57 protein-coding genes, 1 tRNA gene and 3 pseudogenes (1 of these 61 running past the window's edge) are annotated in these 55,490 nt (G+C 62.8%); 39 read left to right on the top strand and 22 right to left on the bottom strand.

Going from position 1 to position 55,490, the window contains the following annotated elements:
• Positions 1–360 carry the 5' portion of a hypothetical protein gene (locus KQ305_RS08645; protein ID WP_259725014.1) on the bottom strand. It extends 51 nt beyond the left edge of the window, so only the first 360 of its 411 coding nucleotides appear in the window; the start codon lies at positions 358–360; its stop codon lies off the left edge, out of view.
• Positions 357–875, bottom strand: a complete 519-nt coding sequence (locus tag KQ305_RS08640; protein ID WP_259725013.1) for a hypothetical protein — start codon at positions 873–875, stop codon at positions 357–359. Before KQ305_RS08640 ends, KQ305_RS08645 begins: the two co-directional genes overlap by 4 nt.
• Before the next feature lie 92 nt (positions 876–967).
• On the opposite strand from KQ305_RS08640, the gene KQ305_RS08635 reads away from it, so the two are divergent.
• The 3 genes from KQ305_RS08635 to KQ305_RS08625 all read left to right on the top strand — a co-directional run bounded on the left by KQ305_RS08635 (position 968) and on the right by KQ305_RS08625 (position 2,263).
• Positions 968–1,192, top strand: a complete 225-nt coding sequence (locus KQ305_RS08635; RefSeq protein WP_259725012.1) for an AbrB/MazE/SpoVT family DNA-binding domain-containing protein — start codon at positions 968–970, stop codon at positions 1,190–1,192.
• Positions 1,189–1,566 carry a putative toxin-antitoxin system toxin component, PIN family gene (locus tag KQ305_RS08630; protein ID WP_259725011.1) on the top strand — a complete coding sequence of 126 codons (378 nt, stop codon included), beginning with the start codon at positions 1,189–1,191 and terminating at the stop codon, positions 1,564–1,566. Before KQ305_RS08635 ends, KQ305_RS08630 begins: the two co-directional genes overlap by 4 nt.
• 94 nt (positions 1,567–1,660) lie before the next feature.
• Entirely contained in the window at positions 1,661–2,263 is a 603-nt protein-coding gene (locus KQ305_RS08625; protein WP_259725010.1) for a hypothetical protein, read from the top strand.
• A gap of 322 nt (positions 2,264–2,585) precedes the next feature.
• On the opposite strand, the gene lepA is transcribed toward KQ305_RS08625, so the two are convergent.
• Positions 2,586–4,394, bottom strand: a complete 1,809-nt coding sequence (gene lepA, locus KQ305_RS08620) for a translation elongation factor 4 (RefSeq protein WP_259725009.1) — start codon at positions 4,392–4,394, stop codon at positions 2,586–2,588.
• A gap of 50 nt (positions 4,395–4,444) precedes the next feature.
• Positions 4,445–6,028: a class I SAM-dependent methyltransferase gene (locus KQ305_RS08615; protein ID WP_259725008.1), complete on the bottom strand. Its 1,584-nt coding sequence runs from the start codon at positions 6,026–6,028 to the stop codon at positions 4,445–4,447.
• A 171-nt stretch (positions 6,029–6,199) separates the two neighbouring features.
• Here KQ305_RS08615 and KQ305_RS08610 point away from each other — a divergent pair, with 171 nt between their 5' ends.
• The 7 genes from KQ305_RS08610 to serS all read left to right on the top strand — a co-directional run bounded on the left by KQ305_RS08610 (position 6,200) and on the right by serS (position 11,905).
• Entirely contained in the window at positions 6,200–6,484 is a 285-nt protein-coding gene (locus KQ305_RS08610) for a NifU family protein (RefSeq protein ID WP_259725007.1), read from the top strand.
• 287 nt (positions 6,485–6,771) lie between these two features.
• Positions 6,772–8,316, top strand: coding sequence for a hypothetical protein (locus tag KQ305_RS08605; protein WP_259725006.1), 1,545 nt, complete (start codon positions 6,772–6,774; stop codon positions 8,314–8,316).
• A gap of 6 nt (positions 8,317–8,322) precedes the next feature.
• Positions 8,323–8,931: a prepilin-type N-terminal cleavage/methylation domain-containing protein gene (locus tag KQ305_RS08600; protein ID WP_259725005.1), complete on the top strand. Its 609-nt coding sequence runs from the start codon at positions 8,323–8,325 to the stop codon at positions 8,929–8,931.
• Positions 8,931–9,503: a Tfp pilus assembly protein FimT/FimU gene (locus KQ305_RS08595; RefSeq protein ID WP_259725004.1), complete on the top strand. Its 573-nt coding sequence runs from the start codon at positions 8,931–8,933 to the stop codon at positions 9,501–9,503. The genes KQ305_RS08600 and KQ305_RS08595 overlap by 1 nt, the downstream gene beginning before the upstream one ends.
• A gap of 4 nt (positions 9,504–9,507) precedes the next feature.
• Positions 9,508–10,041: a type II secretion system protein J gene (locus KQ305_RS08590; protein WP_259725003.1), complete on the top strand. Its 534-nt coding sequence runs from the start codon at positions 9,508–9,510 to the stop codon at positions 10,039–10,041.
• A gap of 11 nt (positions 10,042–10,052) precedes the next feature.
• Entirely contained in the window at positions 10,053–10,586 is a 534-nt protein-coding gene (locus tag KQ305_RS08585; protein WP_259725002.1) for a hypothetical protein, read from the top strand.
• A 26-nt stretch (positions 10,587–10,612) separates the two neighbouring features.
• On the top strand, positions 10,613–11,905 hold the full coding sequence (serS, locus tag KQ305_RS08580; protein WP_259725001.1) for a serine--tRNA ligase: 1,293 nt from the start codon (positions 10,613–10,615) through the stop codon (positions 11,903–11,905).
• On the opposite strand, the gene KQ305_RS08575 is transcribed toward serS, so the two are convergent.
• The 6 genes from KQ305_RS08575 to KQ305_RS08550 all read right to left on the bottom strand — a co-directional run bounded on the left by KQ305_RS08575 (position 11,869) and on the right by KQ305_RS08550 (position 18,487).
• Positions 11,869–13,506: a class I SAM-dependent methyltransferase gene (locus KQ305_RS08575; RefSeq protein WP_259725000.1), complete on the bottom strand. Its 1,638-nt coding sequence runs from the start codon at positions 13,504–13,506 to the stop codon at positions 11,869–11,871. The two genes, serS and KQ305_RS08575, sit on opposite strands and share 37 nt — an antisense overlap.
• An 11-nt stretch (positions 13,507–13,517) precedes the next feature.
• Positions 13,518–14,174, bottom strand: a complete 657-nt coding sequence (locus tag KQ305_RS08570) for a prepilin-type N-terminal cleavage/methylation domain-containing protein (RefSeq protein ID WP_259724999.1) — start codon at positions 14,172–14,174, stop codon at positions 13,518–13,520.
• 4 nt (positions 14,175–14,178) lie between these two features.
• Complete coding sequence (locus KQ305_RS08565) at positions 14,179–14,769, bottom strand: type IV pilin protein (protein ID WP_259724998.1); 591 nt, start codon at positions 14,767–14,769, stop codon at positions 14,179–14,181.
• Positions 14,766–15,386 (bottom strand): hypothetical protein, encoded by a 621-nt coding sequence (locus KQ305_RS08560; RefSeq protein WP_259724997.1) that lies wholly within the window; start codon positions 15,384–15,386, stop codon positions 14,766–14,768. Before KQ305_RS08560 ends, KQ305_RS08565 begins: the two co-directional genes overlap by 4 nt.
• The gene (locus tag KQ305_RS08555) at positions 15,386–17,920 is read right to left on the bottom strand and encodes a hypothetical protein (protein WP_259724996.1); all 2,535 of its coding nucleotides are present in this window, start codon (positions 17,918–17,920) and stop codon (positions 15,386–15,388) included. The genes KQ305_RS08560 and KQ305_RS08555 overlap by 1 nt, the downstream gene beginning before the upstream one ends.
• Positions 17,921–18,097: 177 nt before the next feature.
• Positions 18,098–18,487 (bottom strand): PilZ domain-containing protein, encoded by a 390-nt coding sequence (locus tag KQ305_RS08550; RefSeq protein ID WP_259724995.1) that lies wholly within the window; start codon positions 18,485–18,487, stop codon positions 18,098–18,100.
• A 127-nt stretch (positions 18,488–18,614) separates the two neighbouring features.
• Between KQ305_RS08550 and rseP the strand changes: the two genes are divergently transcribed.
• From rseP to KQ305_RS08530, 4 genes are all read left to right on the top strand, one after another.
• Positions 18,615–19,703, top strand: coding sequence for an RIP metalloprotease RseP (rseP, locus tag KQ305_RS08545; protein WP_259724994.1), 1,089 nt, complete (start codon positions 18,615–18,617; stop codon positions 19,701–19,703).
• A gap of 1 nt (position 19,704) precedes the next feature.
• Positions 19,705–20,391 (top strand): endonuclease III, encoded by a 687-nt coding sequence (gene nth / locus KQ305_RS08540; protein WP_259724993.1) that lies wholly within the window; start codon positions 19,705–19,707, stop codon positions 20,389–20,391.
• Positions 20,392–20,413: 22 nt separating this feature from the next.
• Complete coding sequence (gene rpsN / locus KQ305_RS08535; RefSeq protein ID WP_254954972.1) at positions 20,414–20,716, top strand: 30S ribosomal protein S14; 303 nt, start codon at positions 20,414–20,416, stop codon at positions 20,714–20,716.
• 131 nt (positions 20,717–20,847) lie between these two features.
• Positions 20,848–22,977, top strand: a complete 2,130-nt coding sequence (locus tag KQ305_RS08530; RefSeq protein WP_259724992.1) for a polyribonucleotide nucleotidyltransferase — start codon at positions 20,848–20,850, stop codon at positions 22,975–22,977.
• A gap of 32 nt (positions 22,978–23,009) precedes the next feature.
• Here KQ305_RS08530 and KQ305_RS08525 read toward each other — a convergent pair whose 3' ends face one another.
• Positions 23,010–23,945, bottom strand: a complete 936-nt coding sequence (locus KQ305_RS08525; protein WP_259724991.1) for a 3'(2'),5'-bisphosphate nucleotidase CysQ — start codon at positions 23,943–23,945, stop codon at positions 23,010–23,012.
• 20 nt (positions 23,946–23,965) lie between these two features.
• On the opposite strand from KQ305_RS08525, the gene rsmI reads away from it, so the two are divergent.
• Both rsmI and KQ305_RS08515 read left to right on the top strand, forming a co-directional pair.
• Positions 23,966–24,838, top strand: a complete 873-nt coding sequence (gene rsmI / locus KQ305_RS08520; RefSeq protein WP_259724990.1) for a 16S rRNA (cytidine(1402)-2'-O)-methyltransferase — start codon at positions 23,966–23,968, stop codon at positions 24,836–24,838.
• A gap of 39 nt (positions 24,839–24,877) precedes the next feature.
• Entirely contained in the window at positions 24,878–25,120 is a 243-nt protein-coding gene (locus tag KQ305_RS08515; protein WP_259724989.1) for a hypothetical protein, read from the top strand.
• Between the two features lie 4 nt (positions 25,121–25,124).
• On the opposite strand, the gene KQ305_RS08510 is transcribed toward KQ305_RS08515, so the two are convergent.
• On the bottom strand, positions 25,125–26,066 hold the full coding sequence (locus KQ305_RS08510; protein ID WP_259724988.1) for a helix-turn-helix domain-containing protein: 942 nt from the start codon (positions 26,064–26,066) through the stop codon (positions 25,125–25,127).
• Positions 26,067–26,149: 83 nt separating this feature from the next.
• Between KQ305_RS08510 and KQ305_RS08505 the strand changes: the two genes are divergently transcribed.
• The 11 genes and pseudogenes from KQ305_RS08505 (at position 26,150) to KQ305_RS08460 (ending at position 36,633) form a co-directional block, all read left to right on the top strand.
• Positions 26,150–26,223, top strand: a tRNA-Arg gene (locus KQ305_RS08505).
• 146 nt (positions 26,224–26,369) lie between these two features.
• On the top strand, positions 26,370–27,566 hold the full coding sequence (locus KQ305_RS08500) for a hypothetical protein (RefSeq protein ID WP_259724987.1): 1,197 nt from the start codon (positions 26,370–26,372) through the stop codon (positions 27,564–27,566).
• A 148-nt stretch (positions 27,567–27,714) separates the two neighbouring features.
• The gene (locus KQ305_RS08495) at positions 27,715–27,945 is read left to right on the top strand and encodes a hypothetical protein (protein WP_259724986.1); all 231 of its coding nucleotides are present in this window, start codon (positions 27,715–27,717) and stop codon (positions 27,943–27,945) included.
• A gap of 257 nt (positions 27,946–28,202) precedes the next feature.
• Positions 28,203–28,544 carry a hypothetical protein gene (locus KQ305_RS08490; RefSeq protein WP_259724985.1) on the top strand — a complete coding sequence of 114 codons (342 nt, stop codon included), beginning with the start codon at positions 28,203–28,205 and terminating at the stop codon, positions 28,542–28,544.
• Positions 28,541–28,780 (top strand): hypothetical protein, encoded by a 240-nt coding sequence (locus KQ305_RS08485; protein WP_259724984.1) that lies wholly within the window; start codon positions 28,541–28,543, stop codon positions 28,778–28,780. The genes KQ305_RS08490 and KQ305_RS08485 overlap by 4 nt, the downstream gene beginning before the upstream one ends.
• Positions 28,780–29,286 (top strand): annotated as a pseudogene (locus tag KQ305_RS15440) (bifunctional DNA primase/polymerase); the annotation flags it as partial. The gene KQ305_RS08485 and the pseudogene KQ305_RS15440, both read left to right, overlap by 1 nt.
• A gap of 216 nt (positions 29,287–29,502) precedes the next feature.
• Positions 29,503–31,020, top strand: a complete 1,518-nt coding sequence (locus tag KQ305_RS08480) for an AAA family ATPase (protein WP_259724983.1) — start codon at positions 29,503–29,505, stop codon at positions 31,018–31,020.
• 663 nt (positions 31,021–31,683) lie between these two features.
• Positions 31,684–32,979 carry a hypothetical protein gene (locus tag KQ305_RS08475; protein WP_259724982.1) on the top strand — a complete coding sequence of 432 codons (1,296 nt, stop codon included), beginning with the start codon at positions 31,684–31,686 and terminating at the stop codon, positions 32,977–32,979.
• A gap of 778 nt (positions 32,980–33,757) precedes the next feature.
• Positions 33,758–34,102, top strand: coding sequence for a hypothetical protein (locus KQ305_RS08470; RefSeq protein ID WP_259724981.1), 345 nt, complete (start codon positions 33,758–33,760; stop codon positions 34,100–34,102).
• A 1,107-nt stretch (positions 34,103–35,209) separates the two neighbouring features.
• On the top strand, positions 35,210–35,653 hold the full coding sequence (locus KQ305_RS08465) for a hypothetical protein (RefSeq protein ID WP_259724980.1): 444 nt from the start codon (positions 35,210–35,212) through the stop codon (positions 35,651–35,653).
• A gap of 785 nt (positions 35,654–36,438) precedes the next feature.
• Positions 36,439–36,633 (top strand): hypothetical protein, encoded by a 195-nt coding sequence (locus KQ305_RS08460; protein WP_259724979.1) that lies wholly within the window; start codon positions 36,439–36,441, stop codon positions 36,631–36,633.
• A 138-nt stretch (positions 36,634–36,771) separates the two neighbouring features.
• Here the strand turns inward: KQ305_RS08460 and KQ305_RS08455 are convergent, their stop codons facing one another.
• Together KQ305_RS08455 and KQ305_RS15435 are read right to left on the bottom strand one after the other, a co-directional pair.
• Positions 36,772–37,878, bottom strand: coding sequence for a zinc-ribbon domain-containing protein (locus tag KQ305_RS08455; RefSeq protein ID WP_259724978.1), 1,107 nt, complete (start codon positions 37,876–37,878; stop codon positions 36,772–36,774).
• 24 nt (positions 37,879–37,902) lie between these two features.
• Positions 37,903–38,892: pseudogene (locus tag KQ305_RS15435) on the bottom strand (zinc-ribbon domain-containing protein); the annotation flags it as partial.
• A gap of 1,209 nt (positions 38,893–40,101) precedes the next feature.
• On the opposite strand from KQ305_RS15435, the gene KQ305_RS08450 reads away from it, so the two are divergent.
• Both KQ305_RS08450 and KQ305_RS08445 read left to right on the top strand, forming a co-directional pair.
• Positions 40,102–40,281 (top strand): hypothetical protein, encoded by a 180-nt coding sequence (locus KQ305_RS08450; RefSeq protein WP_259724977.1) that lies wholly within the window; start codon positions 40,102–40,104, stop codon positions 40,279–40,281.
• Positions 40,282–40,550: 269 nt separating this feature from the next.
• On the top strand, positions 40,551–41,075 hold the full coding sequence (locus tag KQ305_RS08445) for a hypothetical protein (protein WP_259724976.1): 525 nt from the start codon (positions 40,551–40,553) through the stop codon (positions 41,073–41,075).
• A 134-nt stretch (positions 41,076–41,209) separates the two neighbouring features.
• On the opposite strand, the gene KQ305_RS08440 is transcribed toward KQ305_RS08445, so the two are convergent.
• Positions 41,210–41,536 (bottom strand): hypothetical protein, encoded by a 327-nt coding sequence (locus KQ305_RS08440; RefSeq protein ID WP_259724975.1) that lies wholly within the window; start codon positions 41,534–41,536, stop codon positions 41,210–41,212.
• Positions 41,537–42,054: 518 nt separating this feature from the next.
• Between KQ305_RS08440 and KQ305_RS08435 the strand changes: the two genes are divergently transcribed.
• The 3 genes from KQ305_RS08435 to KQ305_RS08425 all read left to right on the top strand — a co-directional run bounded on the left by KQ305_RS08435 (position 42,055) and on the right by KQ305_RS08425 (position 46,190).
• Positions 42,055–42,666, top strand: a complete 612-nt coding sequence (locus KQ305_RS08435; protein WP_259724974.1) for a site-specific integrase — start codon at positions 42,055–42,057, stop codon at positions 42,664–42,666.
• Between the two features lie 72 nt (positions 42,667–42,738).
• Positions 42,739–43,761, top strand: coding sequence for a hypothetical protein (locus KQ305_RS08430; RefSeq protein WP_259724973.1), 1,023 nt, complete (start codon positions 42,739–42,741; stop codon positions 43,759–43,761).
• Positions 43,762–44,969: 1,208 nt separating this feature from the next.
• The gene (locus KQ305_RS08425) at positions 44,970–46,190 is read left to right on the top strand and encodes a GIY-YIG nuclease family protein (protein ID WP_259724972.1); all 1,221 of its coding nucleotides are present in this window, start codon (positions 44,970–44,972) and stop codon (positions 46,188–46,190) included.
• 33 nt (positions 46,191–46,223) lie between these two features.
• On the opposite strand, the gene KQ305_RS08420 is transcribed toward KQ305_RS08425, so the two are convergent.
• Positions 46,224–46,817 carry a hypothetical protein gene (locus KQ305_RS08420; RefSeq protein ID WP_259724971.1) on the bottom strand — a complete coding sequence of 198 codons (594 nt, stop codon included), beginning with the start codon at positions 46,815–46,817 and terminating at the stop codon, positions 46,224–46,226.
• Positions 46,818–47,117: 300 nt separating this feature from the next.
• Here KQ305_RS08420 and KQ305_RS08415 point away from each other — a divergent pair, with 300 nt between their 5' ends.
• A complete protein-coding gene (locus tag KQ305_RS08415; RefSeq protein WP_259724970.1) occupies positions 47,118–47,429 on the top strand; it encodes an AbrB/MazE/SpoVT family DNA-binding domain-containing protein in 312 nt (103 codons plus the stop codon).
• A gap of 13 nt (positions 47,430–47,442) precedes the next feature.
• Entirely contained in the window at positions 47,443–47,865 is a 423-nt protein-coding gene (locus KQ305_RS08410) for a type II toxin-antitoxin system VapC family toxin (RefSeq protein ID WP_259724969.1), read from the top strand.
• Here the strand turns inward: KQ305_RS08410 and KQ305_RS08405 are convergent.
• Entirely contained in the window at positions 47,862–48,266 is a 405-nt protein-coding gene (locus KQ305_RS08405; protein WP_259724968.1) for a YccF domain-containing protein, read from the bottom strand. The genes KQ305_RS08410 and KQ305_RS08405 overlap by 4 nt on opposite strands.
• A 44-nt stretch (positions 48,267–48,310) precedes the next feature.
• Positions 48,311–48,664, bottom strand: a complete 354-nt coding sequence (locus KQ305_RS08400; RefSeq protein ID WP_259724967.1) for a helix-turn-helix transcriptional regulator — start codon at positions 48,662–48,664, stop codon at positions 48,311–48,313.
• A 53-nt stretch (positions 48,665–48,717) separates the two neighbouring features.
• On the opposite strand from KQ305_RS08400, the gene KQ305_RS08395 reads away from it, so the two are divergent.
• From KQ305_RS08395 to KQ305_RS08380, 4 genes are all read left to right on the top strand, one after another.
• The gene (locus tag KQ305_RS08395; protein WP_259724966.1) at positions 48,718–49,752 is read left to right on the top strand and encodes an ArsJ-associated glyceraldehyde-3-phosphate dehydrogenase; all 1,035 of its coding nucleotides are present in this window, start codon (positions 48,718–48,720) and stop codon (positions 49,750–49,752) included.
• Between the two features lie 7 nt (positions 49,753–49,759).
• Positions 49,760–51,040, top strand: coding sequence for an organoarsenical effux MFS transporter ArsJ (arsJ, locus tag KQ305_RS08390; RefSeq protein ID WP_259724965.1), 1,281 nt, complete (start codon positions 49,760–49,762; stop codon positions 51,038–51,040).
• A gap of 544 nt (positions 51,041–51,584) precedes the next feature.
• Positions 51,585–52,211 (top strand): DUF3598 family protein, encoded by a 627-nt coding sequence (locus KQ305_RS08385; protein ID WP_259724964.1) that lies wholly within the window; start codon positions 51,585–51,587, stop codon positions 52,209–52,211.
• Positions 52,212–52,312: 101 nt separating this feature from the next.
• On the top strand, positions 52,313–52,825 hold the full coding sequence (locus tag KQ305_RS08380; protein ID WP_259724963.1) for a hypothetical protein: 513 nt from the start codon (positions 52,313–52,315) through the stop codon (positions 52,823–52,825).
• A gap of 22 nt (positions 52,826–52,847) precedes the next feature.
• On the opposite strand, the gene KQ305_RS08375 is transcribed toward KQ305_RS08380, so the two are convergent.
• A complete protein-coding gene (locus KQ305_RS08375) occupies positions 52,848–53,015 on the bottom strand; it encodes a hypothetical protein (RefSeq protein WP_259724962.1) in 168 nt (55 codons plus the stop codon).
• A 320-nt stretch (positions 53,016–53,335) separates the two neighbouring features.
• Here KQ305_RS08375 and KQ305_RS08370 point away from each other — a divergent pair, with 320 nt between their 5' ends.
• Positions 53,336–53,680, top strand: coding sequence for a PilZ domain-containing protein (locus tag KQ305_RS08370; protein WP_259724961.1), 345 nt, complete (start codon positions 53,336–53,338; stop codon positions 53,678–53,680).
• Positions 53,681–53,690: 10 nt separating this feature from the next.
• On the opposite strand, the gene KQ305_RS08365 is transcribed toward KQ305_RS08370, so the two are convergent.
• From KQ305_RS08365 to KQ305_RS08355, 3 genes and pseudogenes are all read right to left on the bottom strand, one after another.
• Positions 53,691–54,164, bottom strand: a complete 474-nt coding sequence (locus KQ305_RS08365) for a pentapeptide repeat-containing protein (protein WP_259724960.1) — start codon at positions 54,162–54,164, stop codon at positions 53,691–53,693.
• 98 nt (positions 54,165–54,262) lie between these two features.
• Positions 54,263–54,970 (bottom strand): HAD family phosphatase, encoded by a 708-nt coding sequence (locus KQ305_RS08360; RefSeq protein ID WP_259724959.1) that lies wholly within the window; start codon positions 54,968–54,970, stop codon positions 54,263–54,265.
• A 144-nt stretch (positions 54,971–55,114) separates the two neighbouring features.
• Positions 55,115–55,490: pseudogene (locus tag KQ305_RS08355) on the bottom strand (photosystem II q(b) protein); the annotation flags it as partial.

Here is a 55,490-nt window from a genome sequence, read left to right as displayed (position 1 = left end):
CAGAACCGCCGGCACATAGAGCCGCTGGCGCGGTGTGGCCTCCCCCTGCACCACCAACCGCAGCACCACCCCATCGCCGCTGGCCGACGGCTCCAGCACACGCGCCAACCCCTGGGCCAGAGGGTCGGCCGCCAGCACCTGCAGCACCTGGGAGGCGGCCGTTGTGCAGTCGCCGCCGCCTGGGGCGAGGCGGCGCAGGGCCGTTTCGGCTCGCACCAACGCGGCCTCTGCCTGCTCCATCCGCTGCTGCTGACGCTCCTCGGCCACAGCCGCCGCGCCCGCCAGGGCCCAGAGCTGCAGCGAGGAGCTCGCCGCCGCGGCAAACACCGTTGATCCGATCAGCAGTTCCAGCAGGCTCATGGCGCCACCCCCCGCAGCCCCACCAGGCGCACGTCGATGATCTGCGGCTGCGGCTGGGCGGGGGGCTGGGCGGGAAGCAGCTCCACCGCGAAGGCCCCCTGGCGCCTGGGCTCGTTGCCGGCGGCGGCCAGCTCCAGCAGCAACTCGGCCGGGGCCAGCTCCGGGCGCCAGCTCACCAGCCGGTAGGAGCTGCCCAGCACCTGGCCGGCCTTGAGGGAGGCGATCGCCTGGGCGGGAGCGCAGGCCAGCCCCTGGGAGTCCCACTGCGCCAGCGGCAGCGTCAGCAGGCAGGGTTGGCTGCGGTGAAGATCGGCCAGCAGCTGCTGGCCCGCCGAGGCCAACCGGTCTTCCGCCTGGCGCTGCTGCTGCTCCCGGATCCCCTGCAGGCGCACCTGGAGGCTGGCGGTGTGGGCCGAGAGGCTGCCCAGCAGCAGCACCAGGGAGGCCCCCATGGTCAGGGGCAGCACGAACCCCTGCGATCGGGGGGGAAGATGGCGGCAAACCAATAAGGCCATGGCGGTGACAGCAACGTCTCCTTAAGAGTTCCCAGCCGAGGACAGCAGGTAAAGCAAGGAATCCTTGTTTCCGGGCAAAGCCGGCTGCGTCCATGGTCCTTGCCAAGCGCACCAGCAAGAACCAGCTCACCTTGCCCAAGGCCGTGGTGGAGGCTGTCGGGATCGCCGACTACTACGACGTGGCCACCGAGAACGGTCGCATCGTGCTCACACCCGTCCACCCAAATGCTGCCTCCAACGCTCGGACCCGCCTGCAGCAGCTGGGGATCACAGAAGCGGATGTCGCCGCCGCTGTTGCATGGTCTCGCCAGGAGTGACCATCCGCGTTGTTCTCGACACGACTGTGTTGGTGTCGGCGCTGCTGTTTGAGAACGGCCGCCTGGCCTGGCTGCGCCGGACCTGGCAGAGCGCCGCCATCACACCTGTGCTGAGCGAATCCTCCGCCCGCGAACTGATCCGAGTGCTTGCCTACCCCAAGTTTCGGCTCACGCGGCCAGACATCGATCGGCTGCTGGCGGATGTGCTGCCTTGGTGTGAAACTCACGCCGGCCCCATCAAGGCTGGTCAGCTCCAGGTTCGTGATCTGAAGGACCAGGTCTTTCTCGACCTGGCCCTGGCGGCTGGCGTGCCGGTCCTCGTCAGCGGGGATGGCGATCTGCTCAACCTGAAGAACCAGCTGCCCCCTTGTTGATCCTGACACCGGCTGAATTTCAGATCTGGCTTGACGATCCCTGATCCGCGCTTGGCCTGTCAGTGTTGCCAAGGGAATGATGCACCAGCGGCCCATGAACCATCGCCGGCACACGGACACCCGCGATGAGGTCGACAGCATCGTGAATCGCCACCAGCTGGACTATTCCCTGGGCCAGCTGCGGCTGGTGGGGTTGCTGCTGCTGGTACTGGAGTTGAGCACCCTGCTGCTGGCCGGCAGCTTCGCCAGTGTCGATGCTCCCGCCGGCCGGCTCAACGGCCTGATCGGCCTCTCCCCCGCCCTGCCGCTGCTGCCCGTGGGGTTCGGCCTCTACCTGATCGGCGGCGGCCACCGGCGCCACCGCCGGGAGCAGCCCTGGACCGGCGCCCTTCACCGCACCCTGCTGCCCCTGGGGCTGCTGCTCCTGCTGCTGCTGCCGGCGGTCACGATCCATGACGCTGCCACCCTGTTCAGCCAGCGCCAGCTGGCACCCCTCTCCCCCCTCCAGGAGCACCTGCTCAACCCCGTGCGCCTGGTCACCACCCTGCTCCTGCAGGGCATCACCGGCGCCGGGCTGGTCGTGATGCAGCTCCGTGGACGGCGCCAGATGCAGCGGGTGGGGCTCACCCCGGCCCTGTTCTTCCGCACCGACGCCATGGGGCCGGTGCAGGAGCACCGGAGGCGCTCGACGGATTAGGAACGGCCCGGTGGCGGGGTGGAACCGCTGGGCGAGGAAACTGCGCCCCAGAGGTCAGCCTGTGGGCCGGGAAACTCGCTGTCGGCCGGAGGAAGTGGAGGTGTTGCGCGGTGGATGTCCGGGTCTGTACATCCTGTACAGAATCCGTTTTGCGCTGCGGGAGGTCAGGCCGTGCGCTGAAAGTCCTTCCGACCAGGGACAAGCCCTCTGCCGCATGGCCGCACGCAAGCGAGCTGATCCTTTCGATCCCGAACGGCCCCCTTGACCGGCCACTCCTCGCCAGCCACAGGCTTCAGGCCAGGCCCGCAGCTTCAGACCCAGCTCACTGATTCAGCTTCAGCACCGCCATGAAGGCCTCCTGGGGCACCTCCACCCGGCCCATCGCCTTCATGCGCTTCTTGCCCTTGGCCTGCTTCTTGAGCAGCTTCTTCTTGCGGGAGATGTCGCCGCCGTAGCACTTGGCCAGCACGTCCTTACGGATGGCGCTGATGCTTTCGCTGGCGATGATGCGGCTGCCGATCGAGGCCTGGATTGGAATCTTGAACTGCTGCCGTGGGATCAGCTCCTTGAGCTTCTCCACCAGACTCTTGCCCACGTTGTACGACTTATCGCGATGCACGATCGTGGTGAGCGGATCGGCCCGTTCGCCGTTGATCAGCACATCGAGCCGAACCAGTTCGTTGCGGCGGTACCCGATCAGGCTGTACTCCATCGATGCATAGCCCTTGGTGCGGCTCTTCATCTGATCGAAGAAATCGGTCACCACCTCCGCCAGCGGCATCTCGTAGTGGAGCGTCACCCGATCGGTGGTGATGAACTTCATGTCGATGAACTCGCCGCGCCGCTCCTGGCACAGCTCCATCAGGGCGCCGTTGTACACGTTGGGGGTGTAGATCTCCAGCTTCACATAGGGCTCTTCGATCGATTCCCGCTTCTGGGGATCGGGCAGGGTGGCGGGGTTGTCCACCATCAAGGTGCTGCCGTCGATCATGTTCACCTGGTAGATCACCGAAGGGGCGGTGACGATCAGATCAAGGTCGTACTCCCGCTCCAGCCGCTCCTGCACGATCTCCATGTGCAGCAGGCCCAGGAAGCCGCAGCGGAAGCCGAAGCCCATGGCGCTGCTGGTTTCGGGCTCAAACTTCAGCGCCGCATCAGAGAGCTGCAGCTTGTCGAGGGCCTCGCGCAGGTCGGGGTATTGGTCGGCGTCGGTGGGGAACAGGCCGCAGAACACCATCGGTGTGGCTTCGGCATAGCCCGGCAGCGGCTCGGTCGCCGGATTGGCCGCCAGGGTGATCGTGTCGCCGACGCGGGCATCGGCCACCGCCTTGATCGAGGCGGCCAGATAGCCCACCTCGCCCGCATGCAGGCTGTCCACCTGGCGCTGGTCCGGCGCCATCACGCCCACCTCGTCGAGTTCCACCACCTTGCCGCTGGCCATCAGCAGCACCTTGTCCTTGCGGGCAATCACGCCGCTGATCACACGGAAGTAGACGATCACGCCCCGGTAGGGGTCGTAGTAGGAGTCGAAGATCAGGGCCCGCAGCGGTTCATCCGCCTGGTCCTGCGGCGCCGGCACCCGATCCACCACCGCCTGCAGGATCTCGGGCACCCCCAGGCCAGTCTTGGCGGAGCAGTTAATGGCCATCGACGTGTCGAGCCCGATGATCGCCTCGATCTCCGTCTTGATCCGATCGGGATCGGCCCCGGGCAGGTCGATCTTGTTGAGCACCGGAATGATCTCCAGATCGTTCTCCAGCGCCAGATACACGTTGGCCAGCGTCTGGGCCTCCACCCCCTGGCTGGCATCCACCACCAGCAGGGCGCCCTCGCAGGCCAGCAGGCTACGGCTCACCTCATAGGAAAAGTCGACGTGGCCCGGCGTGTCGATCAGGTTGAGGATGTAGGTCTGGCCGTCGGCCGCCTTGTACTCCATGCGGGCGGCCTGGAGCTTGATCGTGATGCCCCGCTCCCGCTCCAGTTCCATATTGTCCAGGAACTGGGCCTGCATGTCCCGGGCCGCCACGGTGCCGGTGTCCTGCAACAACCGATCGGCCAGGGTCGATTTGCCGTGGTCGATGTGGGCGATGATGCAGAAATTACGGATCCGCTGGGCGGGAACGTCGGTCATAGGGGAACAGCAACCGGCGACCCCAAGAGCCACCGCAAGATGGATCGATCCTAGGCAGCGGCGGCAGAGGCGATGCCGAGTCGCCGCAGCAGCGGCAGCCGCTCGCGGGCGAAGGTCTCCCAGAACTCCTGCAGCTGACTCAGGGCCTGCTCAGGGTCCTCGATCGGTTGTCCCTGCTTGTCCTTCACATTGCCGCCGGCCATGGAGATCCCCATCCACACCAGCTGCACCACGTCTTCGGAAGCCAGATCCGCATGGGCAACCTGCAGGAAGAACGCCTCCAGCACGCTGATGGGGATCGGTTGCAGAAGCACCGGCGAGAGCAAGGCCCCGATCTCCTCACCCGCCGTGGTCTGCTCGAGGCCGAGTCGGTTGAAGCCGGCGACGGAACGCTGTAAAGCCTCAGCACCGGCCTGGGCCGGGACACCGACGCCGATCACTCCCGCGCCGATGAGAACGGAGAGCCGCATCAGCAGGTCGTCGAGATCCAGCGAGGCCTGATCCAGGAGCCAGCCCAGGCTCACGGGCCGATCGGCGAGGGTGCCCTTCAAGGCCCCCATGAAGTCGGCATCAACGCCAAGCCGACCGAGACTCGTTGAGAACTCATTGGTGTCCTTCTCCGATGCGGCGCCCAGGTGAAGGGAAAGATCCGCCATGGCCTGGCGACGCCACGGCCGAGAGGGTGGGCAGGGGCCCTTGGCAAAAAGATCGCGCCGGAACGTCTGGTTGATGGCCAGATCCAGCAGCACCTCCCGCATCGACAGATCGACCGCCCCCATCACCTGGGTGCGCCGCTCGTCATCCAGCATGTCCGGGAACATCTCCGGCAGCGTGGCCGAGCCGATGTGGCTGAGGCCATGGGCCGCACAGAGGCGGTGCATAGGGCCCACATACAGGGGTTGATGGGCCGATTGGTATTCCCCCACCAGATACGCCTCCGGCATGGGCTGAAGAGCCTCGACCAGGGCTCTGAGCCCCGGCAGTTCCTTGCCGAGAGGCAAGGTGTTCTCCTCGGTGCCCGTGAAGCCTGTGAGGGTCTGCGCAGCCTTGCGAATGCCCGCCACTGAGGTGCTGCCCCCGGCGCGCAGGGCCTCCTCCACGCTCAGCATCTGCAGGGTGCTGCGCGACAGCCAGCCCGGGTAGGTGTTGTAGGAGCAGTAGAAAATCCCGCCCGGCCGCAGCAGGTTGCCCGCCGCAGCCACAAGAGCGTTCCTCACCGCCTCGCCCACCCAGCTCGCCAGCCCATGGGCGACCACGACGTCATACGCCTCCGGCCAGCTGCAGCAGGGGCCGGTGCTGGGCCGGCCTGCCGCGAAGGTCGTCAGATCCGCCAGGGCGAAGTGCACATTGCTCAGGCCTAGGGCCTCTGCTTTGGCGCTGGCCTCGGCGATGTGGGTGGGGTTCAGATCCAGCCCGTAGAAGCTGGCCTGCGGGTGGGCGGCGGCGTTGAACAGCAGGTTCAAGCCATGGCCGCAGCCGAGATCCAGGTAGCGGAACCCCGTGCTGACCAGGCCGGGATCGAGCCGGTGGCGACCGCCCATGAGCGTCGCCAGCACAAGCCAGGACACCGACAACTCCCGGTGGATGAAGGCCCCATAGGTCTTGTCGATGGGATAGGCGGGCTTGGAATCCATCCCGGCGAGGCAAGCGCTTTGGGCGCAGGATGGCTCAGGAAACGGCCCCTGCCATCTGCGGGGGCCGTTTACTGAGCGTCGACCACCAGCTGGCGCCCCACCAGCCGACCGCGCGCCTCGTCTGATTCGGCCCAGGGCTTCCTAAGCTTCTGGAAAGCTCTCTCCTTAGCGATGACCACCGACGTGACCACCGAGACCGCCAGCCCCGAAACCGGCACCGACCCCCGCGCCCTCACGATCGAGAACGTCGAGCGGGTGCTCGACGAGCTGCGTCCCTACCTGATGGCCGATGGCGGCAACGTCGAAATCGTCGAGATCGACGGACCGGTTGTGAAGGTGCGTCTGCAGGGCGCCTGCGGCTCCTGCCCCAGCAGCACCATGACCCTCAAGATGGGCATCGAGCGAAAAATGCGTGAATCGATTCCGGAAGTGAGCGAAGTGGTGCAGGTTCTTTGAATCCAGTCTGAAAGATGCCGGAGGAAGCCTTCCCACCGGGAAGGCTTTTTTATGACCATTTGTCATCTTTCTCTTCCGCGCCTCCCAGCTGATTCAGCAGAGCACCTCAGGGAGAAAGGCGGTTCTCATCGTAACTTGAAGTTGCCGCAAGAACACTGCTGTTACCAACTTTTTTGGTCTATGGAAGCGGAGGGGGGGGAGCGATGACGAGACACCTACTGCTACGCGCACTCGCTGGCTCGTCCAGACGTGGGGGCGGCCGGCGGCCCTCCGGAACCCGCGGTTCGATGGCGGCCACCTTTCTGATCGTCATGGCGGTGCTGCTGGGAAGCCTGGCGATCTCGAACCGTTCCAGCATGGCCGAGCTGGCCTCTGCTTATCAGAGCCAGGGCCGCGATGCGAAGGCTGCCGCCGACATCGGCATGGCGGCCGTGGTCAGCGAGCTCAATCGCCACCGCAATCGCCAGCTCCTGGTCAACGCCTGCCTGCTGGAGACGGCCACGCCGTCCGCCATCGCCGCCAACAACGCCGTCAAGGTGGTGGATGGGCGGGCCTTCGCCAACATTGGCGCCACCTTCCTCACCAGCACCACGATCCCCACCGCCCAGACGCTCAACGTCGGCGATGGCTCCCAGCAGCAATGGCGACTGGTGGACGTGGACTGCTCCGGCGCCACGGCCGCCCTCGTGCGGCAGGGCACGGTGGCCAACCCCATGAGTGGTGCCGCCGCCGTGCCCCCCACCACCGGGGAGCTCACCCTCACCGTGCGTGGCTTCGCCCTCCGCGGCGGCGCCGTCGTGGCCACCAGCACCCTGCAGCAGACCCTGGAGGTGGTGCCCAAATGCCTCGACCGCAGCCTGCGCGGCCTGGGCAATGCCTTCGGCAACGACATCCGCCGCTGCGCCCTGGCACCGAACTTCGGCTTCGTCGCCGGGGCCGCCGACGACAACACCGGCGATCTGGTGATCTCCGGTGGCTCCTACAACCTCAACGTCGATCCGGTCACCTGCATCGCCACCAGCCCATCGGGTTGCGTCGACGGCCTCTCCAGAACCAGCGTGAACGTGGTCGACATCAACCTGCCTCCCCCCCTGCCCACCGCCAACACCACCTGCCGCAGCGCCACGCCCCCGGCCTCCTGCAACGTCACGGTGAGCAGCGACCTGACCCTGGCCACCCGCAACTTCGCCACCTGGCCGGCCCCCTGGAACACGCTCTGCAGCCGGGAGGATGTCAACGGAGGGGCGTCGCCCCCCGGCACCTTCCAGACCATTTCCTGCAGTCTGAACCGCCTCAGCACCAGCAACAACGTTGAATTGTTCATCGACACCAGCGGCACCACTGCCGCCGAGTCGATTCCCGTGAGGCTTCACTTCCCTAACGCCTCCACCAGTGGCCAGAAGAGCGTCACGCGGGGCAACGGCTCCTCGGGCATCTTCCAGTGCGATTCCGATGTCGGTGCCATCACCTGCACCACCACCACCCAGGGCGCCCCGCGCGCCGCTGACATGGCCCTGTTCGGCTGCCGAACTGGGGCCCCCGCCCCCTGCGGGGCCCAGTTCCTGGATCTCGGCAACGGCAACGGTGCTTCCCAGAGCATGTTCCTGTACTTCCCGCTCGGCAACGTCGAGATGGGTGGCACACCGGATTTCAAGGGGGTGATCTGGACAAACGATTTCAGGGCCAACGGCAACATCACCGTGACAATCTCTCCGAGTGATCTGGAGAGCGTCTGTGGCCTGATGAAGTTCTGCGGCAGCGATGATTCGATGTATGAAACCTTCGCCATTGATTACATCACCAGAGCCGTCAAGCGACACACCTATTCCTGATCCACCGTGAAACGCTCCCCCCCCACCCCCTTCCAGCCGCCGCGCCGGCGCACGCGGGGTTCAGGCGGCTTCTCCCTGGTGGAGCTGATGGTGTCGTCGGTGCTGCTGGTGCTGGCCCTCACCGGCACGTCGGTCCTGTTCGTGGAATCGAACCGGAGTTCAGCGGCGGCCAGCCTGCGCTACCGCCAGCAGGCCTTGGTGGACACGGATCTGGCCCGGGTGCGGCGGCTGAACGACCGCTACACCTGCAGCTCCGGCACCTGCACCAGCCTCGGAACCCTGGAGCTCGGCAAGAACGATTTCTTTCCTTTGCCCACCTCCTCAGCCGCCACGGGCAACAGCACCGCCGGCAACAGCTTCGAAGCCCTGTGCAACTCCACGAGTCTGATCACCCCATTGCTGGCGGACATCGGCGCCGCCCCGTCGGCCCTGACAACGGCCGGCATCACTTACCAGATCGACCCGAACAACCAGGGACAACAGACCATCAGCGAATTCGGTACCAACGTGACCCGCAATCTGCACCGCTACACGATCACCTACACCAACAGCACGAGCGGCGAACTGCTGCGCCGGGTCACCCTCGTGCCCACCACCGTCGCCTGGTGCCCCTGATGAAACACCCCTCCCACGCCGGTTTCAGCCTGGTCGAACTCACCGTGGTGGTGGCTGTGGTGGGCATCCTTTCGGCCGTCGGGATCAACGCCTCCGGCAATGAATGGCGGCGGGAGCGGGTCAACGCGGTGGCCACCGAACTGGCGGGCTGGCTGGAAACGGTGCGGCGCACCTCCCTCAAGGGCAACGCCTGCCAGGTGAGCATCAGCGGCGGCAGCCTGACGCCCGGCGCCACCCTCGCCACCGCCTCGGAATTGATTTCCAACCCCACCATCGCCAACAACTGTCTGACTGGCCAGCCGCTGCAGATCAGCGGAACCATGGGCTCCTCCACCTACGTGATTGCCCCTGGCGGCAACACCAGCTTCAAGTTCACCCCCCGCGGCACGGTCAACGCCGCAGCCGCCAACAGCCAACTCACCAGCCCGATCGTGATCGAGATCTCCCTGACGGGCACCAGCGGCCCCCTGCGTTGCGTGCGCATCTCCGAAGGCCTCGGCCTGATCAGCGTCGGCGCCAGCAACTCCACCGGCGGCACCTGCCCCGACAGCAGCTACGGCGGCACCCTCTGAAGCTATGAAAGACCTCACCACCCGCCTCCGACGTCGCCCCCACTGGCACCGGGGCTTCACCCTGGTCGAACTGCTGATCACCTCGGTGATCATGGGCGTGATCTTCGCCACCGGCAGCAATGTGATGGTGACCCAGATCCGCGTCTCCGCCCAGCAGGAATCGGTCCGGCGCCTGCAGGACCACTGGGGCCGCATCAACCATCTGCTCGACAGTGAGATCACCGAATCGGCCTCGGCGACCGCCGTTGCCAACACCTCCCTCACCCTCACCCTCGCGGGCGGTCAGACGATCACCTACACCCTCAACGACCGCACCCTGACCCGATCGGGCCCGCCCATCAACGACAACGGCACCCTGAATCTCACAGCGGGCACCCCCAATGTGTCCTCAGTGCTGCTCACCAACGTCGATGCCTTCGCGCCCACGATCACCAACAGCCGCGAGCCCGCCTACACCTTGGCCATAGCCGATGGGCTGGGGGCATCGTTCACGGGACTCTCCAGCTCCAGCCGCTCGCGCACCTCCAGCTACCCCTGAACGCCACCCCGATGCGCCGCCGCCATCCCGCCCTGCTGCTGCCTCTGCTGCTGCCCCTGCTGTTGATCGGCTGCCAGCGGAGCCAGGTGGTGGTGAGCGACGAGCAGCGGGCCGCTTGCCGCGGTGAGGCCGAAAGCGCCGCCAGTCCCGAGGAGGCCCTGAAACGCAATGCCGCCTGCCTGGCCGCCGCCCTCAAAGGGCAACGCAAGCCGCCGGCCCCAGCCAGCCCCCCGGCGGTGGTGGCCACGCCACCGGCCGCTGCGCCCATTGATCGCTACCGCTACTGCCGGGTGCACCAGGACGACGTGCGGGCGGCCTCGGCCCGCCTGACCAACGCCGCCAAGCCCCTGATGCTGGCCTCCAAGCGCTATGCCCCCGAAAGCGAGGAGGTCCGCGCCGCCCAGCAGGCCTATGACGCCGCGCTGGCGGAACTGGAACGGCTGCTGCCGCCGGAGATCCGTAACGGCATGGATCTGCTGCCCACCGCGGCTGAGGCCTATGGCCGCTGCGATCGTGAGGTGATCGAACGAACGCCCGGTCCGTAGGCTGCCCAAAAGACGATGGTCTCTCCGTGCTGGATCAGCGCCTGCTGCGCAACGACCCGACGCTGATCACCGCCCCCCTGGCGCGGCGCGGTCTGGCCACCGACCTCTCAGGCCTGCAGCAGCTGGCCCTGCAGGCGCGCGATCTGGAGCAGCAACGCAGCGAGTTGCAGGCGGAGGGCAACCGCATCGGCCGCGAGGTGGGCGAACGCATCCGGGCCGGAGCCGCCCCGGGCGGGGACGAGGTGAAGGAGCTGCGAGAGCAGGGCAACCGCATCAAGCAACAGGTGGCGGAGCTGGAGGAGCAGGAGAAGGGGATCGAGACCCAGCTGCTGGAGCAGTTGATGGTGCTGCCCAACCTGCCCTCGCCCCTCTGCCCCACGGGCCGCAGCGAGGCCGACAACGTCGAGGTGAAGCGCTGGGGCACCCCGAGGCAGGCCGCTGCCGGCGTCGAAAAGCTCCAGGAGCACTGGCAGATCGCCGAGCGGCTGGGCATCGTCGACACCGAGCGCTCGGTGCGCATCGCCCAGAGCCGCTTCGTGACCCTGCTGGGCCAGGGGGCCCGGCTGGAGCGGGCCCTGATCAACTTCATGCTCGATCGCCACGCCGGGCGGGGGTACACCGAGGTGCTGCCGCCGGTCCTGGTGAACACCGCCAGCCTCACCGCCTCGGGCCAGCTGCCCAAGTTCGCCGAGGAAAGCTTCCGCTGCGCCGAGGACGACCTCTGGCTCACCCCCACCGCCGAGGTGCCGGTCACCTCCTTCCACCGCGGCGAGGTGCTCGCCGCCGAAGCCCTGCCGCTGAAGTACGCCGCCTACACCCCCTGCTTCCGCCGCGAAGCCGGCTCCTACGGCCGCGACACCCGGGGCCTGATCCGCCTGCACCAGTTCAACAAGGTGGAGCTCTACTGGTTCTGCCGCCCCGAGGACTCGGAAGCGGCCCACGAGCAGCTCACCGGCGATGCCGAGGCGATCCTCGAGGCCCTGGAACTGCCCTACCGGCGCCTGGAGCTGTGCACCGGCGATCTGGGCTTCTCCGCCGTTCGCACCTACGACCTGGAGGTGTGGCTGGCGGGGGCCGGCACCTACCGGGAGATCTCCAGCTGCAGCAGCTGCGGCGATTTCCAGGCCCGGCGGGCCTCGATCCGCTTCCGTGACGGCAAGACCACCCGCCTGCTGCACACCCTGAACGGCAGTGGTCTGGCGGTGGGCCGCACCATGGCTGCCCTGCTGGAGGCGGGCCAGCAGGCCGATGGCAGCGTGAAGCTGCCCCAGGCGCTGGTGCCCTACTTCGGAGCGGAGGCGATCACGGCCGTCTCCTGAGGCGCCAGCGATTTTGGCAGGGCCCCCAGCCGTTGCAACATGGGCAGCCGCAGGCCGATGAAGTCAGAGGCAATGCGCTCGATGGTGCCGATCTGGGCGTCTGGATCCGCCACAACCGTCTTATCGGCCTCGAGCAGCTGCACACCCATCTGCTCCAGACCCATCAGCACGCAGGTGCTCAGCATCGGTCCCTCCAGACCCTCCACAACGGCCCGGTGGATCAGGACTTCCACCGGGGAGATGGCGCTCACCGTCCCGAGCTGCGGCAACAGCAGGGAGCCGTAGGGCTTGCCCTGCTCGATCAGCCGGAACAGGATGACGTTGACACGCTGGGCCTCCTCGGCCGCCGCCACTCCCACCGCACCGCGATCGAGGCCGATCCGGCCGTCATGGAGCAGCATCGCCACGATCGGCAGCACCCCTTCGGGTGCCTGGCCACTGATGGCCACCAGCTCAGCCAGGGTGCGACGACCCTCCCGCAACGCCGCATCGATTGGCCCGTAGATCTTGGGATCGCCCACCACCTGGCCGAAGGTGGTGGTGAACAGGTAAGGCTCCTCGGCCTTCTGGCCCCCAGGGCCAGGTGGTGTGGTCTCCTGGCCCTGCACCACCAGGGCCGCCAGCCGTTCCTCAGCCTGAAGGCGCGTCAGCGGCAGGGCTCCTTTGACGAACAGATCGCGGCGAAAGGCCTTGTTCGTGGCCAGATCGATCAGGGTCTGGCGGATGAGGGGATTCGCCTCCTCAAAGACGGCTTCCTTCAATGACGGTGCAAGCAGCTCATCGAACAGTTCCGGCAGGGTGGCGCTGCCGAGATGGCGCAACTTGTGCTGACTGCAGCGTTGATGCATGTCAGACACATAGAGCGGCGCCCAGCCCTGGCAGCCGAATTCCCCGCAGAGATAGTCCGGGTTGTCCTGGCTGATCCAGTCGAGCTCCGCTTCCAGTGAGGGAAAAGACCTGCCCATCGGCGTGGGCGACTCGTCGGATCCGATCAGCCGCCGCAGGCTGGCCACGGTTTTGTGGATCGTCGCCATGGGCTGGGAAGGATCACTGCGGTCCAACTCCAGGGAGTAGAGCTTCTGAAACGCCGACCGCGCCAGCCAGCCCGGGTGGGTGTTGTAGGAGCAGTAGAACAGACCACCTGGGATCAGGGCCGCAGCGGCCAGCTCCAGGAGGGCCGCCTGCACGGGTTCGGCGATCCAGGTGGCGATGCCGTGGGCACAGACGTAGTGGTAGAGACCGTTGTGGCCTGGGGTCAGGCCCAGGGGTGAGGCATCCTGCTGCAGCACCACGAAGTCCGCTTCGAGAAAGCGGATGTTGTTCAGGCCCAGCTGATCCGCCAGCCACTGCGAATGGCTGATGTGCTCAGGGTGGAAATCAACGCCGACAAAGGATCCTTCGGGGTAGTTGGCGGCCATAAGACACAGGCCGAAACCCATGCCACTGCCCAGCTCCAGATAGGAGAAAGGGCTACCTTCCGTGGGCCTGGGGGGCGTATGCCCCTTGACCAGGGAGGCGAAATCAAGCCAGATCGGAGACAGTTCCCGGTAGGTGCCGCAGGTATAGGTGGATTGCGAGTAGTAGCCCCGATCCCAGTGCATGCAGGCGCGGGCTAACGGATGAACTGTTCTGCACCTGCCGCCACGCGAATCGTCTGTGGTGGGAAAGTAGCGGTGGTGGTGGGAACGGAAAGGGTCAATACGATCGTCGCCGAGCGGCAATCGTTAGACACCGTGGGGGTGAAGGCGGTGACACCATCAAGTACCACCGAACCGGTCTGGTTGTTGGCCACCGTGGCATCCAGCCGGCCATTGCTGAGAATCCGCGGGCCTGAGCGCAGCACCTGGCCCGTGCCCGCATTGAAGCTGTAGGTAATCACCCGCTCCTCCGGATCATTATTGGCCACGTCCATAGGAACGAGCAGGTTGAAGTTCGTGGCCGGGCCGGTGACAGTCGCACAGCTCACAGGGACTGCAACGGTGCCTGGTGTGCAGACGGTGTCGTTCGCGGGAGGCGTGCCGGATTGCAGCCGGCATGCCTCATTCGCTTCAGAATTCACCAGAAAATTGAACTTGCTGAGGTCGCGTTGCAGCTGCACCGCCCACATCGTGGCATTGGTGGAATTCATGTGCGACACCATCACACTGGCAGCGGCAGCAACAGCGATCCCCCCCAGGGTGATGCCGATCAGCAGTTCCACCATGGTGAAACCACGCGCGCTTGGGAGGTTCCGGCTGGTGGCCAGGGAAAGCCGGGAGGAAGGATGCATCATCTCAACGGACGCTCCAATCGGTGCAGTTCGTGTTGGGGTCGCCGGTGGCGTTGTTGCGACCCATGCGCAGCAGGCCAAGGGTGCCGGAGAGCCGAACACAACGCACCGGCACCGTGCCAGCCACACTGATGCGGACACTGATGTCGGAAACCGTACTCCCTGTGTTGGCGGCTGGGGCGGTGGTGCTGATCGCCCCCCGAGGCGTGAACCACCACTGCGAGGTACCCACAGAAGTCACAGCATTCGCCACGGACACAGCGACCTGAAACGACTGGTTGTTGTTGATGGCCGGAAGCAGAACATTCGACTCGGTGGCGCAGTTGGCGGGGCTGACGGAGGCGAGCACGGCCCCGGAGGCCAGGGTGCCGGTGTTCACGGTCACCTGGCAGCTGGTTCCGTTCTGTTCGGGTGATCTGGAAATCTGATCCAGCCAGGCGGACAACTCGAACGTGGCGGCACTGGCGCGCTCGCGGCGCCAGCTGGATTGGGAAACGTTGAACGCCACGGAACTGACGATGCCGAGCACGGCCACCGTCACCATCAGCTCCACCACAGTGAAGCCAGCAGGGGTGCTTGGGCGGAAGCGGCTCATGGGCACCACCGGGCCATCGGCGGGGTGATGTTGGCCACACGCGTGACGCGCCCATTGACATCATCGTTGAAAATGACGCGAATGGTGTTGTTGGTCTGAATGGAGGCGGTGCGGGTGACACCAGCGATCACGGCCGTTCCATTCACGGCCGTGAGCAGGGGCGTCATGAAGGCGCCGCTCGCGCAAAGCTGATCAACCGCCCGGCGCTCGTCGGCGGTGGCGGGGCTGGTGCCGGCGATCGTGGCGGTGGTGGCGGGATCGTCCCGTTGGGGGAAGAAATAGCGGGGATCCAGGGGGTTGGCGGTGGCGCAGTTGGCCGTGGTTCCAACCACAGTTGGCGTAGCGACGGTGCAGACAGAGGAACAACAGGTGAGCCGGCCGCTGAGCTGCTTGATTTCGGCGAGATTGGAATCAATCTGCTGATTCATCGTCACGACCCGTCTGGATTCGACCGAGGATCGATTGATGCTGGTGAGCACCACCGCCGTTCCAGAGACGACGATGGACAACAGGATGGCCAGCACCAGGGGCTCAATGATGGTGAAACCAACAGCCACCGGCACCCTGGAGTGGAGCAGCAACAGCCGGAACGTCCCGTGGCGGGAGAGGGTGGCCATCAATAGTTACGGGAGGATGTCACGGCCCTCGCCACCCAATCCACGCCCGTCCACTGGACGTAGTCGGGGTTGAAACCGGTGGCGAAGGCCGCGGAGAGGCCTACCGAGGAGGACGGCGGAATGCGGAAGTGGAAGGCGCCGCAGGGGCGGAAGCTGCTCACCCAGACCCTGCCGTTGATGCTCCAGCTGTTGTCACCCAGAAAACCTGCGGGTGTGGCACCAGTGGCACATCCGTCGGAGACAAGCCTCAAGGCCCCCCATGGAAAATAGAACCAAGCTCTTGAGATTCTACCTGTAGTTCCTACCGCAGCCCCTTCCGTACCAATCGCAAGGTATTGAAGAGATGTGCCTCCCGGGTTAGTATCTCTGCCAAAGAAATTCAAACGATCCGGCACACCAACATCAGAATAGGGATCCGAATCAGGGATCGCAGTTGCGCAGGCGTTACTAGCTTGTACTGCACACTTGACATGCTGGATGGTTGCTGCATTGCCCGTTCGCAATAGGGCTGTTGCCGAGGTATTCCCACGGGTGTCGGTGGGTTCGCTGTAATAGAAGCTCAACGGCCCACCTGTTGTGTCCATGATGACGGTGCCGCCCGCACTCAGATCAATCGTCGGCCCCAGGCAAAGGAATCCAGGAGTGCTCGTGACCGGAGCCGTCGCTGAGTATTCACACCAACTATTCAAGCCGCCTCGGGGGGCAACCTGGATGTCATCCAAGGTAATACGTTTAGTGCTTGTCAATGCTGAATTTGATGTGAATCGGATCCGGGTGTTCGTACCGACTTGAGCCGCAGGAATCGTATAAGTCTGCGTGGATGCCGTATTGTTGCCAGCCACCGTGCCCAACGTCACCCAGGCCGTTCCGTTGGCGGAAGCCTCCACGAGTAGCGTGTCCGCTGCTGCCAGGTTGGTTCCTTGGTACCTGAAACTGATTCTTGGATCAGGAGCACCTGTAAAACCGGAGAGATCCAGACCTCTTTGTAGGCGCATGGTATTAGCCGCGCTCGCTGTAGCGTCAGCATTGAAAACTACCGCGTTGGACACGATTCGAACCTTGCCTGTGGAGCTCCCGCCGGAAGTGGGATCTGTTTCTAGCCATGGCCCACCAGCGCTGAAGGGTGACCCCCCCCCAACCCAAGGATTCAAGTTGCCAGAAGTTCCTGTGTAATCGCCTGTGCCGAAGGAATCAGCAATGCGATCGTCAGAAATCACTCTCCAGGACGTGTTTGTACAGGTCGCAGCGGTACAAATTTCAACCCTGGGAGGGGTGGTGTCGTTTCGTGTGCGAATGACTGATCTGTACGCTGTGTTCGTACTTACCAAGGTCTGGTAGGCCGCATTTCCCAAAGGAATTGTGTTGGCGGCCCAACCATTTGGAGTCCAACTGTAGAGATAAGTGGAAACCGGTGGAAGGGTGACTGAGCCGGGGACAATCGGAATACCGGAGATGGATGTTCCGAGCCGATCACTGGCTGTTCCACACCTGTTGCCGGTGAATAACTCAGCCGCAGTGAAGTTACCGCAGCTATTACTGAGAATGTTTGATCTCCAACCTGGGTCAGTGGCCGAATCAAACAAAGGATCTGCGCTTGTACCGGCCGGGCAACCGCTCGTGCCAGAATTCGCGCGGGGGCCGACCCGACAGCTGGCGCGATCAAACACAGTTTGTCCAGGATTGACAATACCAATCATTCCCGAGACGTTCACGACCTGATTCGCCTTATTGACGGTAGTGAAGCGGTCGTTGGCGTAATAGGAGAAATGGGTGCCGCCGTTGATGCCGGTGATCAGGCCGAACTCGACGCCGCAGGCCCGCTTGTCGGCGCCCAGGTTGGTGGCCGCATTCGAGCCGAAGGAGGCCCCGCAGCACTTGGGCAGCACTTCGAATTCCCGGGTCACCGTGGCGGTGGCCACGGCGGTGCCGCCCCGCATCACCCGGCCCTGGACCTCGACGGTGATGAAGCCGCTGTTGGAGCCCGGCTGGAGGGTTGTGACGGTGCCGTCGGGATCGTCGAGGTTGTTCAGGTCGCTGAAGTTGCCGGTGAAGCCTGGTCCCACCGTGGTCACGCCGCCCGTCTTGGTGGAGGACACCGAAATCGCCCGGCGGTTGGTATTGGCGGCGGGACCGGCCGAGTAGGTGACGCGCACCAGGGCGAACTGGCGGTCGCCGGTGTTGGCCTTGGTGGGGTTTTCCACATCGCGAAATTCACCGTCGCCGAAGCTCTTGGCCTGGGTCGTCGGCAGGCCGGTGACCCCCGGCCGGGTGGCCTTGCCGTCGGTGGTGACGCAAGGGCTCTGGAGGTTGGTGGAGCTGGCCCAGGTGCTCATCGCCTGGCCCGACACCAGCAGCTTGCGGTTCTGGGGCTGGTTCCAGGTGGCGATGATCTCGTCGATGCCGGCCTCGGCGGCGCTGCGGGCCTCACTGCTGGAGCCCTGCTCGCGGCTGCCCAGCAAGTTGCTGGACACCAGGCTAGACAGCCCAACGGTGCCGACCACCAAAGCCAGCAGCACCAGGATGCCGGCCACCATGGAGAAACCCGCCTGACCTCGACGTCGTTTCGACGTGGCCGTCAGCAGGTGAAGCAGAAGTCTTGAGTTCACGGCAACAGCACCAGCTGGCTGAACATCCACTCAGCCGATCCCCAAATTCTAGTCACATCGTGCTCCCGGGCATTAGCAGGCTTGTCGTAGCGCATCCAAACCCGTTCAACTGTCGCCGGAGCCCCGCGGCATCAGGGTTCTGTCGAGATACTGATCCAGCATGGTGCCCGGCAATAGGGGGCCTTCGGTGAATACGAGGCCGACGAGCGTGTTGTAGCTACGGGTACTCACCCACTGCACGCGGGCCGACAGGGAAACGTTCTGATGCTGCTCGTAGTCGCTCACGTCGAGAAGCACTTCTTCGTTTTCCACGACCTCCAGATCCCCGCGCCGGACGACGCAGGCCCCAGTCCGGCTGATGTCACCCACCGTGACGTAAACCGTGCGGCCGGAGCTGAGCCGGATGCTGGCGGAGACCCCCGGGGGCAGAGCGTGGCGCAATGAGGTGCGCAGTTCCTCCAGCTGCCCTTCGCCTTCAGTCTGTTCCGGTGACATGCAGGCGGATGTCGGCATCGACACATCCATCGTATCGCGCTGTCCCTCAGGTGCCACTGCCCTGGGCCACACCCCCGCTGCCGGGACGGTTCCCGCAGAATGGACCCCGATTGAATCGGCAGACGGAATGGGTGTACTGACGGCGTTGGCGATCCTGGCGGGACTGATCCTGGTGCACGAAGCCGGCCACTTCTTCGCCGCCACCTGGCAGGGCATCCGGGTCAGTGGCTTCTCGATCGGCTTCGGTCCGGCCCTGATCCAGCGGCGGCGGCGCGGCGTGCTGTTCGCCCTGCGGGCAATCCCCCTGGGGGGGTTCGTCTCCTTCCCCGACGACGAGGAGGACAGCACCATCCCTGCCGATGATCCCGACCTGATGCGCAACCGCCCCCTGGCCCAGCGGGCCCTGGTGATCGCCGCCGGCGTGATCGCCAACCTGCTGCTGGCCTGGAGCGTGCTGCTGGCCCAGGGGCTGGTGCTGGGCATCCCCTCCGGCTTCAGCGCCACCCCCGGCGTGGTGGTGGCCGCCGTGCAGCCGGGCCAGGCAGCCGCCGGCTCCGGCCTCCAGCCCGGCGACCGCATCGTGGCGATCGATGGCACCCCCCTGGCAGGCGGCCAGGAGGCGGTGATGGCCCTGGTGGGCCGCATCAAGGACGCCCCCGGCCGCACCCTGCGCCTGCAGGCCGACCGCAACGGCACCACGGTGACCCTGCCCCTTACCCCCAGCGACAACGGCGGCATCGGCCGCATCGGCGCCCAGCTGCAGCCCAACGGCAGCGAATCCTTCCGGCCCCCCACCAGCCCGCTGGAGCCGATCCTTCAGGCCAACCACGACGTCGTCGCCCTCACGCGCCGCACCGTCGAAGGCTTCGGCACCCTGATCACCCACTTCGGTGAAACCGCTCCCCAGGTGTCGGGCCCGGTGAAGATCGTTGAGATGGGGGCGTCCCTGGCCAGCCAGGGCGGCAGCAGCCTGTTCCTGTTCACCGCCCTGATCTCGATCAACCTGGCGGTGCTCAATGCCCTGCCCCTGCCCTTGCTCGACGGCGGCCAGTTCGCCCTGCTGCTGCTGGAGGGGGTGCGGGGCCGCCCCCTGGCCGACCGCTACCAGATGGCCTTCATGCAGTCGGGGTTCGTGTTCCTGGTGGGCCTCTCCCTGGTGTTGATCGTCAAGGACACCAGCCAGCTGCCGGCGATCCAGCAGCTGCTCAGCCGCTGAGGTGCCCCGCTTTCCCAGCCCCCGGACCCGGGCGCCGCTGATCCTGGATCGGCTCGGCGCCCTGTATCCCCACGCCACCTGCTCCCTCGACTGGCGCACCCCCTACGAGCTGCTGGTGGCCACCATGCTCTCGGCCCAGTGCACCGACGAGCGGGTCAACAAGGTGACGCCGGCCCTGTTCGAGCGCTTCCCCGATGCCGCCGCCGCCGCGGCCGTCGAAAGTGAGGCGGTGGAGCCCTACGTGCAATCCACCGGCTTTTTCCGCAACAAGGCCAAACACATCGTGGCCGCCTCCCGGCTGCTGATGGAACGCCACGGCGGCGCCGTGCCGGCCTCGATGGAGGAGCTGCTGCCCCTGCCGGGGGTGGCCCGAAAGACCGCCAACGTGGTGCTGGCCCACGCCTTCGGCATCAACGCCGGCGTCACGGTGGATACGCACGTGAAACGGCTGTCCAACCGGCTCGGGCTCACCCGCCACGCCGACCCGAAGCGAATCGAACCCGACCTGATGAAGCTGGTGCCCAGACCCGAGTGGGAAACCCTCTCGATCCGGCTGATCTTCCACGGTCGGGCCGTCTGTGTGGCCCGCAAGCCCCGCTGCCAGGGCTGCGGCCTCGCCGACCTCTGCCCCAGCCATCCGGGCCCCGAACCCACTCCGGCCGCGCCAAGAGGTAAGGTGACAGGCTGAAGTTTCCCCCTCCTCCGGCCGCATGGCGAAGAAGTCGATGATCGCGCGTGACGTCAAGCGCCGCAAGATCGTGGAGCGTTTCGCGACGCGCCGTGCCGCCCTCAAGGAGGCCTTCGATGCGGCCGGCGATCCGATGGAGCGCCTGGAGATCCACCGCAAGCTGCAGTCGCTGCCCCGCAACAGCGCCCCCAACCGCATCCGCAACCGCTGCTGGGCCACCGGCAAGCCCCGTGGCTTCTACCGCGATTTCGGTCTCTGCCGCAACCAGCTGCGCGAGCGGGCCCACAAGGGTGAACTCCCGGGCGTGGTGAAGTCGAGCTGGTGAGCACCGGGGCGAAAGCCCCTTGCCGCAACGGCTCTCAGCCGCAGCAGGCGCCCCTGGAGGGCGCCTTCTTCATGGCCGGGCGGGGGCGGATGCGAGAATGGTGCGTGACAACAAAACGGACATAACGCCCAGTGCAAGGACACACTCAGTCGATCTCCTTCGATGGTCGGGAGATCCGGCTGACCAGCGGCCGATTTGCGCCCCAGGCCGGGGGCTCGGTAATGGTGGAATGCGGCGATACGTCGATCCTGGTCACCGCCACCCGCTCGAAAGGCCGGGACGGCATCGATTTCCTTCCCCTGATCTGCGACTACGAAGAGCGTCTCTACGCCGCCGGCCGCATCCCCGGCAGTTTCTTTCGTCGTGAGGCCCGCCCCCCCGAGCGAGCCATCCTCACCTGCCGCCTGATCGACCGGCCGATGCGCCCCCTGTTCCCGGGCTGGCTGCGCGACGACCTCCAGATCGTCGCCACCTGCATGTCCCTGGATGAGCGGGTTCCGCCCGACGTGCTCGCCGTCACCGGTGCCTCGATGGCCACCCTGCTGGCGAAGATCCCCTTCATGGGCCCGATGGCCGCCGTGCGCGTGGGCCTGCTGGGTGACGACTTCGTGCTCAACCCCAGCTTCCGCGAGATCGAGCGCAGCGAACTGGATCTGGTTGTGGCTGGCTCGCCTGCCGGCGTGGTGATGGTGGAAGCGGGCGCCAACCAGCTGCCCGAACAGGATGTGATCGAGGCGATCGATTTCGGCTACGAAGCCGTGGGCGAACTGCTGCGGGCCCAGCTCGAGCTGCTCAAGGAACTCGGCATCGAGCAGGTGCTCCCCGAGGAGCGCAGCGACGACCCCGCCCTGCCCTCGTTCCTGGAACAGGAATGCGCCGGTGGCATCGGTGAGGTGCTCAAGCAATTCAGCCAGACCAAGGGTGAGCGCGACGAGAAGCTCGACGCCATCAAGGCCGACGTCAGCCACAAGATCGCCGCCCTCAAGGAAGACGATCCGATCCGGGTGGCGGTCAGCAGCAACGGCAAGGTTCTTGGCAACACCTACAAGAGCCTGACCAAGAAGCTGATGCGGCAGCAGATCATCACCGAAGGCAAGCGGGTGGATGGCCGCAGCCTCGACGAGGTGCGCCCGATTCAGGCGGCCGTCAGCGTGCTGCCCAAGCGGGTGCATGGCTCGGGCCTGTTCCAGCGGGGGCTCACCCAGGTGCTCTCCTGCGCCACCCTCGGCACCCCGAGCGATGCCCAGGAGATGGACGATCTCAACCCCATCAGCGAGAAGACCTACCTCCACCACTACAACTTCCCCCCCTATTCGGTGGCGGAGACGCGCCCGATGCGCTCCCCCGGTCGCCGCGAGATCGGCCACGGCGCCCTGGCCGAGCGGGCTCTGATCCCCGTGCTGCCCTCCAAGGAGAGCTTCCCCTACGTGCTGCGGGTGGTGTCGGAGTGCCTCAGTTCCAACGGCTCCACCTCGATGGGTTCGGTGTGCGGTAGCACCCTGGCCCTGATGGATGCCGGCGTTCCCCTGGCCGCCCCCGTCAGCGGCGCCGCCATGGGCCTGATCAAGGAGGGCGACGAGGTGCGGATCCTCACCGACATCCAGGGCATCGAGGATTTCCTCGGCGACATGGACTTCAAGGTGGCCGGCACCGAGAAGGGCATCACCGCCCTGCAGATGGACATGAAGATCTCCGGTCTGGCGGTCAAGACCGTTGCCGAAGCGATCAACCAGGCCCGCCCGGCCCGGCTGCACATCCTTGGCAAGATGCTCGAGGCGATCGACAAGCCCCGAGACACCCTCTCGCCCCATGCCCCGCGGCTGCTCAGCTTCCGCATTGATCCGGAACTGATCGGCACCGTGATCGGCCCCGGCGGACGCACCATCAAGGGCATCACCGAGCGCACCAACACCAAGATCGACATCGAGGACGGCGGCATCGTCACGATCGCCAGCCATGACGGCGCCGCCGCCGAAGAGGCCCAGCGCATCATCGAGGGCCTCACCCGTCGCGTCAGCGAAGGCGAAGTGTTCAACGGTTCGGTCACCCGTGTGATCCCGATCGGTGCCTTCGTCGAGATCCTGCCCGGCAAGGAGGGGATGATCCACATCTCCCAGCTGTCGGAATCGCGGGTCGAAAAGGTCGAAGATGTCGTCAACGTCGGCGACCAGGTGACGGTGCGGGTGCGGGAGATCGACAACCGCGGCCGCATCAACCTCACCCTGCGGGGCGTGGAGCAGCAGGAGCCGGCGGCGGTCTGATCGGCACGGGGCCTGGCCAGCCGGCCAGGCCCTCACACCGCAAAGCCCGGATCGATCACCGCCATCGCTCTAGCGGCACGGCGGCAGATCCCGGTATGGGCCGTTCCGTTGCTGGCGATCAGGCAGCCGGCCTGACGCACGTCGCCCGTGTTGTAGAGCAGGGGCCGGCCATCGGCATGGTCGAAGCCGCCACCGGCGGCGCGCAGCACCGCTTCCGGGGCCGCCATGTCCCAGTCCTTGGGGGCACTGCGGCCCGAAAGCGAGATGTAGAGGTCGGCCTCCCCCCGCAGGATCGTGGCCACCTTGCCGCCGACACTGCCGATCGCCAGGCTGCGGGCGGGACGCAGGTCGGCCAGCAACTGCTCCAGGCGGTCGTCGCGGTGGTTGCGACTGGCCACCAGCACCAGATCCTCCCTGCGGCTGCTCAGGGCAGGGGCGAAGCAGTCGCCGGCCCGGTTCTCCCGCCAGGCCTCCCCTGCACCGCTGCCGGCCCCACCGGCGCCCAGCAGCCCGAACCAGAGCTCCTCCGGCTCCGGCAGCAGCACCACCCCCAGCACCGGCCGCTGGCCGTGCACCAGGGCCAGATGGACGGCGTACTCGCCCGTGCCCTGCAGGAAATCCTTGGTGCCATCGAGGGGATCGAGGATCCACAGCCATTCGGCGTCCAGCGGCTGGCCCGGCACCAGCACCTCGGCGGCGGTCTCCTCGCTCAGCAGGGTCCAGCCGGCAGCCGGAAAGGCCGCCGCCAGGCCATCCAGCAGCCAGCGGTTCACCGCCAGGTCGGCCGCCGACACCGGCCCCTCGCCGCCATGGTCGACGCTCAGGGCCAGCGGGAAGCCGAAGGGGGGCTGTTCGCCGCGGGCGTAGGCCCGCAGGATGTCGGCCGCGCCCCAGGCCAGCCGGCGCAGCTCGGCCAGCAGGGGTTCACAGCCGATGCCGTCGGGCAGGGCGAAGGGAGACGGCATCATGGACGCGGGAAACAGGCATTGTGCAGGAACCGGTGCAGGAGCAGGAACCCGCCGCCGGCGTTCTCTATCTGGTGGGCACCCCCATCGGCAACCTCGACGACCTCTCCCCCCGGGCCCGGCGGGTGCTGGCGGGGGCCACCCGGGTCGCCTGCGAGGACACCCGCCGCAGCGGCCTGCTGCTGCATCACCTCGGCCTGCGCGTGCCCCTGCTGAGCTTCCACCAGCACAACCAGACGGCCCGCATCCCCCAGCTGCTGGCGGCCCTGGAGGCGGGCGAAGCGATCGCCCTGATCAGCGATGCCGGCCTGCCGGGGGTGTCCGATCCCGGCCAGGAGCTGGCGGCGGCCGCCCGCGCCGCAGGCCGCCAGGTGATCTGCATCCCCGGCCCCAGCGCCGTCACCACCGCTCTGGTGAGCAGTGGCCTGCCGTCGGGCCGCTTCTGCTTCGAAGGGTTCCTGCCGCCGAAGGGCGGGCCCCGGCGCCAGCGGCTCGAGGCCCTGGCCAGCGAGGAGCGAACGATGGTGCTGTTCGAAGCCCCCCACCGGCTGCTGGCCCTGCTCGAAGACCTGCTGGCGGTGCTGGGCGACCGGCCCCTGCAGGTGGCCCGGGAGCTCACCAAGCGCCACGAGGAACAGGTGGGCCCCAGTGTGGTGGCGGCCCTGGAGCATTTCCAACGCATCCCGCCCCAGGGGGAGTGCACCCTGGTGCTCGGCGGTGCCCCGCCGGCGGCCGCCCCCGTCTGGGACGAAACCGCCCTGCGCCACGCCCTGGCGGAGCTGGTGCGGGGCGGCCTCAGCAATCGGGAGGCCGCCCGCAGCCTGGCGGTCAGCAGCGGCCACAGCCGCCGGGCCCTCTATGCCCTGCTGCACCAGGAGCCGGCCCCGCCGCTCTGAAGCCAGGGCAGACTGGGCCCCAACCCCGCTCCTGCTGCGATGCTTCTGCGCCTGCGCCTCCTGTGCGGCAGCCTGCTCGGCGGCACCCTGCTGCTGGCCCTGCTCTGCCTGGGGGCCCAGAACCTGGAGCAGCGGCCCCAGCTGCGCTTCGGCTTCGCCCGCAGCGCCCCGTTGCCTGCCGGTTTCATCGTGGGCGTGGCCCTGGTCCTGGGGGTCATCAGCGGCGGCGCCAGCGCGGCGCTGCTGCTGCCCGGAAACACTCCCGCCGACGAAGAGGGCTGAGGCCTCAGCTGCCCGGCAGCGCGTAGAGGGCTCCCTCGATCACCACCCGGCTGATGCCCTGGGCCAGGAGGTAAGGGGCCGTGAGCTCGAACACCTTGAGGTCGGGCACCTTGATCACGCGCTGGGTGCGGCCGCACTGGCGTTTGGCCTGGCGAGGATTGAGGAACACCACCAAGGCCTGGCGGTCGAGTTCGGTGGCGGGAAGCCGGCCCAGCTCGGGAAACTCACTAAGCGGCCGGGCCTGCAGTTCCACCGTCTTGTCCACCAGCATGTAGGCGCTGGCTGGCAGCGCGGCGGCCACCAGGGGCTGGAGCCTGCCCTCACCACCGGCCGCAGCGCCGTCGTCGAGCACCACCACGGGGATCGGCTGGAACGGGTTGATCTCCCCGTCGGTGCCGTCCTCGCTGTCGTCGTCCTCGCTCGTCAGCAGGTCGTCGTCGTCGGCGCCGAAGTCGTCGGCATCCTCGATGGCGAGCACGGCGGGGCCGTCTTCCGCCACCACCTCTGCCCTCACCGGGGCCGGCACGGACAGACGGCGGGGGGGATCCGGCAAGACCTTGCGAACGGGCGCGGGTGCGGATGCGGTGTCGGGCTCAGGCTCCTCGGGGGCCAGAGCCTTGATGGGGTCCGGAGTGGGCTCCAGGCCCAACAGTTCCGGGGCGGGTTCGGGACTGGGCTCGGGACTGGGCTCGGGGCTGCTGATCTCCAGCGCTGTCTGCAGAGCCTCGGTGGGCTCGGCCGCCCCCACCGGCGGCCGACTGCGACGACGGGAGCGCTCGGTCTTGACGCGCTCGTACTCCGCCTCCCCCAGCTCCGAGCGCACCACCCGGTTGACCGTGTTGGGGCTGCAGCCGAAACGTTCCGCCAGCTCCTGGCTGCTGGCACCCTCCCGGAAGCTCCCAACCAGTTCGGTTTTCTGGCTGTCGCTGAGCCGGGTGGCGGCCATGGAACGGTTCAAGCGCGGTTGCCCACTGTACGGGTGGCTACCGGAGTGCCCTCGCCACCGAACGCTGGCACAATGCGCTCCGTGCTCCCTTAGCTCAGCTGGATAGAGCAGCTGCCTTCTAAGCAGCCGGTCGATGGTTCGAATCCATCAGGGGGCGTTGACTGAAGCCCAGTCCCAGACAGAGATAGGGCCAGTCAGGACAAGCCTTTTCAGAAATGGCTCTGGCCTCGCCATGGGCGAGAAAGACCCCGAAAATCCCAGAAAGTGCCAGACTTTTACCCAGATTTGACCCGTGGGTAAGCCGTGGCCACTGCCGCTCCCTGGCTCAAGAACCTGAGCCGTGCCTTTAAGGCCCACCGGCTGGGTCGTTCCGGCTGGTTCCTGCAACTGCACCGCGATCGGCTGCGCCTGCTGAGCGCCGAGCTCCCGCCGCGGCCTGGAGATCCGCCAGATCAGGCCCCAACGCAAAGGGCCCTGAGCCTGGCGACCCCTCCCGGCCCGGCAACGTCCACGGCGGCCCTGAGCGAAGCCTGCGCGGTGTTCGATGCCGTTATGGCCGGCACCTGGCGATGGCCCGACCCGAACGCCACTCCCGCGGCCGGCGATGAAAGCCACCTTCTGCCCCAGCACCTGGAGCAGCTGAGCGAACAGCTGCGCTCCCAGCTCGTGGGCGAGCGCATTGCCCCCCGGACCTGGGATCGAACCTGGGCCCCCTACCTGCGCCGGCTGGTGGCCACCGCGGGAGCACAACGCTGGGCCAGTGATTCGGCCCTGCTGGATGTCTACCTGCGCAATTGGCCAGCAAACAGCAGGGCCCGGCAGATGGCATACGACCGGGCCCGGCGACTGTGGAAGGAAGCGGCTTGGCCCTGGCCCGATGAGCTGGCCCAGCTGCGGGGTAACGGCAAGGCCGCGGCCGATCCGGCGGGGGTGCGAGCCTTCACGGATCTGGAGATCGAACGGCTGCGCGAGCGGATCCAAGCGAGCCCCCATTTGCTGGGCGGCGATCTGCTGGCCTGGGACTGTCTGGCGGTGTTCGGTCTGCGGCCGCAGGAATTGATCGGGCTGCAGTTGAAGGCCGGGCCGGACGGGGTGCCGGTGGCGGTGGTCACCCGATCGAAAATCTCAAGCAAGGGAGCCACTCGGCCGCGGCGAGTGCCAGCCGTTCCCCCCGCCGGCTGGCCGGCGGACTGCCACGGCCTGCTCGAACGGTGGCGGGCCCATGAGCTTCCTGGCTGGAGCCAGAAAGCCGCCAGCCCTGGCGAACACATGACCCAGCAGCTGCGTCGGCTCCACATGCCCGACGACCTGAGCTCCTATGGCCTGCGCCATGCCTTCGCGTTGCGGCTGGGCCTGGACCTGGGCCTGCACGTGCGTGAGGCCGCCGAGCTCATGGGCCACTCCCCAGCGGTCCACCTGGCCACTTACGGCCGACGCCTGGACGGGCCGGGGCTGCTGAGCAAGGTGGGGGCGCTGGTGACAGCCAGGGCCGGGGACTGATTCACTGCTCCGTCCGTATCTGCGATCTGGCGGAAATGGTAACGATCGAGAGAACAATACCATTTTTATATCTCTCCAGCGGCACATTTTGGCCATAGAATGACGACGTGGGGCATCAAGTCCCCCCCTGCGTTCACTTTTTATAAAGATGACTTTTTCCTTCACCACTGGTGAGGTGCAGGCCGCGCTGCGTGTGACCAGAAACACGCTGACGCGACTCCGCGCCGCTGACATCCTGCGCCCTGGCGTACATTTCACGGCGCATGGCCTGGGCCTGCGCAAGCCCAATTTGCGATGGGATCTTCCCGCTGTTGAAACCACCCTGGCCAAACGCAGCAAACAGATTCCTCGCCCCAAGGCGGAGGCAGGTCGCTCATGAAAAAGCCCCCATCCGACGGGGGCTTGGAAGCAAGTCTGGCCCCAACTTTAAACACAAGCAGCAGGCGAGCCCTACTGCCGCAGCTGCAGGGCAAAGTCCGCAACAATCTCCTGCTGCAGCCGATAGAGCCGGATGCCCGACCCGCGCCGCCGGACCCAGAACCCGTCCCCAGCGCCTGGCGCGACAGGGCCTTGCAGCCAGGGGTCAGTGGGGCCAGTTCGGCTAAGCCATGTCGAGCGGCGGCCGTTGCCCGAGAGGTGGCGGTGATCTGGAACAAGAAGCCCCCGGGGACACCCAAGCCGCCCTGGCTACGGGAGATATTTCCCTTCCCGGAACCCAACCCGAAGGACTGCCAGAGACACGGCCCCTTCACATTGGCATACACCGTTGACGGCCGCGGCGAAATCGTGAGGGCCTTCCTGATCTCCGATCGAACCCTGAAGGCTTACGACCAGCTGCAACGGATGCGGGAAGGAACGTGCCCGATCGAGGCCGTTGAGATCGGCAGCATCGTTGCCGGCAAGGCTGCATACCCGGCCCACCCAGACCTGGTTGAGCGGCTGGGGTTCGGGCCTGGTGAAGGGGGGCCGCTGCTTTGAGCACCACCTCTAGAAACGAACTTGAACTTCAGCGACAGCTCTGGCGCGTCAAAAACCGGGTCTTGTACCTTCAAGGGATCTGGAACGATCAGGAATGTTACGAAGACGGCGAGGGTCTATCGGCATATGAGGAGATCCGGCTTTCCTCCCTCATTGACGATGCAGAGGCTGAAGAAGCTCGCCTTGAAGAGCAGCTCAACCGGCTTGAAGCCGGGATCAATGATGAGGAGCGGTGATGACTGCTGCATCCTCCCAACCAGGCTGGCCGTTGCCCCAGCTTCCTCTCCTGTGGCTGCCGGGGCTGATACCAGTTGATCGCAACAAACGTCCCTTCAACCCAGTAACGAAAAGCAGCAAAGGGTGGACAGACTGGCCCACCTTCTCAGCTGAGGCCCTCAACCTGGCGCCTGCGGTTGGCCTGCGGCTGGGCCCGATCACCAGCACAATGGCCACCGACTTCGATGGGCCAGATGGTGAACCGACTTTCCAGAAGACCTACGGGCGGCCTAGTTCCGATCTTCCACCTTCGATCGCCTGGACCAGCACCAAGCTTGATCGAAAACAGATTGCGTTCAAGGTGCCGCCCGACCGCTGGGCTGCCCTTGATCACCGCATCGCAACGCTCGGCCCCCTGGAATTTCGGTGGGCTGGCCAGCAGTCCGTGATCCTCGGCGCCCACCCCGAAACAGACGGCTACCGCTGGGTCGAGGGCTGCGCTCCGTGGGAGGTGGAACTAGCCGAGGCACCCGCCTGGCTGCTGGACCAGATGCCACTGAAGGCAGCGCCCCCGCAACCGTCGCCGCTGCTGCAGGCCCACAAAGCACCTCAGCCGGCTACAGGCACCCCCGTGCCGTTCCGGGAGTTCATCAGCAAACCGGCCAAGGACCTGATCGTCACCGGCAGCCGGGAGGGATCCTGCAATGAGGACGGGCTGCGCCTCTCCCTTGAGCTGATCGCCGTGGAAGCCTGGCTGCAGGCCCAGGGTGCAGCAGCAGAAGAAACCGCCCGTGATGCCTTCTCCTGCTACCTCTCCCACTGCCCTGACACCATCGGCGGCGCCGCCTTCGACACCCGTGCCGCCTGGGCCCGCTTCGAGGGGGCAGCCGATCAGCACCCGAGGCCCTCGACACCAGAGCACAAGCTGCTGAACCGGCTGGCGTTCCACCGCAGGGAGACCAGCAACGTGGTTTCGATCAGCTCGAAGCGGCCACGGGTCCAGCAGCCGCCGCTGGTAGCTAAACCGAAGCCGAAAAAACGAAAACCAACCACCCTCAGCCTTTCCCGCCGGCTGGAGTGCTTCCGCCACTGCATCAATGCACTGGTCAGCACCGAACGAAACACCCTTCGGCGCATCGTGCGACTTCGCCATGCAATTGATGCACTGAAACTCAAGGGATCCATCCGCGATAAGGAGATCGGCGCCGAGGTGCTTCAGGCCCTCGACCGACGCGTGGGCAACACTTTCTCGCTGCTCACAGCTGCTGATCGTGATGCCATGCCGAAACCGGTAATCCGCTGGCTGATCCCTGGCCTGATCCCTGCCGGCGACCTGACGATCATCGGCGGCCGTCCCAAGGTCGGAAAATCTCGCCTCGCTGTTGCGGCTGCCCGAGCACTGCTGCTGCAGGAAGACTTCATCAGTTTCGGCAGACCACCGACATTGGCCCCGGTGATCCTGGTCAGCGATGACCAGGGCGACGCCGACACCGCCGAGCAGCTGGAGAAGCTGGCGATCTGGAACCACCCGCGTCTGCTGTGGGTCCGCCGGTTTCGCGTCACTGAACACGATCTAGACCAGCTCCACAGCGCCATCACGGCCAACCCTGGCGCGGTGGTGATCGTTGATTCGTTGCGGTCCATCACCCGATCCTGTCCTTTCGGGGAGAACGACCCCGAGATCGGCGCCCTGCTCTACGACATCAAACAAGGCGTCATGGATGCCGGCGGATCCCTGGTACTGATCCATCACTGCAACAAGAGCACCGACGGCACCGGCACCGAAGCCCTGAGCGGCCACAGCGCCATCGCCGGCGCGGCCAACAGCATCATCACGTTGCACTACCTGAACGCGGGCAAGGTCGGCAGCCTGCCCATGAAGGACATCCCTGAGCGGCGTCTGGCCATGGAAGGCCGCAGCAGCCGAGGCTGTGACCTTGTGATCAGCCTGGACGGTGGTACTGGCCAGTGGATCCGCCTTGCCGAGCACGCGGCATGGCAGAAGCAGCGGAAGACCGAAGCGAAGCAGACCGAAGTCCCCAACTCCGAGCAGCAGACCCAGGTGCTGGAAACCATTGGCGGGCTGGCATCACCGAAAGGCTCGGCCGTGCGGGAGATCGCTGAGGTGATCTACGGCGCCAACCCTGAACAGTCGCAGATGGTTGGGGTTCGGAAGCAGTGCGAATCGCTGGTGATCCAAGGATTCCTCAAGAGGATCCGCGACTCACGGCCGACCCTTTATCTGGTTGATGAGGGTTGAAAGGTGGGTTCTTGGGTTCATTCCAGTCACTGCAAGGGGTTTGGTGGGTTCAAGATTGGGTTCTTGCTGGGTTCAGGGTGGATTCTTTGGGTTCAGGCGGATGTCGGCAAAGAACTCAGTGAACCCAGTGTTGAACCCATCAGATTCGTTCCCCTGCATGGGGAGAACCCAAGAACCCACCAAAACGGAGAGTTTCATGCGAGATCGCTACCTTTGGCTCCAGTGCAGAGCCCTGCCTCGGTCTCCATGAATCGACGTGAGATGGCACCTCAATCAGGGCATCCTCCATCGCTGGTCGCTGAGTAAATCCCAACGCGGCATCAAGGGGATCCATAACACGGTGGCCATCGGATGGCCGGGGCGTCCTCCTTTGGAGCTGGGTACAGCACAGTGGGGGTTCAGACGCCGATCCGAGGATTGAGCATCTTGTTGCGTGATGTGAAGCCAAGCATTGCGGTCATGCCGATACTGCAAGGATTGGTTATGCACTCTAGTAAGTGCCTGCAAATTATTTCTATCAGTTGAGGAATAAGGGAGATGGCTTCATACCGGATAAAACTTGATACCATACGATGCTTGCAGTCTCGAAATGCGGGCGATTACCACGACACGTTGAACGTTGCTTTCTGGATCGCTCCAGCGGGTCAAGTTCCGACTCCAGACATGAGGCTCTCTTCGCCTCTAGGTATTACCAACGGCCCGCGGATTGATCCCCACTTTGGTCCCGGCGATAGCTTTGCGCTCATTCGTGACGACAACGCCTGGGGCTACGGACGAAATATTGATTGGGAACTGGTTGTGGACTTGCCAGATGATTCGCTCGCCAATTGGGATGTTTCAATAACGCTTTGGAATATCCGTGGTGTAGACGACCCATATGCAGTTACCAAACTTGTCACAGCGCTTGGGGTTGCGGCTGCCGGTGGCGCAGCGGGATTAGCCCTAGGTGGGGAACAAACCAAGAATTTCGCTGCCTATGTAGCAGCTGCGGCGAAGGGGCTTGGCGGCGAAGCCATCAAAAAGATCATATCTTCTTTCTTTGCAGACTGGCCGAAGTGTACTGGGATAGTTTTCAGAAAGACCTTAACTTGGAACCGAGATAACTTTGGCCAATCGACCGCAGTAGGCTCGCTAACACTAGAGTCCGAACCGATTGATGAGGTACCTGAAGGTTGCCACCAGCCACGGTACCAGATGGATATCACCGTCACTTCGGAATCAATGCCCCAATTTGGCACCTCCGAGAAGCTTCGAAAAAGGCGGTATCACGCCGTTCAGGTGCCTGCCAGGCGAGAGTGGATTGGAACTTGGTTTGATTCAATGTCATCGCCTTTCACTGCGGTCACGATTCGGCCCTCGCCTCAAGGTGGACCGAGTTTGTACAGCGTGGAGATCAAAGAGGAGGCGCACTACCCGAATGGCTCTCGTGAACTTATTATCCAAAACACCTACGATCCAGTCACGGAGCTAGATTGGCGCGATGGCTTTTACTCAGGGAAAATAATAGTGGCAAAGGCTACAGGCATGACCAATGCCACGGTGCAGACTGAACTCACCGAGCATCTTCTTCAAGACAACGAGACGGCCGCGCTTTGGAAAGGCGCTGCATCGGTGTCCAATCTCACTGGCTCGGTCAGCGATGTGCTGCTTGGCAGCAGCAGTCAACATTCTGACATTTTCGAGTTGGTTAGAACAGGACAAGCCAAGAAGACGTTCACAAGCGAAACCAGAGTGAATCGAAGGGTTGTCGCTGAGGTGGTCTTCTCCGCTGTTACAGAAGGGGGTGCCACTCTGTACATTGAGGAGTATGGAATCACGTTGCGCTTATACACAGTTGAGGACATCATGGAGTCTGGGGAGGTCCGGCGTTGGGGCCCAATCCTGCGCTACTACCGCAAGCCTCGTATCGAGGCGACCGTCGCCGACGTACAACTTGGAAAGTACACACTTCTTATCTGAGTTAAAAACCCATTTATCGAAGTTTATGGTGCTTTGCACCAATGCGCGTTCCGGCGCGTAGATCTCGTTTACATGTGTTTCGTTCCAGATTCCTGGCTTTGCTTTAATTCTATGTTGTCTATTGTGTTGCGGCAGAGTAAATCCCCGCCAAGAAGTGAATCTACTTCAATGACTCGAGGGAAGTAGCATACAATTTGATGACACCAGCCCTTGGTGGAGCGACTCATAATGGCCCGGCAGTTAAGACGGGGACGTGCTCTCCGGTAAGGATGTCGATGCGTTCGAGAGGCCAGCCGTCGGCGTCGAGTTGCCATAGGTAGCGGGGCATGGTTGTGGAGCGGCTGGCTACAGGCTCCCCGCAGGCGGACAGTGGCACAGTGACGTGAAGGCCATGATGCTCTAGACGCATGTGCTGATTCGAGGTCCGCGTCGGATGATATGTACAGCGAACCTACCTTGGCAATGTGAACATCTAGTTCTCGGACCCGGCTAAGTTCTCGTCAGCGTAATCACAACACCAGCAAGGGCATTACGCTGGAAGAGATTAGAGTTGCCGACCAGGAGATCTTATCCCACCCAAGGCCTTGGGATGAGGGTTGGCAACGGACTCGCCAAAGCACAGTTGGGCAAAAAAATCATTTACTGAACCTTAACCTGTAGCAGAGAGGCTCTATAGGTAAAGGACTGCTTAAGCCTTTAGAGTAATACGTCTTATGAAAGAACGCCCCACCATTATCGACGCAATGTATGCTCTTTAAGTTCCATATTTGACACTTTCATGTCTGAAGTTCCTGGTTTTGATAAGGAAAAATTTGATGCCTTATGGACTCGGTATGAGAATCAGGATTTAGCATTGGGTGAAGACTTCTCCCCAGAGGTCTTTTCACTTTTAGCAGAATGCATTTCCCTAGCAGTTGAAAACGGCAAAGTTTGCGTTGAACTCCCCTTAAAGATTGGGAAGAAGTGTATTGATGTGCCTGACTGGGTGCCAAATGGCAGCATTGCCAAGGCATGTCTGGAAGTTAAATATAAAACAGTATTAGGAGTAAAGATCCCGATTGGCATTGACGTATGTGTCTATGTCGCAGATCAGAAAGTGGCTTGTGCATACTTCGGTATCTAGGGCCGAGCTCACTTAAGTCTCCATCATTACCTTTAAGCTAAAAGGCCCTAGATTAGCCAAGAGTTAACAACAGCAAGTGGGGCATGAGATTCATGCCCCTTCCTTGATCTCAGATTTCCATTGCGGAAGCCATTAAGCAACCAAGCGCATTTTCTATTCTCATGGATTAAGGTCATGCCCACATCATTCAAATGCAAGAGATGGGGGGCTTCCCCGCTTGCCTAGATAAGACCCTGCCCGATTCTGATCTTGGCGTTAGGCAAGGTCTGGACAACTTCCCAGTGCGAGAGTATTCCCCAAGCTAGGAACATGAGTCCTGCGCCTTGGCTCAGACGAATAATTTGGTTGCCTAGACCCACCCTAGATGAACTTCAAGAAGATTAAAACAATCTTGATTCGGCCAGTTCATACAAGCCAAAGCTTGCCTAAAATTGACGATTGTCCGGAGCATCCATCTTCTGGCATATCCCCGAATCATGGATTTCATTATGTATGGGGCTCAGCAACCTCATTGATGTTTTTCCCTGGTGACCTGTCGATTGTGTATGTCCACCAAGTGCCAGATATGCTGGACTCTGCCATCTCGATCGTCTCAGGCTGAACAAGTACGCTCACGGGGAAAGGATATTGTCCATTGGCATATCTCATTATCCCAGTGGCCGAGCTGGCACTCATCGACAAAGTGACTACATTGCTTGGGTCTTTTGAAGCTGCTGACGGTACTGGCTACCAGCAGTCCAGATGGGGTGTTGTGAACTCTTGGACAGCAGGATAAGTTGCGATCAAGGGTCTTCACTGTTCCTAAAGTAGGCTTTATGTTTTGCCGAACTATGTTGGTGTGACAGTACTATCGGCATTTTCGGACTCGCAGAAGAAGCCTGGGCTTGGAGGCTCCCACCAAAGCGCCATCGCCATGAGAGGGATTTCACATTGTTGCCTTCAGTATCAAGCGCTCATATGCTGTTAGCGAAGCGGTCATGAGTTGTTGTGCGGGTCTGCCCACCCATGAGTTTGGCTTCGTAATCACCATTCTCTTACGACAGCTGCCTTATACTGCCGCCATTCCATCTCACTACTCAACCTCTGCAGAGGCCAAGGAGCGACCTTATGAACAGTGACGACTTTTTCAGAGGCGTTGACTTAAAGCTCTCTTCCATCGCGACTGCGAGCGAGTTGGCTATCAAGGAGAAGGCTGAGAACCTTGACTTTCTAAAAGAGGTTCTGAGTCGACTAGCACCAATGGCCAATTCCTACAAGGAGAAACTTAGGGTGCGAGATGTCCACGCCGAAGTGAATAGCGATCCCTCAGGGATTACCTTCACTTTGCGACGCAAAGATGGGGCACGCCGTCAGTTGCAACTCATAGGACGAAGAGAGGATTGCCGCATCGAAATAACGAAGAGTTTTACTGGCGATGATGGGAAGGACTTCCAGACCACGGATGGAAAGACCTACGATAAAAGTACTTGGAAAGATTGGATGTTCGAGGACAAGCTTCAAGAGGTAGTCAATGATTTCCTGAATTCTACGACCAAGCAGGTAAAAGCTTAGTTTAGCTGCCTGCCATTACCACTCCTCATGGCTAAGTCCTAGGCTCATATGAATGACTTCTGGACAGCGTTCTCTGCACTTGTGGCGGCGTTAGCGATAATTGGTGGCGCTTACGCTTTTGGTAGAACTAACGGCTACCGTCAAGCGAAGGTAGATCTAAATAATGAACGACAAGCCAAGCGCTTCACAGAGATATATGCCCCGCTAGTCGGACTCTTCACTACGTGCCACATTACTACTACTAGTGCCCTCGGCGCGCCACATCTCAATCATCGGATTTACAATGCTTGGCGCTGTCTGCTAAGCGGAAATCTATTGAGCGCGATGCGAGCAGTCTTTGACATGAAGGATTTTGGATCAACTGCAGAGGTTGAGTTTGGAGATCCTTTTCCTAGAGCGAAGATCACAGAACATCTTAAAGGACGCGAACAGTTTTCAGACGACAAACTGATATTATTATTGGCCCGAGCCAATCGAGCGCAGTACGAGGAACACCCGAACAGTGCAGATCTCACGGCTGCTGATCTCGCGCTATTCCGGCATGTCTGCCGGCAACACGAAAAACTCTCCGCACGTTTCGTCGGGTCCTAGGGAAGGTCTGGCCAACCCCGTCATTCCTCGCAAACAGCTTGTGAGTCACACGTCCCTGTCTTGTTGTGTTTTTTCACTGAGCACTTATTCAGACATTTCACAGAGAACTTGCTTGCTGTAGAGCTTGGGGGGAGTCTCCTCAAACGACGCGATGACTGCGGCCGGGAACACTGACAGCAGCTTCATTCAATCCCATGACCTTCTCGCCAGCTGACATCTCCATCCAGCTGCTGATGGACACGACCAACACCCTGCAGGAGATCGAGAGCCGCATGACCGCCCGCGCATTCGGTGCAGTCCACGACCCTGAGAAGGGACCAGCGGTGCGGAAGGTACTGTCTGAGCTTCTGAAGGTTCTGGATGCCAGCAGTCCTTACGGGCTTATTTGAGATGTCGGGTTTCGTTCCCTGCCTGTGCCCTGGCTACTGCTGTGCCTTCCTCTGCTAGGGCGTAACGAATTCTGGGCGGTGTTGGATGGCCTCTACCTTAAAATTCCGGCAAGCTTACTAGCGGGGCCAACGGCAAGGTTAGAAAAGGTCGGTCTCGATGCCGCTTCTTTCCTTCAATTCTGCCAGCGACTGCACTTCCATCCGAGCAGTAAACCAGTTTTCATGGGTGCCTGGCACGAGGCCGACTTCCTTCCGAAGCCACTTCTTGAATCTAATCTCAGTCGCTAGGACAATTTCACCAGGGAAGGGGCCAATCATCTCTATCAGCACCCAACCGTTTAGGTAATGCTCATAGACGCGACCTTCCCTTCGGTTGGTGATGCCTAGCTGTTGTTCACCTGGCCGTTCAAGCAAGTAGAACCAAGCTGGCAGTTCTCGCTTGAAACCAAACTCGGCACACTCTGGGCAGCCACTACTATTCCCAGTGCGGTTAACTACAGTCGCATTCCATGTGTGGCCTTTCTTGCAACGCCAAGGCATCATCTTGCTTGATTTTCCAGCCACTGAAGCGGGGTCCCATTTATCTGCTTGATTAGCTACCTCAGGAAACAAGGTTGCTAAATCATTAAATCCAGCAAGTACTTGTTTGCCTGCGCAAAATGGACACCCTGAGTTTCTAGGCGGGGTCCTACTGCCGATGCTGGCACGATAAGTGTGTCCAAGCCAGCATCGCCAAAGATGCTTTTGCTTGCTGCCACGGGTGACCGTTGATGGATCCCACCCGTCAGCTTGCGCTGCTATCTCAGGGAACAGCGTGGCCAGGTCATTAAAGCCAGGAAGCACTTGATGCCCCGAACAGATTGGACAACCAAGCCCTTGGGGTGGAGTTCTATTCCCAACTTGTGCAACCCAGAAATGCCCCTCTCTACACCGCCAGGTCAGCTTTTTGCAGCTGCCTGCAGAAACTGTTTTAGGGTCCCACCCATATGCCTGTGCAGCAATATCTGGATAGACTGTCGCAAGATCATTAAAGCCTGCAAGAACTTTATTGCCAGAGCAATATGGGCAACCAGCACTTATTGGAGGAGTTCTAGTTGATACAGTTGCTTCCCACTCATGCCCACGCACACAACGCCAACGAAGCTTCAAGTGGGATTTAGAGGTAACTGTCGTCGGATCCCAGCCATAGGCTTCTGCCGCAATGTTAGGGTAACGGGTTGCTAGGTCATTGAAGCCTGCCTGCACTTGCCTGCCTTTGCAGACAGGGCAGCCAGTATTTGCCGGTGGTGTTCTGTCAGAAACTGTCGCACGCCAAGTATGACCAACTGCACATCGCCAAGCCACTTTGCGCTGGCTACCAGGCGTAACTGTCGATGGATTCCAGTCATCTGCCTGTGCCGCAATCATAGGGTAGAGGGTTCCCAAATCGTTGAAACCTGGAAGAACTTGTCTCCCCGAACAAATGGGACAACCGCTACTACTGGGTGGGGTCCTTTCAGAAACTGGAGAATGCCATGAGTGACCCCTAACACATCGCCACCACTGCCTCTTGCCGGACTTGACAGTCACAGTACATGGGTCCCAACCATCAGCCTCTGCTGCTATCTCTGGATAGATGCTTGCCAAGTCGTTGAAGCCTGCAAGAACTCTCCTGCCTGAACAGACTGGACAGCCAGTGGACGTAGGTGGTGTCCTGTTTGAAACAACCGCTTCCCATATATGCCCTCTACTGCAAAGCCAAGGGAGTTTCCGCACACTGCTGGCATTGACCTTGCTCGGATCCCAGCCATAAGCCTGTTTAGCAACTTTAGGGAAATGTGCAGCAAGATCGTTGTAACCCTCTAGTAGCTTTCGTCCACGACAGACAGGACAACCTGTGCTCGACGGTGGTGTCCTATTTAATACCGTCGCAACCCATTTGTGTCCCTTTTCACAGCTCCATGTCAGCTTCTTCACGCTGCCAACGGTGACCATCCTCGGGTCCCAACCGTCTGCTTCCTTTGCTACATCTGGGTACAACGTGGCAAGATCGTTAAAGCCTTCCAGTACTCGATTGCCAGAGCAATAGGGGCATCCGCAACTAGATGGTGGAGTCCTACGCGATACCACAGTCTCCCATTTATGACCACGTACACAACGCCAGCCAAGCCGCTTTCCACTCTTAGCGGTGACCGTTGTTGGATCCCACCCGTCAGCCTGTGCAGCAATCTCAGGGAACAGCGTTGCAAGGTCGTTGACTCCTGGAACTAGTTTGGCCACAACTTCCTAGTCTTGTTCACGACAGTGCTATGAGTCCAAGGTAGAGCCAGACTGGCTGAATGGCTGAAACTGAAAGCTTCCAATGTTAAATTTTCTCTGAACTTTATTCACCAGCCGCCCCAGCTGCCGCGCCAGTTCAGTCCAGTGGTGATTCCACGGAGGGACCGCTCCAACCAAGACAGCGTGCGGGCGCCCTAGCTGACGGGTGGGAAGACGGTTTTCCACTCATCCCGGCCCAACTACCAGCGACCATGCCTCCCTGACCTGATCGAGCAGGTCACTGGTTCCGCTCAGCGGAGTCGGTGGGATGTCCGGCAGATCGAGCCTGGAACCACCCCAGCTGGTGTTGTAGCTGGAGGCGGACCTGGCCGCGATGGGTCCGGAGGTTGCCGCCTGGGTGGAGCGGATGAGGGCGGATGAACAGCGATGGCAGGCCGAGCAGTGGGCCTGGCGGCGGCGGCATTTCAGGGCCTGCTGGGGCGAATTCGCACGGGATACTGGCGGGCGACCCGCCTGAGCGGCGAGCCATCGCCTTAGCGCCTACGTGAAGGACATTCTCCCCCTTGTCGTGGAGGCGCGTGTGAGCTACGACTGGCACTAATGAAACGGTCAAGAACCATGGACGACCCATCACCATTGCCCGACATTCTTGGGGACGGAATCCTCTACAAGGATTGGCATATCTCAGTTACACCTGTTCCTGGTTATGGGTATATGTATGAGATTACTGAGCCCGAGCAAGAACCCACAGGAATACTGCCTGGCCTTCCGTTTAAAACACTCGATGAATGCGTGGAGAGGGCAAAGCTGGTAATTGACAGCAAGATTGAGCAGAAGGGGGGTGCCGGCGTCCGATCGGGCTGACTTGGCACCTGAACACCAACAGATCTCTGACCGCCCCCGGGAACCCTGAGGGGAGCTTCTGCCCCTCGATGCCTGCCCCCCTCGCCTTGGATCTGCTGCTGCACGCCCTCACCGATGAGCACTGCCGCCGCCGGCTTATCGGCCGTCTCTGGTCCCGGATGGTGGCTGGGCCGCCCACACCCGACCGTCCGCCTGAGCCGCCGTTACCGCGGAGATCAGCGAGAGCCGCGCCGCCAGCCATCGCGAAGCCTCCAAAGGTTCCTGCGGAATCAGGAGATGCAAGTCCGCCGGCTGGAGCGCCTCACCGCCCTGATTTAGGGGGCCGCCGTCCGAACGTTGCTCCGAATGGCGAAGCGCCACGAGCAAACCCCGGCCCAGGTTCTGGGGTCGTTCGTGACGGCAGTGGCCAGGATAGACGGATCTGCCAGCAACGCATACGCCGAGCTGCTGGGCCTGCACCAGCTGATGGAGCTGCTCCCCGGGGCGACGGCTTTCGGCGACCACCTGCTGGAGCCGGGCTCTTGAGTGCAGAATGTAGACCACATTGCTAGAAACCAGTGGAATCGGAGTGCGACCTCGATTACCTCACTGACCTGACCGGACCTGATGAAAAGTTCTGGTGGAAGTTTAGAGATCCTCTACAAGAAAGCAAGTTTGATTCCATTGAGGCTTTTCTGCGCGGTGAAATGCGAGATGCTACGTCTGAATCCGTGCTATATCTAGCACGGATGAGAAACTATCCAGGGTTCGTCAAGATTGGGATCGCACAACTCAAGACGCGAATCATACGAGCCATGAATCCTGAGATCGGAGAATTCGTATGGGAATCGTGTCATTTTGAAGATCTAGTGGTAAATCGAGGCAACCTCACCAGAGCAGAAGCTTGGATCTCAGAGCAGTTTTCTCTTCATGTGGGACAGCGGTGGCGGCAGGCTGTGCCAAAGCTTCAAGAGCGTCGATGGGGGGGCTATACAGAAACCTTTTTTGTACCAACACCTGAAGAAGAGAACGAGCTTATTGAGCTAGTAGAGGGTTCTGTTTGTATGTTCTGCTTAATGGGCATGGCAGGACTTGAGCTTGGGATCAAGCACCTTGCATTGAGTGACGAGGCGCGTGGGCTATACCAAGCTAGAGTTCAGCAAATAATTGAGCATCTTTTGGCTACCGCTGAGGATGAGCTTGCTGCAGCAATTGCTATTAGTGACAAACAAAAGATCCAATACTGGCAACAGCGCGTTAAGGTAGCAGAGTACTACTTGAAACACGGAAGCTTCACCCTTCGTCTTCCAGAAGACTTACGTTTCTCAGGAGAGCCCTAAAGACGCCAACGCTCGTGTTTCGGGTTGGACAGGAACAACCTTGCATTGCATGAGGCCCGCTCTGAGCATCCAGAACCTGAACCGCCCCCGGTTGAGGTTGTCCTCAACCTCGACGACCCGAGGAGCCCCAACCGTCAGACCGTAGCGCCGGTGAACATCTTGATCACCGAAGGCGACGCCGACCACTGCATCTGTCCATAACCTCCACAGGATCTATATGAGGCGATGGCGTACCCCCGCGCCCAGCGCCCTTCGTCTCGGCCCTGCCGCAGCATCCAGGTCGCAAGGTTGTCGCCGGCCACCCTGGAGCGCCAGCGGAGCGGGTGGAACATGGACAGCGCCCCCCAGGTTCGCCTGGTCTTGATATGTTCGAAGTGTGCCGCGGCCCTGACCATCCCGGCGCCTACGGCATGCTGTCCTTCCAGGATCCCATCGGCGTCGAGCTGGCCCTCGACCTCCACGACTGCGACCGCCTGCCTGGGTCGGCCGGGGCGAAATACGGATCGCTGACCTCCAAGGCGGTCTGCAGGATCGCCAGACTCCACAGACAGCCCTGACGGCGGTGACGGCAGGACCGGCAGCGTCGCCCAGTCCGCCGAGGCTGGCCCCTTCCCGGCCTGCCTGGAGGCCGCCTAGCGAGCGATCCGGTCAGGGCTGGGTCTAAGCACCGCCGAAACCGCCTGGATCCTTGGGGTCAGGCCCGGATCCTCGCCCCTCACCCGTGGCGGGATCACGGCGACCCGTACCGGCTGGAACTGCTGGCGGCTGCAGTCCGCGGACTCTGCCGACTCCGCCAGACGCTGATCCGATTGTCAGTGTCTGCAGCGTCGCCAGACTCCCCAGACGATTCTCAATAACGGCCCCGTGAGTCGCGCCCTCCCGCCGCAGTCGCCGCGACCACACCACCGCAGGCGATCTGGGCAGAGTTGCGCCTTTTGTCTAGAAGACGCATAATAGGAGGAGCCCGATCACCCGCCCCATGGCCGCCGCCTCCCGCCGTTCCGCCGAACGTGCCCTCCTCAGGGACAAGGCGCCGAAGTCCACCGCCGTGAAGCGGGCCGCCGTGCTGGATGCCGACGAGATCACCGCGATGATCGAGGCCGCCGGTCCCCGTGACTCGGCCCTGATCGCCCTGATGACAGCCGGGGCCATGCGCGTGGGTGAGGTCACCCTGCTGACGTGGGATGACGTTGACGGCTACAACGTGGCAATCCCTGGTCAGATCACGAAGACAGGAGTCGGGCGTGGCCTGACCTTGCCGCCCGTGGCCTGCCGCCTGCTGCAGGCATGGCGCGAAGTGTGCCCCACCTCGAAGCGGGGATGGATCTTTCCCGGCATCGCTGGCCAGCCGCTCAGTGTCAGAGGTGCTCAGGCAGCGATCGCCCGCCTCGCCGCTGTCGTTGGTGTCGGTGGCGTCTCCAGCCATAGCTTCCGCCGAAGCGCCGCCACTGCCGCCCATGCCGCCGGGCTGAGCCTGCGCGAGGTGGCCGCCATGACCGGCCACCAGAGCCTGGCCGCCCTGGAGCGGTACCTCGATCAGGATGCCGCCAAGGAACGGGCCGAGGGTGCCCGTGGCCTGCTGCTGAGGTGACCGGATGAGCACCTGGCCGCCTGCCTGACCAGCCCCAGAGGCTGGCCTGAGCCTGCCTAACTTTCCGTGTGGATGCAGCGGCTTCAGTGGTTTATGGAACTGGCATTGATCCCCGCCACGTCGATCCGCGTCGATGCACAGCGTTTCCAGTTCAAGCTCCATACAAGCCGCGCCGGTACAACACCGGTCCTGCAAGATGCCGCCCGCTGGAATCCTGACCTGGCCGGTGTTCTGACTGTTTGGCGTGATCTGTCAGACCCAAGCCCTGGTCCGTTCGTTGTCAACGGCCACCACCGACTGGCCCTTGCCCTGCGCTGTGGTGTTGAGCTGGTGGCGGTGCGGTTTCTATCTGCAGCAACCGCCATCGAGGCCCGCACCATCGGCGCCCTCCAGAACATTGCAGAGGAGCGTGGCACCGCAATCGACGCCGCCAAGCTATTCAGGGATACCGCTATGGGCCCTGGGGAGCTGGCCGCCTACGGGGTGCCGAGGGACGGCCGAACGACACGAACGGCGCTGGAGCTGGTTCACCTACCGCCTGATCTGTTCCAGGCCGCGGCGATCGGGAAGCTGCCCCTGGATGTGGCGGCCGCCATCGGCAGCAGCCAGGCCCCGGCCACGATCCAACGGCAGCTGGCCCAGCTGGCCCTCCGCAACGACTGGACCGCCGCCAAGGCCAGGGAAGCCGCCGAGATCGCCCGCCTTGCACACCTTCGCCCCTTCACCGAGAACTGCCTGCCTGGTTGTGAGGACCTACTGGAGAGCAGCGACCTGGAGCCGATGCTGGAGATTCGCGCCGCCATTCGTGCCCGGTTGCGCTCCGAGATCAGGGACCTCTCTGCTGCAGCGTTCCCAAAGGGGGCAAGCGTGCTGGCCGCGGCAGGGAATGTGATCGACACCGAAGGAAGCCGGCAGGCAAGGGCCCAGGTGCAAACCAGCGCCGCCTACTTCGGAGAGTTGGTGAATCACCCTGGCCCCTTGGCCGATCTGGTGGGGCTGCTGGCTGGTGAGATCACCCCGAAGCGGCCCGCGAACGTGATCGTGAACGAGAACCTGGAGCTGCTGAGGGAGTCGATCGCCGCGCTAATCGGTTGATGGCTGGAGCTGGCCCATTCGAGATACCTAGCCTGAAGGGTGCTCTTTGGTGGCCTCTTTGGATCCTTTCGTATTGCCAGACATGCGCCGGCCTGGTGAGCCGATGGTTTCGGTCCCGCTGAAGCTGCCGGCACCGATGGCGACTGAGCTGCAGGAGTGGGCGGATCGAATGCGCTGCCCCCGCGCTGCCCTGGCCCGTGCCCTGCTGGCCCAGGGCCTAGAGCGGTTAGGCAGTCGTGCTCCGCTGGCGTGAGAGTGCGGGTCCCTTTGAGCGCTGCATAGAGGGGATTGATTCTATCCGCACTCATTGTTTATTTAGCTCACCAGAAGTATGAGACATGAGGATACAAACAACTCAGAAAAGCCATGCCAACCCCTACCCCGTGTTCCATTAACAACCTAAGAGTTACCTGCAAATGACAGCACATTCAATTTCAGAAGCAGCTTTGCGTATCGGCCGCAACAGGAGCCAGCTTTACCGTTTGATCACAGATGGAAGCCTCAGGGACTACCTGCGATCCAGCCCAACAGGGAAGCGCCTCCTGGAACTGGCCCCAGCAGGTTTGCCCCCACTGGCCGACCGTGTGGCTGCCTGCACTCGGCTTCGAATTAACAGCTCCTCACGCCCTGAACCCAAGCCTGTTGACATCGTGGCCACGTTGTGGGCCCCCATGACGCCAATCGTTAATCGTGAGCTGGCTGCTCAGGGCTGGCCGCCGCTGGAGCCTGCTCAGCTGCTGGCCGTTCAATGCGCGGTCGAAACTGTGATTACCCGTGATTTCCCAGTCCATGACCCCACCAGCATGGAGTGGTGGGCCGACTGGCTCGAAAACGAAGGCGAAGACCCCTGGCGCTGTGGGCACTGTGGGGAGCCTTGGAATCCACAACACCCGGAGTATCGCCGGCCTGCTGCTGACGAGCCGAGGTGTCGGGCTGCGGCGAACGTCCAGAACCTGAGCAGATCGGAGGCGATCTAGGCCCTGGTGGTCGATCGCTTAGTGCAGCTGGCGGCTGGGTTCAGAAGGGCCGATGTTCGCTACAAGCTGACTCATCCTATCAATAGGTTCCAATGGTCAGCCACACCTTGACCGGATGATGCCAGCGTGGCCCTTGATGCAGAAGCCAATATCTCATGGCCGAAAGAGACCCATGCTTGAGGGTCAGGTACAATCCAAATAACTTCTGGTTAGTCGGACTTCATGAAAGACATGAGTGCACTCCCAGCTGTACTGACAAAGAGGTATCTGGCCATAGTCGAGAACCCTCCTGACTGGCTTAGGGCTGGCGGAAAGGCTTCATTGTTTGTCCCAAGTGTAGAAGAAATATCGGGGATTGCCATAGAATTTCAAGGAATCAAATCAGGGCTCAATGAACTGAGGAATGACTGGATGCCAAGCGAACGAAGAATAGAACTCAACATATTGCTCCAGCTCAGCCTTGCTGAGTTCATGACTAGGCCTATAGCGATGTCTTTGGAGCAAGACTTCATTGACGCTTCATTAGACAGTGAGTTTATGAATTGTACTTATTTGAAGTACCTGTCAGAAGAGCAGAAGAATAGTCACGAAGGAGAAGTCGGTCCCTGGGATGATAATTTATCAGATAGAGCAGATGAGAGGCTCACTGCATTCAAAGAGCATTTCGCAGCGCTTGATTTTTTGCTCCAGTCTCTTTACTGGAATACATTTGAGCTAGATGGCATTGGTTTTGGCGAACAAGTGTGGGCCCTTGATTTTTGGCGAAAGTCAGTTAGAGGAAAAGTTGAAGATGCCAATAATGAGCTTTTGTTGGCCAATAAAAAGACAAAACCCTCCCTTAGGGAATGGCTCGAACTAGGGCTGCAAGAAATGGGATATCACGGAGAGTCGCCAGACTCTTTCCCAGAGATTAAGAAGGCTTGGAATAGTGGTCAATCCCAAGACCTTCCTGCAAGGCTAAGGACGCAGTATCTGGACTTTTTTGTCAGGGAGTATGAGGTTTGTTCAACCCGTAATCGCTCGCTGCGACAGAAGTATATGCACCCTGAAGATCATGAACGCTGGGATCAGTGGCAACGCAGTTACTTTCAAAACAGATTAGTTAGGGAGGAATATGTTTCCAATCTCCTTGAAGCACTTAGGATGCTCGAAGAGTCAAGCGGTCCACCAAATGATCACCCCCATACCGGCGCTCATGGATTTGTTTATCTTGTCAGAAATGGAGATTTGTTTAAGATTGGAGTAACTCAAAATCTACTCAGTCGGATGAGCCAATTAAGACCAGATGAGGTTCTCAATGTCGCGCGATGTGCTAACTACCGTGAAATCGAAAGGGTGCTTCATTCAGAGTTTAAAGCAGTTCGTATCCCTCAGTCAGAATATTTCCGCCTTTCCTTGGAACAGGTTGAGCATGTGCACAGGTTGCTCACTGATCAAGCCAAATATTCATAAGATGGCAGCTCCAGGATGAATAATCACGACTTCTCAGCCCAGCTGTTTAATGAGTTCTTCTTGAATCTTGTTGGGATCTAATGTTGGCGGCCGCCAGGCGCCACCGCTGCGCAAGACGATACTGTCTCGAACCAAATCCAGGTCGATTCCAAATACTTCTGCATCTTCAAGAGTTCGATCGAAGCGCCATGAATTTGTTTGTGGGTCCCGGTAGAGCGCCCCGATTTCAAGTTGCTTGGTTTCAGGATTAAACAGCACCCACCCACCCAGCTGGTTAATCCTTAGCTGGGAAGCCACAAGGTCTGGATCAATCAGTGGCTCTACAAGCCGGAAGCGCCATTCGGACCCCTTGGGGGGTCTTCCAACTCTTTGCGTGTCTGGCTTGATCTGCATAATGGCCACCCGATGGCGATCGGCAAGAGTCACTGGGGCGCCGTCAGACTGGCAGAGCAAAGGAAAAGGTCCTTGCTTGCGGTTCTGAATCGTGGTGCCCTCGGCACTTCTGCGGGCCCAATTGCGAATTGTTCGAGCTGGTTCAAACTTCCATGACCCGCCCCCAACTGCTTGAGCGTGGTTTACCAGTTCATTTGTCGTGAGGGGCTTGCCTGTCAGTTCTCGGGGGAACACGAAATGGGGGCTCTTAGCCTGCGCCAACTGCCAACCCCAAAAGGCCCTCTAATGGTAAGAACGTCCCACAAGGGGCCGAGAACTTACCCATTTTAGACCCCGCGAGACTTTCCGCCAATAGAAATCCTTTCGTAGAAAGCATTCTCAGCTGTGACCGTCTGCCTTCTAAGCAGCCGGTCGATGGTTCGAATCCATCAGGGGGCGTTGGTGGAAATGGGTGGGGATCCATGGCTCGAAGCACAACCAGCAGATGTAGAGTCGCGTATCTACAGCGCGTCGGCATCGGCCGAGCTGGACGCCTTGACGCCTTCCCAGGCCAATCAACCCCAGCCCATTCGCCGACCGGAGGATCCTGTCCGGCACTTCCAGCAGGCGATCCGCCGATGGGGCAACAGTCTTGCTGTCCGGATCCCTGCCGAGTGCCTGCGTCAAGCCGGGCTACGGGAAGGTGACCCGATCGAGATCGTCGTTGGGCCCGGCGGCCGACTGAGCCTGGAGCCCCTGCAACGACTGGATCGCACCGCGCTTGCCGCCGAGCTGCGCCAGCTGCAGGCCACCATGCCCCTCACCGCTTCGGTGATGGAAGCGTGCCGGGGCCAGGAGCGCTGGTGAGGCAGGGCCACCGGTGATCTACCTGGACACCAGCGTCGTGGTCGCCCTGCTGACCCCGGAAGCGCTCAGCCCACGGGCGCTGGCGTGGCTGGAGCAGTGCCGCGGCACCCTGATCAGCAGCGACTGGCTGATCACCGAGACCCGCAGCGCCCTCGGCATCAAGCAGCGCCACCACGGCCTCAGCCCGGAGGCCCGTATGGCTGCCGGAGAGCATTTCGAGCGTCTGCTGCTGGGCGGGGTGGAACTGCGCTCCCTCGACCGGGACCGTTTCCGCCAGGCGGCCGAGCTGCTTCAGGATCCAGCTCTCGGATTGCGGGCCGGTGATGCCCTTCACCTGGCGGTGGCCCTGCACAGCCGCTGCTCCCATCTGGCCAGCTTCGACGGCCGGATGCGACAGGCCGCCGCGGCCCTGGGCCTGGCTCCAGCACTGGATTAGCGCCGCACCGGCACCACCTGCAGGCCGATCGGGGCCAGGGCGATCAGGGCCAGCTTGATGTGCTGGATGCCGAAGGGGATGCCCACGATCGTCACGAAACAGGCCACCGCTGCGCTGAGATGGCCGATCGCCAGCCACCAGCCGGCCAGCAGGAACCAGATCACGTTGCCGATCAGCCCCAGAGGTCCGGTGCCGAAATCCATGCGGCCGGTGAGCTCCCGGCGGCTGACAGCCTCGTAGCCGAACGGCCAGAAGGAGAAGTTGCCGATCACGAAGCAGGCCCGGGCCCAGGGGATCCCCACGATCGTGACCGCCGCCACCAGTCCGGCCAGCCACCAGCCCAGACCCATCACGAAGCCCCCGAGCACGAACCAGAGGAGATTGAGCAGGAAGCGCAGCATGGGGAGAGCCGGTGCTGCGCCCCAGCATGGCGCCGCCCGGACCCTCAGCAGCAGGGCTGGGCCGGGGCGGTGCAGCTGGCCGCCAGGTCAGCGAGCCAGGCCCGCAGGCGCTCCAGGGCGTCGGGTTGCAGGCGGTAATACACCCAGCGGCCGCTCTGGCGGTCAGCCAGCAGGCCCGTGTCCTTGAGCACCTTGAGGTGAAACGAGAGCTTCGACTGGGCCAGGCCCAGCTCACCGGTGAGGTCGCAGACGCAGCGTTCGCCGTCGCCCAGGGCCTCGATCACCTGCAGACGGATCGGATCGGCCAGGGCCCGCAGCAGCAGGCGCGCCTCATCGGCCTGCAGGGGGGCCGGCTCACAGAGAGCCGAGGAGGAGCGGGCCGTCCTTAATCCGGCCATAAATCCATCAACTGTGGCTGATGTGACGATAGGGAGATGTCGCGGCAGGCGCTGTGAAGATCGGCATCAACGGCTTCGGGCGGATCGGACGGCTGGTGTTCCGTGCCCTCTGGGGCCGGCCGGGCATCGAGCTGGTGCACGTCAACGACAACGCCGGCGACGCCGCCACCGCGGCCCACCTGCTGGAGTTCGACTCGGTGCATGGCCGCTGGAGCCGGCCGGCCGTGGCCGATGGCGATGGTTTCACGGTGGACGAAACCCGGGTGGGATGGTCGCGGCAGAGCGATCCGGCGCAGGTGCCCTGGCAGGCGGCGGGGGTGGAACTGGTGCTCGAGTGCAGCGGCAAATTCAAGACCCCCGAGACCCTCGCCCCCTACCTGCAACAGGCCGGCGTTCGACGGGTGATCGTGGCCTGCCCCGTGAAGGGCGAGCTGGACGGCATCGAAATCCCCAACATCGTCTTCGGCATCAACCACGGCACCTACCGGCCGGAACGGCACCGGATCCTCACCGCCGCCTCCTGCACCACCAACTGCCTGGCGCCGGTGGTTCAGGTGGTGCAGCAGAGCTTCGGCATCCGCCATGGCTCGATCACCACCCTGCACAACATCACCAACACCCAGGTGGTGATCGACAGCTTCAAGAGCGATCTGCGCCGGGCCCGCTCCTGCATGCAGAGCCTGATTCCCACCACCACCGGCTCGGCCAAGGCCATCGGCCTGATCTTCCCGGAGCTGCAGGGCAAGCTCAACGGCCACGCCGTGCGCGTGCCCCTGCTCAATGCCTCGCTCACCGATGCGGTGTTCGAGCTGGAGCGCGCCGTGACGGTGGAGGAGGTGAACGGCGCTTTCGCGGCGGCGGCGGAGGGCCCGCTGCTGGGCATCCTGGGCTATGAGGAGCGGCCCCTGGTGTCGGTCGACTACCTCAACGACTGCCGCAGTTCGATCGTCGATGCGCTCTCCACGATGGTGATCAATGGCACCCAGCTGAAGGTCTACGCCTGGTACGACAACGAATGGGGCTACAGCTGCCGGATGGCGGATCTGGCCTGCCATGTGGTCGGCCTGGATGGGCCCGTGGGGGCGTGATCGGGCCATGAAACTGCACGGATTAGGCCATTCGCTCACGGCCCTGCAGCAGTACGGCGTCGTCACGGCCAACTACTGGTGCTTCACCCTCACCGACGGCGCCTTGCGCATGCTGGTGGTGTTCCACTTCCGGGAGCTGGGCTACAGCACCCTGGAGATCGCCTTTCTGTTTCTCTTCTACGAATTCTTCGGCATCATCACCAACCTCTACGGCGGTTGGCTGGGGGCCCGTTTCGGCCTGCGCCTCACCCTCTGGGCCGGCACCTTGATGCAGGTGGCGGCCCTGCTGATGCTGGTGCCCGTCGCCGACAGCTGGCCGAAATGGTGGAGCGTGGCCTACGTGATGGTGGCCCAGGCCCTCAGTGGCATCGCCAAGGATCTCAACAAGATGAGCGCCAAAAGTGCCATCAAGTCCGTGGTTCCGGAAACCCCCGACGACCACAGTAAGGGCGAGAATCAGCTGTTCCAGTGGGTGGCGATCCTCACCGGCTCCAAGAACGCCCTCAAAGGGGTGGGGTTCTTCCTCGGCGGCCTGCTGCTCGCCACGATTGGATTCAATGCCGCCGTCGGTGCCATGGCGGCCGGCCTGTTCCTGGCCTTCCTGCTCACCCTGGTGCTGCCCGGGGAGATCGGCAGGATGAAGGAAAAGCCCGCCTTCACAGCGTTGTTCTCCAAGTCCCGCGGCATCAACGTGATCTCGCTGGCCCGGTTCTTCCTTTTCGGCGCCAGGGATGTGTGGTTTGTCGTGGCCCTGCCGGTGTTCCTGCAGACCACGCTCGGCTGGCGCTACTGGGAGGTGGGGGGCTTCATGGGCCTGTGGGTGATGGGTTATGGCGTGGTGCAGGGGTCGGCTCCAGCCCTGCGGCGCAGTTGGGGCCAGAGCGCTCCTCCAGGTGTCTCCGCCGTGACATTCTGGAGCGGTCTGCTCACCGCCATTCCGGCCCTGATCGCCATCGCCCTCTGGCGCGAGGTGGGGAATCCCGGTGTGGCGGTGGTGGTGGGATTGGCGGCCTTCGGCGTGGTGTTCGCCATGAATTCCTCCATCCACAGCTACATGATCCTGGCCTATACGGATGCCGAATCGGTGAGCATGAATGTCGGCTTTTACTACATGGCCAATGCCGGTGGCCGCCTGCTCGGCACGGTGCTCTCGGGCGGGCTCTTCCTTGTGGGAGGTCTGCAGGCTTGCCTGTGGAGCTCCGCCTTGCTGGTGGGGCTGGCCTGGCTGGTGAGCACCCGTCTGCCTGCGCCGCCGAGGCAGCAACCCCAACCCCCGGCGCACTCCTAAACCGGGTAGGAAGGCGTGGCGCCTAGCTCCATGGTGATGGCCCCGCATCGGAGCCTGGTCGCCGGAGTGAAACGTGGTGTGAACAAAGCACTCACAGCCTAAAAGGGCGGCTAAGATCACATGATTTTCCGCATTACCCAGCCGTGTTGCTGCGGTCGCGATCCGGCAGCATCTGCCGTCGTGACTGCCGTTGGCCGCTGGCAGAGATGGGCTATGCAAAAGCGGCAATCAACTCAGATATTGAGGAAACGCACCATCAGGCGCCGCTATCGGCTCTTCACGCTCGCCGAAGACAGCCATCCCCTTTACAGGATTTCTGGAGTGGAGGTCCTGGGTGTGCTGATTTTGGTACTCATCGTGGCCTATTTCGTTTAATCGTTTTGAGTTGTCTTGCCTACGGCTCAGAACACAATCAGCCCAACCGGCCAGATTCATTCGCGGTGCGCCGGATAATGGCAAGCCCCATGGGCGGGTAGTCCCCGTCAGCCACGTCTCGCTGGCCGGGTTGATGTCGCCATGCTGGGGGCCTTCCCCCCTGCCATCCATGACGTTGAGCGCCCCACCCCGACAGAGGTTGATGGAGGTGAACGGTGGCTGCTGGGAGGGACTGTTCGCCCGCCTGGGCCCCGATGGCCGCGAGATCGAACGTTTCCCCACCCGCCTGCTGGTCACCGACCAGGACGGCACCATCGAAGCCGCCCTCACCTACCTCAGCTCCGGGCGCACCGTGCCGATGCGCTTCAGCGAGCCGCCCGCGGCCATGCAGATCAGTACCGCCGGCCACTGGAGCCTGGGCATCGATCGCACCGGCCCCTGGCCCTGGATCGCCGAGCTGTGCGTCGCCCACGGCGACCGCCGCCGCCGGATCGTGCTGCGCCATGGCGTCGACAGCGTCGACAGCCTCACCTATGCCAGGGAATGGCGGCCGGGCGTCACGGATTCCGGCCCCGACGCGCCACTGATCGCCAGCCTGCAGTCCATGGAGGTGGACGGTGAATCCGCCACCTGCTGGAGCCTGGACGGCAACGTGGAGGTGGTGATCGTTCATCACCCAACCCAGCCAGGGCCCGTGCAGGTGTCGCTCACCTGGCAGGTTGACGCCGATGTCCGCTGCCGGATCGAACGTCACTACTCCCCCTATGGCCTGCTGGAGCCGCTCCCAGCCACCTGACGACTCGCCGACCTGTCACGTCCGGTCACAGGTGGCCCCCACGCCGGTAAGCGGTGAGTCATCCGGAAGCGTTTGTCTTGGGGGGCAACGGAGCTTCCACCATGATCAGCCGTTCATCTCGCCTGTTCCATGCCGCCCTGGTGGTGGTCTGTGGCGCTGGCATCGTCTACACCCCGGTCCAGGCCCAGACCTCCCTGACCCTGCAACTGGGCCAGCCCGGATATTTCGGCCCGATCAACCTCGGCAACCAGACCCCGCCGCCGGTTTACGGCTACGGGCCGGTCATCGTCAGGCCCGATTCCAGGGGACGCGACCGCTGGACCCAGGCCGCCACTCAGCCGGTCTACCTGCGGGTGCCCATGAATCAAGCCCGGGACTGGGGGCGCTATTGCGGCCTTTATCAGGCTTGCAACATGCCGGTGCAGTTCGTCCGAGACGACTGGTACCGCAACGTCTACGCGCCGCGGGTGCGGGCCGCCCAGGCCAGGCAGGCCAAGGAGGCACGCGATCGCTGGCGTGCTTTCCAGCGGAACGACAATCGCGTGCTGTTGGCACCCCCCGGGCGCGCCTACGGGCTGGAGAAACACCGCGGCTGGGACGACGACGACGATTGATCGGCCAGGTAGGGACGCAGCGTCAGCGGCGGCCGAGCAGGTCCTCCCAGGTGAGGAGGTGCTGGGAGGGGTCGTGGCGCGGCGGCCTGGCCACCAGCAGGCAACTGGGATAGGCGGTGCCCCTGCTGGAGACGGCAGGGGACGAACTGGGACGAGTCGAGGGCGACGGACGCCTGGAAAGGGTGTTCATAGGAAATGAGAACAAGGGGATATGGATCTCGCACCGGGAGGCTGCCGTTCCCACGCGGGGAATCGCACACGGCAGTCGTTGCTGGACCTGGTGGACCGTCCCCAGGAAGCGCGGGGCGGCTCGGTGCTGGATCCGGCGAAGGCGAACTACAGGTTCGCCGGCTTCTGCCGGATGTAACAACCATAGCCGATCTCCATGCGGCTCCAGCCTGGGCCGGATCAAAAACCTACAGAACGCAGGTGGTGGCCTTGGGAAAAAACCAGACCTAGAATTTCCGGATTACACCGGATCACTCCATTGCGATGGCTGTCGCGCCATTCATGACCAACGATAACGATCTGCATCCTGAGGAGAAACGCCGTGCTCCAAGGCTCCATGTCCCTGTCGGTGTCTCCGTCAGCCTGAAGCTGGCCTCCAAGCAGTCGGTGTTCGTCAACCTTCGCGACGTCAGCGAGAAGGGGGCCTGTGTGGTGCGACAGGGGACTCTTGACGTCGAAGAGGACGATGACGTTGTCATCCTGGTGCTCGAGTACGACACGGCTTCGAGGATCAGCCTCCGCTGCAAGGTGTGCTGGGTGAGGGACACCGGGTTCAACACCTACGCGGGCCTGTCTTTCGTCAATTCGTCCCTATCGCAGGAGGCCCTGACCAGGCTTGTCGGCTGAGGCTGCACCTTCAGCCGTTGGCAACGTCTGAGCCGCCCTGGCCCTGAAGCCGCCCGTCAAAGCGCATCTGGTTCAGTTCAGCTCCCGGGGCATTGGCCCCTGCATCATTGGCGCCTCTGAGATCAGCGCCGGTCAGATCGGAATGACTGAAGTCAGCCCTGACCAGATCGAAGTCGTCTTGCCAGAGTCCTGCGGCGGAGAGATTCTCAAGAGTCCTCAGCCGACCGAGGCTGTTGGAAGCGCTTGCCTGGCGCTGGACCAGCAGACGTTCAAACAGTTCATGGTGCTCCCGCTCTTTGCGCTTGGTGGCTTCGAGCAGGTAAACGATGGCGGCGGTAACACTACTGAATGACGCAACATTGCCGATGCTGACGATGTCCAGAAAGTCGCTGGTCAGGCCATCGGGTTGGCACGCTGGATCATGACAATGTTCGAAACGGTTGGCCAGGGCAAGCCTTCCAAAGGAGAGCGTTGCCGCGACCAAGACCCTGAATCCGAAGGAGCGATCCAGCAGGCGGAAGAACGGCGAAGCGCGCCGACGGCACTACCGTTCCTACCAGGTGGAAGGGGGGGAACGCCTGATCATCGAAGGGTCACCCTTGGTCCAGGGAAGAGCCAAACACCTGGCTCCAATCGCCGCCCTGCACCAGCGGTGGTCCAGCGAAGCATTGCAAGGTCGCCATCGGAGTTACCAAAGGCTGCGATCGGGCGGCGACCGATCGCCCGCTGAAGGCCCACCGGCTTGCCATCACCATCGTTGATGAAATCGACCACGGGTTCGCGCCGCAGGGTTGGCTGGCCGTCCTCGTCGCCGTAGCGCAACAGCAAGGTCGAGCCGATCACCCGATCCGGTGGAATGCCGTAGGCCGCTTCGGCGAACAGCCGCACGAACTCTGCACCACCGCCGGTCACGATCCAGTTGCTGAAATTCCTGGCGCGCATGTAGGCCAGCAGTTCCAGCATCGGCTGGTAAACGAGCTCGGTGTAAGGAACGCCCATCAGGGTGTCCATGTCTTCGGCCGCCGCCGCGACCACGAGCGGATCCCGGGCCAGGTCGCTGCGCTCGACCACCAGCTGCCTGGCCCTTTCAAGGGCAAAGGCCATCTGCACGTACATCGGCTGCTCCGACCAGAGCGTGCCGTCGTTGTCAAACACGGCGATCCGTTCATCCGGCGCGACGAAGTCGGGGCTGCCAGGGTTGCTCACACTTTCAACGAAGTTGAGCAGGCCGTTCTTGACGGCCCCCTCCCGCCAGGAGGGCAAGGGGTCATGGTGAGCGTCAGCCGTCATGGCGTTGCCTGCAGTCGTTGCAGACAAGGCTCGGACAACTCGCCTCTGGGGCGGCAGATCCTGGCTGCGGATGAAGGCCATGTGACGACCATGAAAAAGCCCCCTGCTTGCACAGGGGGCTCATAGCTCGGAAGGGGAGCAAGATCAGCCGATGGCCGGGGCGGTCAGGGCCACAGGGGTGGCGCTGGCAGCCGCCAGATCGAGCGGGAAGTTGTGCGCGTTGCGCTCGTGCATCACTTCCATGCCCAGACCGGCACGGTTGAGCACGTCGGCCCAGGTGTTGATCACCCGTCCCTGGCCATCCAGGATCGACTGGTTGAAGTTGAAGCCGTTCAGGTTGAAGGCCATCGTGCTCACGCCCAGGGCGGTGAACCAGATGCCGATCACCGGCCAGGCAGCCAGGAAGAAGTGCAGGCTGCGGCTGTTGTTGAACGAGGCGTATTGGAAGATCAGGCGACCGAAGTAACCGTGGGCAGCCACGATGTTGTAGGTCTCTTCCTCTTGGCCGAACTTGTAGCCG

This window comes from Synechococcus sp. CS-1332 (assembly GCF_025127995.1).
Classification (GTDB): domain Bacteria; phylum Cyanobacteriota; class Cyanobacteriia; order PCC-6307; family Cyanobiaceae; genus Cyanobium.
Note: the sequence above shows the minus strand (reverse complement) of the source record. Positions and strands in the feature narration are given on the sequence as shown.

Coding starts and splice junctions, on each gene's coding strand:
- KQ305_RS08640 (WP_259725013.1), bottom strand. CDS start 875: ATGGCCTTATTGGTTTGCCGCCATCTTCCCCCCCGATCGCAGGGGTTC.
- KQ305_RS08635 (WP_259725012.1), top strand. CDS start 968: ATGGTCCTTGCCAAGCGCACCAGCAAGAACCAGCTCACCTTGCCCAAG.
- KQ305_RS08625 (WP_259725010.1), top strand. CDS start 1,661: ATGAACCATCGCCGGCACACGGACACCCGCGATGAGGTCGACAGCATC.
- lepA (WP_259725009.1), bottom strand. CDS start 4,394: ATGACCGACGTTCCCGCCCAGCGGATCCGTAATTTCTGCATCATCGCC.
- KQ305_RS08615 (WP_259725008.1), bottom strand. CDS start 6,028: ATGGATTCCAAGCCCGCCTATCCCATCGACAAGACCTATGGGGCCTTC.
- KQ305_RS08610 (WP_259725007.1), top strand. CDS start 6,200: ATGACCACCGACGTGACCACCGAGACCGCCAGCCCCGAAACCGGCACC.
- KQ305_RS08605 (WP_259725006.1), top strand. CDS start 6,772: ATGGCGGCCACCTTTCTGATCGTCATGGCGGTGCTGCTGGGAAGCCTG.
- KQ305_RS08595 (WP_259725004.1), top strand. CDS start 8,931: ATGAAACACCCCTCCCACGCCGGTTTCAGCCTGGTCGAACTCACCGTG.
- KQ305_RS08590 (WP_259725003.1), top strand. CDS start 9,508: ATGAAAGACCTCACCACCCGCCTCCGACGTCGCCCCCACTGGCACCGG.
- KQ305_RS08585 (WP_259725002.1), top strand. CDS start 10,053: ATGCGCCGCCGCCATCCCGCCCTGCTGCTGCCTCTGCTGCTGCCCCTG.
- KQ305_RS08575 (WP_259725000.1), bottom strand. CDS start 13,506: ATGCACTGGGATCGGGGCTACTACTCGCAATCCACCTATACCTGCGGC.
- KQ305_RS08570 (WP_259724999.1), bottom strand. CDS start 14,174: ATGCATCCTTCCTCCCGGCTTTCCCTGGCCACCAGCCGGAACCTCCCA.
- KQ305_RS08565 (WP_259724998.1), bottom strand. CDS start 14,769: ATGAGCCGCTTCCGCCCAAGCACCCCTGCTGGCTTCACTGTGGTGGAG.
- KQ305_RS08560 (WP_259724997.1), bottom strand. CDS start 15,386: ATGGCCACCCTCTCCCGCCACGGGACGTTCCGGCTGTTGCTGCTCCAC.
- KQ305_RS08555 (WP_259724996.1), bottom strand. CDS start 17,920: ATGGTGGCCGGCATCCTGGTGCTGCTGGCTTTGGTGGTCGGCACCGTT.
- KQ305_RS08550 (WP_259724995.1), bottom strand. CDS start 18,487: ATGTCACCGGAACAGACTGAAGGCGAAGGGCAGCTGGAGGAACTGCGC.
- rseP (WP_259724994.1), top strand. CDS start 18,615: ATGGGTGTACTGACGGCGTTGGCGATCCTGGCGGGACTGATCCTGGTG.
- rpsN (WP_254954972.1), top strand. CDS start 20,414: ATGGCGAAGAAGTCGATGATCGCGCGTGACGTCAAGCGCCGCAAGATC.
- KQ305_RS08525 (WP_259724991.1), bottom strand. CDS start 23,945: ATGATGCCGTCTCCCTTCGCCCTGCCCGACGGCATCGGCTGTGAACCC.
- KQ305_RS08515 (WP_259724989.1), top strand. CDS start 24,878: ATGCTTCTGCGCCTGCGCCTCCTGTGCGGCAGCCTGCTCGGCGGCACC.
- KQ305_RS08510 (WP_259724988.1), bottom strand. CDS start 26,066: ATGGCCGCCACCCGGCTCAGCGACAGCCAGAAAACCGAACTGGTTGGG.
- KQ305_RS08495 (WP_259724986.1), top strand. CDS start 27,715: ATGACTTTTTCCTTCACCACTGGTGAGGTGCAGGCCGCGCTGCGTGTG.
- KQ305_RS08475 (WP_259724982.1), top strand. CDS start 31,684: ATGAGGCTCTCTTCGCCTCTAGGTATTACCAACGGCCCGCGGATTGAT.
- KQ305_RS08470 (WP_259724981.1), top strand. CDS start 33,758: ATGTCTGAAGTTCCTGGTTTTGATAAGGAAAAATTTGATGCCTTATGG.
- KQ305_RS08465 (WP_259724980.1), top strand. CDS start 35,210: ATGAACAGTGACGACTTTTTCAGAGGCGTTGACTTAAAGCTCTCTTCC.
- KQ305_RS08460 (WP_259724979.1), top strand. CDS start 36,439: ATGACCTTCTCGCCAGCTGACATCTCCATCCAGCTGCTGATGGACACG.
- KQ305_RS08450 (WP_259724977.1), top strand. CDS start 40,102: ATGGCGAAGCGCCACGAGCAAACCCCGGCCCAGGTTCTGGGGTCGTTC.
- KQ305_RS08445 (WP_259724976.1), top strand. CDS start 40,551: ATGAATCCTGAGATCGGAGAATTCGTATGGGAATCGTGTCATTTTGAA.
- KQ305_RS08435 (WP_259724974.1), top strand. CDS start 42,055: ATGGCCGCCGCCTCCCGCCGTTCCGCCGAACGTGCCCTCCTCAGGGAC.
- KQ305_RS08430 (WP_259724973.1), top strand. CDS start 42,739: ATGCAGCGGCTTCAGTGGTTTATGGAACTGGCATTGATCCCCGCCACG.
- KQ305_RS08425 (WP_259724972.1), top strand. CDS start 44,970: ATGAGTGCACTCCCAGCTGTACTGACAAAGAGGTATCTGGCCATAGTC.
- KQ305_RS08405 (WP_259724968.1), bottom strand. CDS start 48,266: ATGCTGCGCTTCCTGCTCAATCTCCTCTGGTTCGTGCTCGGGGGCTTC.
- KQ305_RS08400 (WP_259724967.1), bottom strand. CDS start 48,664: ATGGCCGGATTAAGGACGGCCCGCTCCTCCTCGGCTCTCTGTGAGCCG.
- arsJ (WP_259724965.1), top strand. CDS start 49,760: ATGAAACTGCACGGATTAGGCCATTCGCTCACGGCCCTGCAGCAGTAC.
- KQ305_RS08385 (WP_259724964.1), top strand. CDS start 51,585: ATGACGTTGAGCGCCCCACCCCGACAGAGGTTGATGGAGGTGAACGGT.
- KQ305_RS08380 (WP_259724963.1), top strand. CDS start 52,313: ATGATCAGCCGTTCATCTCGCCTGTTCCATGCCGCCCTGGTGGTGGTC.
- KQ305_RS08375 (WP_259724962.1), bottom strand. CDS start 53,015: ATGAACACCCTTTCCAGGCGTCCGTCGCCCTCGACTCGTCCCAGTTCG.
- KQ305_RS08370 (WP_259724961.1), top strand. CDS start 53,336: ATGACCAACGATAACGATCTGCATCCTGAGGAGAAACGCCGTGCTCCA.
- KQ305_RS08360 (WP_259724959.1), bottom strand. CDS start 54,970: ATGACGGCTGACGCTCACCATGACCCCTTGCCCTCCTGGCGGGAGGGG.